The 57671-nt window shown below is 63.2% G+C and carries 52 protein-coding genes (2 of these 52 cut by a window edge); 12 read left to right on the forward strand and 40 right to left on the reverse strand.

What is annotated here, in order from left to right; all coding sequences use genetic code 11:
* A protein-coding gene (locus H6B15_RS03315) for an ATP-binding protein (protein WP_204646097.1) crosses the window boundary here: on the forward strand, positions 1-391 show its end. Its footprint begins 578 nt before the window's first position; the window shows 391 of its 969 coding nt (coding positions 579-969); its start codon lies beyond the left edge, outside the window; the stop codon is at positions 389-391.
* Between the two features lie 66 nt (positions 392-457).
* Here the strand turns inward: H6B15_RS03315 and H6B15_RS03320 are convergent, their stop codons facing one another.
* Entirely contained in the window at positions 458-2902 is a 2445-nt protein-coding gene (locus H6B15_RS03320; protein ID WP_243424249.1) for an HAD-IC family P-type ATPase, read from the reverse strand.
* 132 nt (positions 2903-3034) lie between these two features.
* A complete protein-coding gene (gene prfB, locus H6B15_RS03325; RefSeq protein ID WP_204646098.1) occupies positions 3035-4156 on the reverse strand; it encodes a peptide chain release factor 2 in 1122 nt (373 codons plus the stop codon).
* Positions 4157-4338: 182 nt separating this feature from the next.
* Here prfB and H6B15_RS03330 point away from each other — a divergent pair, with 182 nt between their 5' ends.
* The 6 genes from H6B15_RS03330 (at position 4339) to rpsR (ending at position 9269) form a co-directional block, all read left to right on the forward strand.
* Positions 4339-5352 carry an RING finger protein gene (locus H6B15_RS03330; protein WP_243424250.1) on the forward strand — a complete coding sequence of 338 codons (1014 nt, stop codon included), beginning with the start codon at positions 4339-4341 and terminating at the stop codon, positions 5350-5352.
* Between the two features lie 59 nt (positions 5353-5411).
* The gene (locus H6B15_RS03335) at positions 5412-6338 is read left to right on the forward strand and encodes a nucleotidyltransferase family protein (protein ID WP_204646100.1); all 927 of its coding nucleotides are present in this window, start codon (positions 5412-5414) and stop codon (positions 6336-6338) included.
* Between the two features lie 143 nt (positions 6339-6481).
* Entirely contained in the window at positions 6482-8089 is a 1608-nt protein-coding gene (locus H6B15_RS03340; protein ID WP_345941919.1) for a UDP-glucose--hexose-1-phosphate uridylyltransferase, read from the forward strand.
* A 123-nt stretch (positions 8090-8212) separates the two neighbouring features.
* Positions 8213-8497 carry a 30S ribosomal protein S6 gene (gene rpsF / locus H6B15_RS03345; RefSeq protein ID WP_204646101.1) on the forward strand — a complete coding sequence of 95 codons (285 nt, stop codon included), beginning with the start codon at positions 8213-8215 and terminating at the stop codon, positions 8495-8497.
* Positions 8498-8518: 21 nt separating this feature from the next.
* Complete coding sequence (locus H6B15_RS03350) at positions 8519-8989, forward strand: single-stranded DNA-binding protein (protein WP_204646102.1); 471 nt, start codon at positions 8519-8521, stop codon at positions 8987-8989.
* 37 nt (positions 8990-9026) lie between these two features.
* Entirely contained in the window at positions 9027-9269 is a 243-nt protein-coding gene (rpsR, locus tag H6B15_RS03355; protein ID WP_204646103.1) for a 30S ribosomal protein S18, read from the forward strand.
* A gap of 104 nt (positions 9270-9373) precedes the next feature.
* On the opposite strand, the gene H6B15_RS03360 is transcribed toward rpsR, so the two are convergent.
* The 5 genes from H6B15_RS03360 to H6B15_RS15740 form a co-directional block, all read right to left on the reverse strand.
* Positions 9374-11050, reverse strand: coding sequence for a protein kinase domain-containing protein (locus tag H6B15_RS03360; RefSeq protein ID WP_204646116.1), 1677 nt, complete (start codon positions 11048-11050; stop codon positions 9374-9376).
* 28 nt (positions 11051-11078) lie between these two features.
* Complete coding sequence (locus tag H6B15_RS03365; protein WP_204646118.1) at positions 11079-12239, reverse strand: glycosyltransferase family 39 protein; 1161 nt, start codon at positions 12237-12239, stop codon at positions 11079-11081.
* Positions 12236-12820 carry a hypothetical protein gene (locus H6B15_RS03370; RefSeq protein WP_204646120.1) on the reverse strand — a complete coding sequence of 195 codons (585 nt, stop codon included), beginning with the start codon at positions 12818-12820 and terminating at the stop codon, positions 12236-12238. Before H6B15_RS03370 ends, H6B15_RS03365 begins: the two co-directional genes overlap by 4 nt.
* A 76-nt stretch (positions 12821-12896) precedes the next feature.
* The gene (locus H6B15_RS03375) at positions 12897-13634 is read right to left on the reverse strand and encodes a YebC/PmpR family DNA-binding transcriptional regulator (RefSeq protein ID WP_204646121.1); all 738 of its coding nucleotides are present in this window, start codon (positions 13632-13634) and stop codon (positions 12897-12899) included.
* A 122-nt stretch (positions 13635-13756) separates the two neighbouring features.
* Positions 13757-15148, reverse strand: a complete 1392-nt coding sequence (locus tag H6B15_RS15740) for an RsmF rRNA methyltransferase first C-terminal domain-containing protein (RefSeq protein ID WP_204646131.1) — start codon at positions 15146-15148, stop codon at positions 13757-13759.
* A gap of 117 nt (positions 15149-15265) precedes the next feature.
* On the opposite strand from H6B15_RS15740, the gene H6B15_RS03385 reads away from it, so the two are divergent.
* Positions 15266-15409: a hypothetical protein gene (locus H6B15_RS03385; RefSeq protein ID WP_204646133.1), complete on the forward strand. Its 144-nt coding sequence runs from the start codon at positions 15266-15268 to the stop codon at positions 15407-15409.
* Between the two features lie 80 nt (positions 15410-15489).
* Here H6B15_RS03385 and H6B15_RS03390 read toward each other — a convergent pair whose 3' ends face one another.
* From H6B15_RS03390 to H6B15_RS03485, 20 genes are all read right to left on the reverse strand, one after another.
* On the reverse strand, positions 15490-15912 hold the full coding sequence (locus tag H6B15_RS03390) for a Mini-ribonuclease 3 (protein WP_204646135.1): 423 nt from the start codon (positions 15910-15912) through the stop codon (positions 15490-15492).
* Positions 15913-15920: 8 nt separating this feature from the next.
* Entirely contained in the window at positions 15921-17201 is a 1281-nt protein-coding gene (obgE, locus tag H6B15_RS03395; protein ID WP_204646137.1) for a GTPase ObgE, read from the reverse strand.
* Positions 17202-17259: 58 nt separating this feature from the next.
* Entirely contained in the window at positions 17260-17511 is a 252-nt protein-coding gene (rpmA, locus tag H6B15_RS03400) for a 50S ribosomal protein L27 (protein ID WP_204646139.1), read from the reverse strand.
* A gap of 14 nt (positions 17512-17525) precedes the next feature.
* Positions 17526-17837 carry a 50S ribosomal protein L21 gene (gene rplU, locus H6B15_RS03405; RefSeq protein WP_204646141.1) on the reverse strand — a complete coding sequence of 104 codons (312 nt, stop codon included), beginning with the start codon at positions 17835-17837 and terminating at the stop codon, positions 17526-17528.
* A gap of 142 nt (positions 17838-17979) precedes the next feature.
* Positions 17980-18840 carry a bifunctional methylenetetrahydrofolate dehydrogenase/methenyltetrahydrofolate cyclohydrolase FolD gene (gene folD, locus H6B15_RS03410; RefSeq protein ID WP_204646144.1) on the reverse strand — a complete coding sequence of 287 codons (861 nt, stop codon included), beginning with the start codon at positions 18838-18840 and terminating at the stop codon, positions 17980-17982.
* 78 nt (positions 18841-18918) lie between these two features.
* Entirely contained in the window at positions 18919-20034 is a 1116-nt protein-coding gene (gene lgt / locus H6B15_RS03415; RefSeq protein WP_204646147.1) for a prolipoprotein diacylglyceryl transferase, read from the reverse strand.
* 18 nt (positions 20035-20052) lie between these two features.
* Positions 20053-21345, reverse strand: a complete 1293-nt coding sequence (yfmH, locus tag H6B15_RS03420) for an EF-P 5-aminopentanol modification-associated protein YfmH (RefSeq protein ID WP_243424251.1) — start codon at positions 21343-21345, stop codon at positions 20053-20055.
* Positions 21342-22622, reverse strand: a complete 1281-nt coding sequence (locus tag H6B15_RS03425) for an insulinase family protein (RefSeq protein WP_204646150.1) — start codon at positions 22620-22622, stop codon at positions 21342-21344. Before H6B15_RS03425 ends, yfmH begins: the two co-directional genes overlap by 4 nt.
* A 70-nt stretch (positions 22623-22692) precedes the next feature.
* Complete coding sequence (ribF, locus tag H6B15_RS03430) at positions 22693-23643, reverse strand: bifunctional riboflavin kinase/FMN adenylyltransferase (protein ID WP_243424252.1); 951 nt, start codon at positions 23641-23643, stop codon at positions 22693-22695.
* Positions 23644-23647: 4 nt separating this feature from the next.
* Positions 23648-24535, reverse strand: a complete 888-nt coding sequence (truB, locus tag H6B15_RS03435; protein ID WP_204646227.1) for a tRNA pseudouridine(55) synthase TruB — start codon at positions 24533-24535, stop codon at positions 23648-23650.
* A 91-nt stretch (positions 24536-24626) separates the two neighbouring features.
* Complete coding sequence (locus H6B15_RS03440) at positions 24627-25625, reverse strand: DHH family phosphoesterase (RefSeq protein WP_204646153.1); 999 nt, start codon at positions 25623-25625, stop codon at positions 24627-24629.
* 65 nt (positions 25626-25690) lie between these two features.
* The gene (gene rbfA / locus H6B15_RS03445) at positions 25691-26071 is read right to left on the reverse strand and encodes a 30S ribosome-binding factor RbfA (protein ID WP_204646155.1); all 381 of its coding nucleotides are present in this window, start codon (positions 26069-26071) and stop codon (positions 25691-25693) included.
* Positions 26072-26090: 19 nt separating this feature from the next.
* Positions 26091-28505, reverse strand: a complete 2415-nt coding sequence (gene infB / locus H6B15_RS03450) for a translation initiation factor IF-2 (RefSeq protein WP_204646158.1) — start codon at positions 28503-28505, stop codon at positions 26091-26093.
* A gap of 13 nt (positions 28506-28518) precedes the next feature.
* Positions 28519-28827 carry a ribosomal L7Ae/L30e/S12e/Gadd45 family protein gene (locus tag H6B15_RS03455; protein ID WP_204646159.1) on the reverse strand — a complete coding sequence of 103 codons (309 nt, stop codon included), beginning with the start codon at positions 28825-28827 and terminating at the stop codon, positions 28519-28521.
* Positions 28817-29128, reverse strand: a complete 312-nt coding sequence (rnpM, locus tag H6B15_RS03460) for an RNase P modulator RnpM (RefSeq protein WP_204646162.1) — start codon at positions 29126-29128, stop codon at positions 28817-28819. The genes H6B15_RS03455 and rnpM overlap by 11 nt, the downstream gene beginning before the upstream one ends.
* A 39-nt stretch (positions 29129-29167) precedes the next feature.
* Positions 29168-30244 (reverse strand): transcription termination factor NusA, encoded by a 1077-nt coding sequence (gene nusA / locus H6B15_RS03465; protein ID WP_204646165.1) that lies wholly within the window; start codon positions 30242-30244, stop codon positions 29168-29170.
* 61 nt (positions 30245-30305) lie between these two features.
* Positions 30306-30800: a ribosome maturation factor RimP gene (rimP, locus tag H6B15_RS03470; protein WP_204646166.1), complete on the reverse strand. Its 495-nt coding sequence runs from the start codon at positions 30798-30800 to the stop codon at positions 30306-30308.
* 158 nt (positions 30801-30958) lie between these two features.
* Entirely contained in the window at positions 30959-32020 is a 1062-nt protein-coding gene (locus H6B15_RS03475) for an alginate O-acetyltransferase AlgX-related protein (protein ID WP_204646167.1), read from the reverse strand.
* A 13-nt stretch (positions 32021-32033) separates the two neighbouring features.
* Positions 32034-33440 (reverse strand): MBOAT family O-acyltransferase, encoded by a 1407-nt coding sequence (locus H6B15_RS03480; protein WP_204646168.1) that lies wholly within the window; start codon positions 33438-33440, stop codon positions 32034-32036.
* Between the two features lie 131 nt (positions 33441-33571).
* Positions 33572-34807 (reverse strand): aminopeptidase, encoded by a 1236-nt coding sequence (locus H6B15_RS03485; RefSeq protein ID WP_204646169.1) that lies wholly within the window; start codon positions 34805-34807, stop codon positions 33572-33574.
* Between the two features lie 177 nt (positions 34808-34984).
* On the opposite strand from H6B15_RS03485, the gene H6B15_RS03490 reads away from it, so the two are divergent.
* The gene (locus H6B15_RS03490) at positions 34985-35491 is read left to right on the forward strand and encodes a hypothetical protein (protein WP_204646170.1); all 507 of its coding nucleotides are present in this window, start codon (positions 34985-34987) and stop codon (positions 35489-35491) included.
* Between the two features lie 70 nt (positions 35492-35561).
* Here H6B15_RS03490 and H6B15_RS03495 read toward each other — a convergent pair whose 3' ends face one another.
* Both H6B15_RS03495 and H6B15_RS03500 read right to left on the reverse strand, forming a co-directional pair.
* Positions 35562-36983 carry a glycine--tRNA ligase gene (locus tag H6B15_RS03495; RefSeq protein WP_345941922.1) on the reverse strand — a complete coding sequence of 474 codons (1422 nt, stop codon included), beginning with the start codon at positions 36981-36983 and terminating at the stop codon, positions 35562-35564.
* Positions 36984-37113: 130 nt separating this feature from the next.
* Positions 37114-37347, reverse strand: a complete 234-nt coding sequence (locus tag H6B15_RS03500; protein WP_204646171.1) for a hypothetical protein — start codon at positions 37345-37347, stop codon at positions 37114-37116.
* A gap of 193 nt (positions 37348-37540) precedes the next feature.
* Between H6B15_RS03500 and murC the strand changes: the two genes are divergently transcribed.
* Complete coding sequence (murC, locus tag H6B15_RS03505) at positions 37541-38914, forward strand: UDP-N-acetylmuramate--L-alanine ligase (RefSeq protein WP_204646181.1); 1374 nt, start codon at positions 37541-37543, stop codon at positions 38912-38914.
* Between the two features lie 69 nt (positions 38915-38983).
* Here murC and H6B15_RS03510 read toward each other — a convergent pair whose 3' ends face one another.
* The 11 genes from H6B15_RS03510 to H6B15_RS03560 all read right to left on the reverse strand — a co-directional run bounded on the left by H6B15_RS03510 (position 38984) and on the right by H6B15_RS03560 (position 55954).
* Positions 38984-39793: an ABC transporter ATP-binding protein gene (locus tag H6B15_RS03510; protein ID WP_345941923.1), complete on the reverse strand. Its 810-nt coding sequence runs from the start codon at positions 39791-39793 to the stop codon at positions 38984-38986.
* Positions 39786-40706 carry an ABC transporter permease gene (locus tag H6B15_RS03515; protein ID WP_204646185.1) on the reverse strand — a complete coding sequence of 307 codons (921 nt, stop codon included), beginning with the start codon at positions 40704-40706 and terminating at the stop codon, positions 39786-39788. The genes H6B15_RS03510 and H6B15_RS03515 overlap by 8 nt, the downstream gene beginning before the upstream one ends.
* A 93-nt stretch (positions 40707-40799) precedes the next feature.
* Complete coding sequence (locus H6B15_RS03520) at positions 40800-41831, reverse strand: ABC transporter substrate-binding protein (RefSeq protein ID WP_204646186.1); 1032 nt, start codon at positions 41829-41831, stop codon at positions 40800-40802.
* A gap of 472 nt (positions 41832-42303) precedes the next feature.
* The gene (locus tag H6B15_RS03525; protein WP_204646187.1) at positions 42304-44925 is read right to left on the reverse strand and encodes an LCP family protein; all 2622 of its coding nucleotides are present in this window, start codon (positions 44923-44925) and stop codon (positions 42304-42306) included.
* Positions 44926-44936: 11 nt separating this feature from the next.
* Complete coding sequence (locus tag H6B15_RS03530) at positions 44937-46256, reverse strand: hypothetical protein (RefSeq protein WP_204646188.1); 1320 nt, start codon at positions 46254-46256, stop codon at positions 44937-44939.
* Between the two features lie 98 nt (positions 46257-46354).
* Complete coding sequence (locus H6B15_RS03535) at positions 46355-47491, reverse strand: peptidoglycan glycosyltransferase FtsW (protein WP_204646231.1); 1137 nt, start codon at positions 47489-47491, stop codon at positions 46355-46357.
* Between the two features lie 82 nt (positions 47492-47573).
* Entirely contained in the window at positions 47574-50996 is a 3423-nt protein-coding gene (locus H6B15_RS03540) for a SpoIID/LytB domain-containing protein (protein WP_204646192.1), read from the reverse strand.
* A gap of 52 nt (positions 50997-51048) precedes the next feature.
* Complete coding sequence (locus tag H6B15_RS03545; RefSeq protein ID WP_204646193.1) at positions 51049-52344, reverse strand: competence/damage-inducible protein A; 1296 nt, start codon at positions 52342-52344, stop codon at positions 51049-51051.
* Between the two features lie 27 nt (positions 52345-52371).
* Positions 52372-53565 (reverse strand): tRNA uracil 4-sulfurtransferase ThiI, encoded by a 1194-nt coding sequence (gene thiI / locus H6B15_RS03550; RefSeq protein ID WP_204646194.1) that lies wholly within the window; start codon positions 53563-53565, stop codon positions 52372-52374.
* Between the two features lie 28 nt (positions 53566-53593).
* A complete protein-coding gene (locus tag H6B15_RS03555; RefSeq protein WP_204646195.1) occupies positions 53594-54736 on the reverse strand; it encodes a cysteine desulfurase family protein in 1143 nt (380 codons plus the stop codon).
* 204 nt (positions 54737-54940) lie between these two features.
* Complete coding sequence (locus H6B15_RS03560; protein ID WP_204646204.1) at positions 54941-55954, reverse strand: aldo/keto reductase; 1014 nt, start codon at positions 55952-55954, stop codon at positions 54941-54943.
* 160 nt (positions 55955-56114) lie between these two features.
* Here H6B15_RS03560 and proC point away from each other — a divergent pair, with 160 nt between their 5' ends.
* A complete protein-coding gene (gene proC, locus H6B15_RS03565) occupies positions 56115-56921 on the forward strand; it encodes a pyrroline-5-carboxylate reductase (RefSeq protein ID WP_204646206.1) in 807 nt (268 codons plus the stop codon).
* A 25-nt stretch (positions 56922-56946) separates the two neighbouring features.
* Positions 56947-57671: the 5' portion of a glutamate 5-kinase gene (proB, locus tag H6B15_RS03570; protein ID WP_204646208.1), read on the forward strand. It continues 46 nt past the right edge of the window; 725 of the gene's 771 nt are visible here — the first part of the coding sequence; the start codon lies at positions 56947-56949; its stop codon lies off the right edge, out of view.

Below are 57671 nucleotides of genomic sequence, written 5' to 3' on the forward strand. Positions count from 1 at the left end.
GACCCATCTAGCCCTGGCTGTGGCCGACGCCGTGCTGGAAAAAGGGTTTGATGTGCTGTACACCAGCAGTGCCGCCCTGGCTGCCCAGCTGAGCCGGGAACATTTTGACCGGGACAGTGAGGACAGCTGGCTGGAAGCCTGCAAGGAAGCCGACCTGCTGATTCTGGACGACCTGGGCACCGAGCACATCACCGCCCTGACCATCAGCGTCCTGTACGAGCTGGTCAACACCCGCATGCTCTGCCACCGGCCCACCGTGTACACCACCAACATCACCGACCAGGGCATTTTTGAGGCCCGCTACACCGAGAAGGTATCCAGCCGGATGCTGGGCAACTGCCGGTTGTTCAAATTCTTCGGCGAAGACCAGCGTCTGAAACAGGGTCGGTGATGTTTTTGCCATACAATAAATATCCCCCGCCGTCCGGCCATGCCGGGCAGCGGGGGTCTTTTTGTTTCAGGCAGCGCGGTGCCGCCGCCACAGGGTGTGGAGTGCCTCCACAGTTTTGGTCAGCAGCCGCAGCACATAAGGTATGACAGCCCAGAAGATGAGCAGCACCAGGCATTCCTGCCGGCCGGGGACCACCAGGTCCAGCGCCCGGCCGAACAGCGCCACACCGGCCACCGCCAGCACCAGCATACCCACCCAAAGGGCCGTGTGGGTGGGTGTGAAGGGGCGGCAGACCCGCCACAGAACCGCAAGTCCCACCCCCAGCATGACCAGGGTGGTCAGGGTGGACAGCATCTCATAGGGCATATCAAAGGCCGCTGCCACGCCTTCCAGGGCCAGCACCAGCACCAGGTCGGTCAGGCCGCCGGGCAGGGCCGCCCGCAGCACGTTGGGCAGGAATCGCCCGCGCACCAGTTCATGGTTGGGTTCCAGAGCCAGCACAAAGGAGGGAATGCCGATGGTCACCGCCGCAATCAGGGTGAGCTGGATGGGCTGCAGCGGATAGGGCAGGGTGATGAACAGCGCCGCCAGGGTGAAGGTGAAGGAAAACAGATTCTTCACCAGGTAGAGGGCCGCCGAACGCTGGATGTTGTTGATGACCCGCCGGCCTTCGGCCACAACGGCGGGCAGGCCGGAAAAGTCCGAGTCCAGCAGCACCAGCTGGGCCACCTGGCTGGCCGCCTGTGCGCCGGAAGCCATGGCAATGCCGCAGTCTGCATCCTTGAGGGCCAGCACATCATTGACGCCGTCCCCGGTCATGGCCACCGTGTGTCCCGCCGCCTGCATGGCCCGCACCAGCTGCCGTTTCTGGTCCGGGGTCACCCGGCCGAACACGGTACACCGCTCGGCAGCTTCGGCCAGGGCCTCCGGGGTGTGCAGGGTGGTGGCATCCACAAAGTTTTCGGCGCCCGCCACCCCCGCCTGCCGGGCCACCCGGCTGACGGTGAGGGGGTTATCTCCCGAAATGACCTTGATGGCCACCCCCTGGTCCTCAAAATACCGGAAGGTGCGGGGGGCTTGTGCCCGCACCCGGTTGGTCAGGGGCAGAAGGGCCAGGAACCGCAGTTTTTGCGGGTCCAGCCCGGTCTTGGGGTCGGGGCGGCCGTCGTAGGCGGCCAGAAGCAGCAACCGGCAGCCCCGTTCCAGGTAAGATTCCATCTCCAGGCGCAGTTCCCGGGCCCTGGGCCCCGCCACCACATCCGGGGCCCCCACCACAAAGGAACCGTGCTCCCGGAAGGTGGCGGCGCTCCATTTCCAGGCGGAACTGAAGGGCACCGTGGCGGTGCGCTGCCAGCGCTCTCCCCCCTCCCCCACAAACCGGCGGCAGAGGGCCCGGGCGGTGTCGTTGTCCGGTTCGGCATCGGCATACAGGCTGCGCAGCACCGTCTCCACCCCGGCCATGGTCCAGCTTTCGTCCAGCAGCTGGGGTTCGCCCGCCTCCATGCGGTTTTCGGTGATGGTGCCGGTCTTGTCCACACACAGCACATCCACCCGGGCCAGGGTTTCGATGCAGTTCATGTCCTGGGCCAGCACCTTGCGCCGGGCCAGCCGGATCATGCTGACGGCCAGCGCCACGCTGGTGAGCAGGTACAGCCCTTCGGGGATCATGCCCACCAGGGACGCCACGGTGGCTTCCACCGCGTCCCGCAAGGTCATGTCCAGGGCCGCAAACTGGTTGAAGAACATCAGGATGCCCAGCGGCACCAGCGCAATGCCGATGAACCGGATCAGCTTGTCCAGGGAGCGCATCATTTCTCCCTTAGGCACCGTGTGCCCGGCGCGGGCTTCCTCCGCCAGGCGGTTGGCGTAGCTGTCCGCCCCCACATGGGTCAGCTGGGCCCGGCACCGGCCGGAAATCAGGAAGGAACCCGACCGCAGCACATCCCCGGGGCCTTTTTCCACCGCGTCGGCCTCGCCGGTGATCAGGGCTTCGTTGGCCTGGGCCGTGCCGGTGCGCACCACCGCGTCGGCACAAATCTGTTCTCCTGCCGTGAACTCCACAATGTCGTCCCGCACCAGTTCTTCCGAGGGAAGCAGGCAGATGGTTCCATCCCGCACGCAGCGGACCTTGTGTGCCGCCAGCAGGGTCAGCTGATCGATGGTATGCTTGGCCCGCAGCTGCTGCACAATGCCGATGACCGCATTGCACACCACCACGCCCAGAAAGCCGGCGTTCAGGTAGGACCCCACCGCAAACAGGCATGCGGCCAGCACCACAAACACCAGATTGAAAAAGGTAAAGAGGTTGTCCCGCAGGATCTGGCCTTCGGTCTTGCTGGTTCCCCGGGGGGCCTGGTTGGTCAGTCCGGCCTTGGTCCGGGCTTCGGCCTGGGCGGCGGTCAGCCCTTTTTCCGGCCTGGAATTCACCACCGGCAGCGCGGGTTGTGCGGGTTCGGGCCGGGCCGTATCGGCCGGGCGGCGGACATGCGGCAGGGTGGGACGATGCAACAAAATCAGCCTCCTTTGCGGATGGGAAAGTTATCCAGCATTATAAAGAGGTTTTTGTGAACAAATAAAGGGTTGACGGCAAAAAACCGGCAAAACAAAAATGCTCCCGGGGTCCGGGAGCATGAAAATGCCAGTTTACACTTCCTGCAGCTCGCCGCGGGAAGAGGCTTTCAGGTAGGCGTAGATGAACCCGTCCAGGTCGCCGTCCATGACAGCCTGCACGTTGCCGCTCTCATAGTTGGTGCGATGGTCCTTGACCAGGGTGTAGGGCATAAAGACGTAGCTGCGGATCTGGTGACCCCAGGCGATCTCGTTCTGCACGCCCTTGATGTCGTCGATCTTGTCCTTGTGCTGCTGCAGGGCGATCTGGTACAGCTTGGCCTTCATCATTTCCATGGCGTACTCACGGTTCTGCAGCTGGCTGCGCTGGGTCTGGCAGGAAGTAACGATGCCGGTGGGCTTGTGGATCAGGCGGACGGCGGAAGAGGTCTTGTTGATGTGCTGGCCGCCGGCGCCGGAGGAACGGAACACCTGCATTTCGATGTCGTTGGGGTTGATCTCGATCTGGATGTCGTCGTTCAGCTCAGGCATGACTTCCAGGCTGGCAAAGCTGGTCTGGCGGCGGGCGTTGGCGTCGAAGGGACTGATGCGCACCAGGCGGTGAACGCCGTTTTCGCTCTTGAGCATACCGTAGGCGTTGGCGCCCTTGACCATCATGGACGCGCTCTTGATGCCGGCTTCGTCACCGTCCAGCACGTCCAGCACCTCCACCGAGTAGCCGTGGGCTTCGGCCCAGCGGGTGTACATGCGGTAGAGCATCTCGGCCCAGTCCTGGGCTTCGGTTCCGCCGGTGCCGGCGTGGAAGGTCAGGATGGCGTTGTTGTGGTCGTATTCGCCGTTGAGCATGGTCATCAGCTGCAGCTCGTCGATGGCCTTGGCCACCCCTTCCACCGCCTCTTCCCCTTCGGCGGTCAGGGCGGGATCGTTTTCTTCCTCGATCATCTCCAGCAGGGTGCCCGCCTCCTCATACTGGGTGGACAGCTTGCGGAACCGCTCCAGCTTGTTTTTCAGTTCGCCCATCTCGGAATAAACCTTCTGGCTGCGGGCCTGGTCGTCAAAAAAGCCGGGCATGGTCATCTGGTGTTCCAGCTCCGCCAGGCGTTTTTCGCTGGCTTCGATGGACAGCGCATCCCGCAGATCGTTGACGGCGGTCTGGTAGCCGCCGAGTTTGGATTTCAGTTCGTCAATGGTGATCATATATCAATACCCCTAAGTTTATGATAGTTATACAGGATAAGTATAAACCATAACCCAACACTTGTAAAGAGTCGCTGCGGCGCATTGTTCACGGAAAATTCTTTGCTTTCGCCGTTGGCATGGTGTATAATGATTTCTGATAATAGCCGCTTTGGCGCGGCTTATGAATCACGGAGGCTACCATGAGCAATTATACAGGCAGCACATGTCCTGTGTGCCATAAACCTTTCACCCCCACCGACGATGTGGTCGTCTGCCCGGACTGCGGCACCCCATACCACCGCGTCTGCTGGCCCCGGGACGGTGTGTGCGTCAACGCCGCCCGTCACGGCACCAGCTTTGAATGGAAGCCGGACGGCGAGGCCGACGACGGCCAGCCCGCCTGCCCCAACTGCGGGGCCCACAACCCGGCGGGGGCTCACTTCTGCAACCACTGCGGCGTTCCCCTGCCGGATCATCCCCAGAATGCCGGGCAGCAGCCCGGTGCCCAGGGCGGTGCCAACGCGGCCCAGCGCCCCATCTATGAAAACCCCAACTACGATGGCCCCAATCCACGCCGGGACAACGCCGCCCCCCACATTGACGCCTACACCGCCGGGCCGGACGGACTGTACCGCCGGGAGGTGGGACCGGATGATCCCATCGACGGCATCAAGGCCCGGGATTGGGCCACCTTCGTGGGGCCGTCCAGCCTGTATTATCTGATGCAGTTTTTCCGGATGGAACAGACCCACCACAAGGTCAGCCTGTCCTTCTCGGCCTTTCTCTTCGGCCCCATCTACTTCTTCTACCGCAAAATGTGGAAGCTGGGGGCGCTGTTCGCCGCCCTGGACCTGCTGGTCACCGTCCCCACCTACCTGTCCCTGCTGGTGCTCTCCCATGCGCCCATCGTCAGCGGCATGAGCACCGAATGGCTGATCCCCGCCATGAACGTCTGCGCCGTAGTCAGCTGGGTGGTCATGCTGGTGCGGGCCCTGTTTGCCGGGTACTGGTACAAGAAAGCCTGCACCGACCGCATCCATTCCATCTATGACCGTATTCCCGAAGGGCAGGACCGGCAGGATATGCTGGCCCTGCGGGGCGGCGTGTCTGTACCCGCGGTGGTGATCTATCTGGTGGCCTGCCTGGCCCTGACCTGGGTAATGGTGGCGCTGGGTGTGACCCCTGCGGCGGCCATCTCCATGTTCGGAATGTAAAATTGTAATACGGCCGGGCATCCTCAGGGAGTCCGGCGGCAAATACAGGAGGAATTTTTATGAAAACCACCCTGGTTATTATGGCAGCCGGCATCGGCTCCCGGTACGGCGGCGGCATCAAGCAGCTGGCGGCCGTGGGCCCCAACGGCGAAATCATCATGGATTATTCCATCCATGACGCCATCGAAGCCGGTTTCGACAAGATTGTGTTCATCATCCGCCGGGATATTGAGGAAGCCTTCCGGGAAGCCATCGGCGACCGGATTCAGGGCATCTGCGCCGGGCTGGGCGTGGAGCTGGGCTACGCCTTCCAGGAGCTGGACGCTCTGCCCGCCGGTGTGACCCTGCCCGAGGGCCGCACCAAGCCCTGGGGTACCGGCCAGGCCGTGCTGGCCTGCAAAGACCAGCTGGACACCCCCTTTGCGGTCATCAACGCCGACGACTACTACGGCAAACAGGCCTTTGTGCTGCTGCATGACTTTTTGCAGAACTACACCCCCGATAAGCCGGGTGATCTGGCCATGGCGGGCTTTGTGCTGAAGAACACCCTGAGCGACAACGGCGCCGTGACCCGCGGCATCTGCCGCATGAATGACGCCGGATATCTGACCGGCGTGGACGAGACTTCCGGCATTGAAAAGACTGCCGACGGCGCCCAGGCAGGCGGCAAGGTCATCGACGCCGACAGCCTGGTTTCCATGAACATGTGGGCCTTGACCCCCGAGTTCGTGACCATGCTGGAGCAGGGCTTTGTGGACTTCTTCGGCGGCATTGCCGGCAACGAGATGAAGGCCGAATATCTGCTGCCCATCTTCATCGACAGCCTGCTCAAGCAGGGCAAGGTGGACGTGAAGGTTCTGCCCACCCATGACCGCTGGTTCGGCGTGACCTACCAGGAGGACAAGCCCGTGGTGGTGGAGTCCTTTGCCAAACTGATCGAGGCTGGCGTGTACCAGAAAGATCTGTTCAGCGATCTGCGCAAGTAAAAAACAGGAATTTCTTTCCGCCCCGGCTCGTTCTGCGCCGGGGCGCTTTGGTACGCAGGAACGAAAATCACAAAACAATGACATTACTGGGCATGGAAAGAGAGGGCAAAATGCGGTATCGTAAAAACAGGAGGGATATCAGTATGAGCAAGCCGAACAATGAACCCGTTATCGTCGAAAAGCCCGTGGCCGAAATGACCGCCGCCGAGCTGGATTCCGCCCTGGCCCTGGATGTGGAGCGCCTGCTGCGTTTCGGGCGCAAGCACAAGATGATCAAGGATCTGGACATGCTGGTGGCGCGCAACACCCTGCTGGATCTGCTGGGGCTGAGTGCGCCCAGCGAGGAGAAAGTGCCGAAGGAAAACTTCGACACCCCCACCGAGATCCTGGAACACATGCTGGACCTGGCCGCCGCCAAGCAGCTGTTTGACAACGACGTGCCCCAGTACCGCATCAACTTTGAGACCCGCCTGATGGGCGCCATGATGCCCCGGGAAAGCGAGATCCTGCGCAAGTTCCGCAAGCTGTACGCCAAGAAGGGTCCCGAAGCCGCCACCGACTGGTTCTATGATCTGTGCGTGGTGTCCAACTACATCCGCACCGCCCAGATTGCCAAGAACATCCAGTGGAACACCAAGACCCCTTACGGCGAGCTGGAAATCACCATCAACCTGACCAAGCCGGAAAAAGACCCCAAGGTCATTGCCATGGAGCGCCTGCAGCCGGCCGCCAGCTATCCCAAGTGCATGCTGTGCAAGGAAAATATCGGCTACGCCGGACGCATCAACTTCCCCGCCCGGCAGACCCACCGCATTGTGCCAGTGCATCTGGCCGGTGAGGACTTCTACCTGCAGTACAGCCCCTACGCCTACTTCCATGAGCACTGCATCATCCTGCATGACGAGCACAAGCCCATGGAGATGGACCGCCGCACCCTGGCCCAGATCTTTGATTTCGTGAGCCAGTTCCCCCACTACACCTGCGGTTCCAACGCCGACCTGCCCATTGTGGGCGGCAGCATCCTGAGCCACTCCCACTTCCAGGGCGGCCGGTATGTCTTCCCCATGCAGAAGGCCGGCATCGCCACGCCTCTGCGGGACGAGCGGTACCCCGGCGTGCGCGCCGGGATCCTGAACTGGCCGGTGTCCACCGTGCGGCTCATCGGCCGCAGCTCCCAGGAAGTGCAGACCGTGGCCAACAACATCCTGAGCGCCTGGCGGGAATACAGCGACGCCAGTGTGGACATTCTGTCCCATACCGGCGACACCCCGCACAACACCGTCACCCCCATCCTGCACTATGACGACCAGGACGGCTACATTCTGGACCTGGCGCTGCGCAACAACCGCACCACTGAGGAATATCCCGACGGCATCTTCCATCCCCACAAGGAATACCACAACATCAAGAAGGAAAACATCGGCCTGATCGAGGTCATGGGTCTGGCCATCCTGCCCGCCCGCCTGAAGGACCAGAGCGCCCAGATTGCCGACATCCTGTGTGGGCTGGCCCACAACACCAGCCGGGAGGAAGGCAGCCCCCTGGCCGTGCACGCCGACTGGATCGACGCCCTGATTGCCAAATACGGCACCAGTATGACCCCGGTGGCCGCCAACGCCGCCGTGCGGGACGAGATCGGCGTGGTGTTCAGCCATGTGCTGGAAAACGCCGGTGTGTTCAAGCAGGATGAGGCCGGTCAGGCCGCCTTCCTGCGGTTTGTGGAGAGCGTGGGCTTCAAAACCGTCGAATAAACGGGCAAAATTCTCTTGACTTTTCGGCACGGATTTGATAAAATAAATTGCTGTGCCGAGAGGCACATATCCTTGCTCCTGCGCAAGGCAGGGGCCCTATGTCCAAAAGGAGGTGTACAGAATATGGCTAAGTACGAAACCATGCTGGTTACCAGTTCCAACCTGGATGAGGAAGCGAGCGCTGCCCTGGTGGGCAAGTTCAAGTCCCTGATCGAGGCGAATGGTACGATCGATTCTGTCGACGAGTGGGGCAAGCGCCGTCTGGCGTATCCCATCGAAGACGAGACCGAAGGCGTGTACACGGTGATCAAGTTCACCAGCGACCCGTCTTTCCCCGCCGAGCTGGACCGTGTCTACAAGATCACGGAAGGCGTGCTCCGCACCATCATCATCGCGGAGGAAGCCTGAGAGGTTTAAGGAGTTAACACCATGCTGAATGTTGTTGCAATCATGGGCCGCCTTGTGGCCGACCCGCAGCTGCGCCAGACGACCACCGGCAAGAACGTGGCGTCCTTCCGCATCGCCTGCGATCGCGGACGCCGCGACCCTAACGGCCAGAATCAGGCTGATTTCCTGGACGTTGTTGCCTGGGACCGCACGGCGGAATTTGTCTGCCGTTACTTCCAGAAGGGTTCTCTCATTGCCATCGACGGCCGTCTGCAGACCCGCAGCTATCAGGACAAGAACGGCAACAACCGGCAGGCTGTTGAGATCGTGGCCAACAACGTGAATTTCACCGGCCCGAAATCCCAGAACCCCGGCATGGGCGCCCCTGCTATGAGCGCGCCCGCCCCGGCAGACTATTCCCGTCCCGCCGCACAGCCCGCTGCGCCCGCCTATTCGGCCGGCAGCAACGACGACTTTGCGCTGATCGAGGACGAGGGCGACCTGCCGTTCTGATTATCGAATCGTATCATTCTATAAGGAGGTTAAGACCATGGCTATGGATCGTTCTTCCCGCCCGATGCATCGCGGCCGCCGCAAGGTGTGCAGCTTCTGCGTCGATCGCATCGATCACATCGATTACAAGGATCTGCCGCGCCTGCGCAAGTACGTCACTGAGCGCGCCAAGATCATTCCCCGCCGCGTCACCGGCACCTGCGCTTTCCATCAGCGCGAGCTGACCGTTGCCATCAAGCGCGCCCGTCATATGGCTCTGATGCCCTACGTCAGCGACTAATTGACAACGGCCTCTTCGGTTTTCCACCGAAGATCCCAGACATGTGAAAAACCCGCCGCGAAGCAGCTGCTTCGCGGCGGGTTTTGTTTGTTATGGCAGAAATCTCAGCCTTCCGGCTGGGCGGCGGCACTGTCCGGGTCACCGGCCGGCTGGATGGATACGGTGGGGCTGTCATCCCGCTCCCCTGCAATATACACCGTCACAATGGCGGTGCCGGTATCCAGCTTGCGGCCCGGTTCCAGGTCCTGGCCGTCCAGCTCGCACTTGGCCACGCACCCGGCGGCATACTGGCCGTCGTTGACCATGATTTCCATGCGGTACTGGATGCCCTTGGCATCCAGCAGTTTGATGGCGTTGTCCTGGGTAAAGCCCACAATGTTGGGCATCTCCACCAGGTTGGGACCTTTGCTGACCACGATCTGGATGATGGGCGTGGCCTCGGTCTGCAGGGTCCCGGCCAGGGGGTCCTGGCTGATAACGCAGCCCTTTTCCACCTCGGAGGAATAATCCTCGGTCATCACAATGCGGTATTTCTGGTACAGATCACTGTTCTTGATCTCGGTGGCATAGTTCTTGCCCACCAGATCGGGCACGATGAGCAGGTCGCTCTCCTCCTCCGCGATGCTTTCCGCCTCCGGCTCGGCGGTGGACGCCGGGGTGGGGGTGGGTTTGGCCGTTTCCCCTTCCGAGGACCCCCGGGGCGACAGCAGGCTCCAGAGCAGCAACAGAATCAGAACAACAATCACCACCATGGAGGCGCCCAGAATCTTTTTGGTGGAGATCTGGTTATCCCCCCGCTCAAACATGGCGTTGGCCACGCTGGGGTCGGTGAGGGCACTCATCAGTTCGGGCACCGTCTGCATCCGCTTGGCGGGGTCCAGGCGCATGGCGCAGGCCAGCACCTGGGCAAAGTAGGTGGGCACCCCGTTTTCCAGGCTGTGGGCGCTTTCCAGGCTGTCCCGCACCTTCCGCTGGGGGGCGGCCACCGGGGTCTGTCCGGTGACCAGGCGGTAGGTCACCGCGGCCAGGGCATACACGTCGGTGTATCGGCCGGAAAACTCCGCCGCGCTGTACTGTTCCGGCGCCGCATACCCGGCGTAGAGCTGGCTTTTCAGCTCGCTGCCGCCGGTGCGCAGGGCCAGGGTGCCGTATCCGGTGAGCCGGGCGGCCCCGTCGATGGGCAGCAGGATGTTGTCCGGGCAGATGCCCCGGTGGATGAGCCCCGCCTTGTGCAGCTGGGTCACCCCTTCCATCACCGGCTGCAGCAGGGTGCGGGCCTCGGCGGGGGTCAGGTTGCGGGAGCGCAGGGAGAGATAATGGGTCAGGGTCATGCCCTTCTCGTTTTCCTCCACCGCATAGACGGTGTTGTTCTCCTCCAGCACATCCAGTATCTGGGAAAGGCCTGTGGCCGGGGTCAGGTTTTTCAGGTCCACATACAGATCCTGAAAATCCATCCGGCTGGTCTTGAACAGCACTTCCCGCCCTTCCTTGGGCATCAGGGCGCCTTCGGGGCTGCGGCCGTTGCACAGGGTGACGGGAAAGTATTCCTTGATCAGCACAAAGCGGCGGGCTTCGTTTTCCACCCCGCGGTAGGCCAGACCGTCGCCGTCGGCGCTGAGATACTCCCCTACCGTGTACCGCCCGCCCAGCTGGGTGCCCAGGGGCAGGGCACCTTCGGGATTATGATTTTCCAGGCTGCGGCCGCAGTGGGGGCAGTCCCCGTGAAAACCGTCTTCCAGCGGTTCCAGACAAAAAGGACAAAGAATCTTGGACGGCGTCATACTTGCTACGGCTCCTTTCGGAAAAGACTTATATCATAACCTGTGCGCCTTCGAACCATTTCAGCGTGGTTCCCACACCAAATGCAAAAAGGAAGAATGCCCAGAACACCCGGGACAAGCGGCTTTTTTGGCAAAGAAGATGGGAGGCTTCCAACAGAATCGGGAAAGAGCACAGCACATATCGCGTCATGCCGATCACGGTGGTGCTGAGGGGCACCAGAATGAACAGCAGGGTCACAACCGCTTCCGGCCGGCGGCGCATGGCCTGATGGGCAAACAGATACAGGCACAGCAGGGTGCAGGTTGCCTGAATAAAGCTTTCGCTGCCGATGTCCAGCAGCCCCTTCCACAGTTCAAGGAAGGGATTGCCCACCGCTTTTTCCCAGGCATACTGAACATGCATGAATGCCATTCCGTCCCCCAGCAGGTGATCCAGATACCGGATGTACAGGAAAAAGCCCATGGGCATCAGAAAGGTTCCCAGGATCAGACGGGGCTTTTGCAGCACCCAGCACACAAAGTCCTTCACGCCTTTTTTGTGCAGCGGGTCCGGCTGCTCCACATAGGTCAGCAGGCACCACAGCGGCACCGCAAAGGCAAGAAAGATGCCGGTGTTGCGGGTGGCGCCGGCCAGGGCGCCGAACACCCCCATCAGAAGCCAGTGCCGGGTTTGCAGGCAGTACAAGGTCAGGCAAACCAGCAGGACAAAGGCGGCCTCGGTGTAAAGGGTGGAATAGTAGACGTTGTAGGGCCCGAAATTGACCAGCAGCATGAATATCGTTGCCTGTCTTTCCCCCAGATCCAGGCGCAGGATATATCGTGCGCCCCACCAGGTGATCAGGTACAGCAGCAGGGAGTTCATCAGCACCCCCACCGCCCGGATAGGCAGCCCGGTCAGGCGGGTAAAGAAGCCTTCCAGCAGAGGAACCAGCGGAAAAAACGCCCAGGAGGCCTGTCCATCAGACACAATGCCGGCTTCCCCTATATATCCGTTTTCCGCCACGCTGGTATACCAGCCGGAATCCCATTGAAACAAGGCCGTAAACGGGCCATCGTCACTGCCCACCGTATTTTTCCAGTACCAGTAAATCGCCAGCAACACAAGACGGGAAACCAAAACAATCAGTCCTGCCCGGAACCAGAGCGGCAGCGCGCGACGCTCTGCCGGGACCGCAGAAGAATGCATCATGTGAAAATCAGCTCCTTTACGGAAACCGGCGTTGCCATGTCTCCTCCCAGCACGATTTCCAGTTCCATCCGCCCGTCCTTTGGCAGGACAGCGGTTTCAAATTCGACGGTGCACTCTGTGCCGGAAACCTCCGCAAAAGCCACCTGCTCCCCGTTCACAAAAAGGGTCACTTCCCCGCCGGGTTCCGGGGTTTCCAGGGTCAGCGCCCCCTGGTAAGAGGTATCCGGCTGGCCTTCAAACAGCAGCCGGACGCTCCATCCCGTGATGCAATATCCCTTATCCTGCACGTACTCCCACCCGTTCGGGACGGCTTTATTATGGTTGTCTACCTCGCGCAGGATATGCCCGGCGATCTGGTCGGGGGCGGCCGTTTCGGAATCAGAGCGGATGGCCTGTCCCCGGACGATGTCCAGACCGTCTTTCCCCGGCCATACAGACAGTTCCTGCTGCAGATAATAGGACCGATATTCCCCGCTGGGGTGTGGATGCAGCCCCCGGTACAGGGTACAAAGATAAAACGCCAGCATCGCTGCGGCCAGACCATAGCAGACCACATAGGTGGCTATTTTTTTCTTTTCCATTTTCATCCCCACCATAAAGAAAAAGCACCACGCTGCGATTTCCGTAACAGGGTGCTGCTTTTCCTCTTATTCGGGCTCAGCGGCCCAGCTCGTCCTCATTTTCCAGGTTGTGCCACACATCCTGCACGTCGTCGTCGTCTTCCAGGGCGTCCAGCAGCTTGGCCATGTTGGCCATCTGGTCGGGGTCGGTCAGGGCGGTGGTGGTGGAAGGCACCTGGGCCACATCGGCAGAGATGAACTCATAGCCCTTGGCCTTCAGCGCGTCGCAGACGGCGGCAAAAGCGTCGGGGGTAGTGGTGACTTCGGCGGCTTCCTCGCCGGCGTCAAAGTCGTCGGCGCCGGCATCCAGGGCGTCCATCATCAGAACGTCGGGGTCCTTGTCTTCCAGGTCCACCACGATGACGCCCTTCTGGCTGAACAGGAAGCCCACGCAGCCCATCTGGCCCAGGTTGCCGCCGAACTTATCAAAGTAATGGCGCATGTTGGCCGCGGTACGGTTGCGGTTGTCGGTGAGGGTGTCCACCATGACGGCGATGCCGCCGGGGCCGTAGCCTTCGTAGGTCATGGCTTCGTATTCGGTCTTGTCGCCGCCCTCGGCGCGCTTGATGATGCGCTGGATGTTATCGTTGGGCACGTTGTTGGCCTTCGCCTTGGAGATCAGGGCGGCCAGCTTGCCGTTGGAAGCCGGGTCGGCGCCGCCTTCCTTGACGGCCACGCTGATTTCACGGCCGATCTTGGTGAAGACTTTGGCGCGGGCGCCGTCGGTCTTTTCCTTCTTACGCTTGATGTTGTTCCATTTGCTATGTCCGGACATGGATGATCCCCCTAAATATATATAGTGTGGGCCGGGCGGCGGCGGTTAATCCGGCGCGGGGCCTGTTGTACATGGACAGTAAATTATACCACGTTTTGGCGAATTTTTCAAGTTCTGGTCCTTCAGCCCAGGTTGCGCAGCCCTTTGGGGTAGTGGTTCTTGATCCGTCCCCCGCTGACCTTGCCCCCGCCCAGGGGGAAACCGTCCACCAGCACGGCACACCAGCCGTTTTGGGCGGTCCGGGCTTCGATCTCCTCCCCCCGCAGCCAGGCAGCGGTGCGGGGATCGGCCAGGGTCAGGGCTTCCCGGTTGGTGCAGTCCGCCCCCCAGGCCATGAACAGGGCGTGAGAGGGTTCGAACCTCTTCTTCATCACCTTACCCACCGGCACCCCGCTGCGCAGGGTGCGCAGCCGGTGAGACGGCAGCGGGGTTTGGGGCGGCAGTACCAGCCAGTCCCCCGCAACCTGCACCGTTCTGCCGGCCAGGGCCGGGAAAAGGGCTTTGGCAAAGTCGGTCCACTCCGCCGGGACCTTGGCAGAGCCGCCCTTGCGGTCTCCCCTGCCCTTTTTGCGGGCGGGTTCCATGGGCAGGGCAGCTTCGGCCTCCGCCGACTTTTGCAGTTTGGCCATGAAGTGTCCCTCGCCCCCGTCGGCGGGCCAGATGCGGCGGCATTTTTCGGCGCCGAAATCGTACCCGGCCCGGTTGGGTTCCCCGGGGCGGCCGAAACCGCAGCCGCTCAGATCACACAGGGTAAACTCGGGATGGCGCTGCAGAAAGGCCGCCACCTGGCCTTCGTCCTCCTCCGGGGCAAAGGTACAGGTGGAAAACACCAGGATGCCCCCGGGCGCCAGCAGGGCCGCGGCGTTGTCCAGGATTTCCCGGCCCAGAGCGGCGCAGTGGTCGATCAGGCCCTGGCTGTTCTGCCCGGCCGCGGCGGCTTCCTTGCGGAACATCCCCTCCCCGGAACAGGGAGCATCCACCAGCACCCGGTCGAAAAAGGCCGGAAAGGCCGCGGCCAGGCGGGTGGTATCCTCGTTGAGGACCACCGCATTGGGCACGCCCATCCGTTCCAGGTTCTGGCGCAGGATCTCCGCCCGGGCGGAATCGTACTCGTTGGCCACCAGCAGGCCCTGCCCCTGCAGGGCGGCGGCCAGCTGGCTTGTCTTGCCCCCCGGGGCGGCGCACATATCCAGCACCTTCTGTCCTGGCTGCACCTCCAGCAGGGCCGCGGGGGCAGAAGCGCTGGGTTCCTGCACATAAAAGACCCCCGCGTGGTGCCAGGGATGGCGGCCGGGGCGCAGGTCCGGGTCGGTGAGGGTGAAGGCCGCCGGGCAGAAGGCCGAGGATGCCAGGGGCAGGCCGGAGCCTTGTGCCACCACGTCCGGGGCGCAGCGCAGCCCGTTGACCGTGATGCCCCGGGCAGGGGTGGGGGTGGCGTAGGTCAGCAGTTCTTCGAGCCGGCTGCCCAGCAGGGCCCGTTCACGGGCCTCGAAAGGGGCGGGAAAAGCAAACACCCGTTTTCACCTCCTGAAAAAGAGAAGGCCCGGCTGCATAAACGGCACGCAGCCGGGCAGACTTATGGCAAGGGACCGGAACGCGGCCCCCGTCAAAAACGAAAGGAGCAAACCACTATGGCACGCAACATGAAAGACTGCACCAACCAGACCACCCAGAATACCCAGAACACCCCCAACAAGAAGAGCACCCAGAAGATGACCGGCATGCAGAAGACCACCAACGGTCAGAACAAGACCGGCAGCCAGAACAAGAAATAAGTTCCGGCGGCGCGTTCCGAGGGCGGGGGCAGGCCCCGCCCGGATACATAGGGGCTGCGGGAGCGGCCTTTTTTGTTTGCTTACGGTTCCTGGGGTTTGGTCTCTGGACCGCCCGCCTGCCACAGAACCTCAAACAGTTGGGTGACGCGGTCGATCTGCCCCTGCAGATACAGCCACCCCAGCAGACATTCCAGGCCGGTGGAGGCCCGGTATTCCTGGGCGGTGGCGTGCTTGGCCACGGTGGCCTTGCTGGCATTCTTGCCCCGGCGCAACACGGCGGCTTCCTGCTCGGTAAGCAGGGGTTCCAGGGCGGCCAGTTCCCGGAACTGAGCCCGGGCGGACACGTACTGGGTGGCTACGCTGTGCAGGCGGCCGGGCTGCAGCCGGGTGGTACCCACCAGGCGGCTGCGCACCAACAGTTCCAGCACCGCGTCCCCCACAAAGGCCAGGGCCAGGGGGGACATTTCCTTGATATCGATTTCCGGTACAGATTCAGGCAGCATACCACACCTCAGAACACATAGTCGAATTCATATTCGCCGATCTTGATGGTGTCGTCCTCCTGCACGTCCTGGCGGACCAACTCATCCAGAATGCCGGAATCACCCAGCTGGGTCTGGAAATACTGCAGACTTTCGTAGTCTTCCACGTTGGTGCCGGCCAGGATGCGCTCCAGCCAGGGGGCGTCCACGGTAAACTCGTGTTCGCCGGTCTTTTCCACCGTGAAGGGACGCTTGGGCGCGGCACTCTTGTCGGGACGGACATACTCCGGCTCAAACACCTTCACCGGGGGCAGCTCCTGCAGTCGGGCATACACCAGCTTGGGCAGGTTGTCGATGCCCTGCCGGGTGGCGGCGGAGATGGGCAGGAAGGTCAGGCCCTGGGCTTCGATATACCGGCGGAACTCCTCGATCTGCTCGGGGGTGGCCACATCGCACTTGTTGCCCAGCACGATCTGGGGACGCTGGGCCAACTCAGGACTGAAGTTGGCCAGTTCGTGGTTGATCTGCTCAAAGTCTGCCTTGGGGTCCCGGCCTTCGCAGCCGGAAACGTCCACCACATGCAAAAGCAGGCGGCAGCGCTCCACATGGCGCAGGAAATCATGACCCAGGCCCACACCCTCGGCGGCGCCTTCGATCAGGCCGGGGATATCGGCGCAGACAAAGCTCTGCTCCTCGGCCACACGCACCACGCCCAACACGGGGGTCAGAGTGGTGAAGTGGTAGTTGGCGATCTTGGGTTTGGCCGCGCTGATCACGCTGATCAAAGTGGACTTGCCCACGTTGGGGAAGCCGATGAGGCCCACGTCGGCAATGACCTTGAGTTCCAGGCGCAGGTGCAGGTCCTCGCCGGGCAGACCGGGCTTGGCGAAGCGGGGAATCTGCCGGGTGGGGGTGGCGAACCGGGCATTGCCCCAGCCGCCGCGGCCGCCCTTAGCCACCACCACCGGGTCGGAGCCGGACAGGTCGGCCACCACCAGGCCGCTTTCGGCTTCCTTGAGGACGGTGCCACGGGGCACACGGATGACAAGGTCTTCGGCGTCCTTGCCCTTCTGGCGGGCGCCGCGGCCGTTTTCGCCGTCGGCGGCGTTGTACTTGCGCTTGTAGCGGAAGTCCATCAGGGTGGACAGGTTATCGTCGGCCACAAAGACGATGTCGCCTCCGCGGCCGCCGTCGCCGCCGTCCGGGCCGCCGGCTGCGACGAATTTTTCGCGGTGAAAACTCACCGCGCCGTCGCCGCCTTTGCCGGCATGCAGCCAGATGGTTGCGGTGTCGATAAAGTTGCTGGGCATGGGATTTCTCCTTTATAACATGGAAAACGGCGGGCCGTACGGCCCGCCGTTTGAAAGGTTACTGCTTAACGGTGCAACGCTTGCGGTCGCGGCCCATACGCTCGAAGTGGACGCGGCCGTCAACGAGAGCGAACAGAGTGTCGTCGCTGCCGATGCCGACGCCCTCACCCGGATGGATGTGGGTGCCGCGCTGACGGACCAGAATGTTGCCGGCCAGAACGTACTGACCGTCGCCGCGCTTGACGCCGAGGCGCTTGGACTCGGAATCACGGCCGTTCTTGGTAGAACCTACGCCTTTTTTATGTGCCATTGTGTTTTACCTCCTTAGCCGTTGATCGCGGTGATTTCCACCTTGGTGTAGGGCTGACGATGACCCTTGCGGACCATGCTGCCCTTCTTGGGACGATAGGTCAGGATGTTCAGCTTCTTGCCCTTGCCGTTCTTGACGACCTTGGCAACAACGGAAGCGCCGTCCACGACGGGAGCGCCAACCTTGACGGAACCTTCCTCGCCCACGGCCAGAACCTGGTCGAAGGTGACTTCGGTATCGGCCTCGGCATTCAGCTTCTCGACGTAAACAACATCGCCGACCTTGACGCTGTACTGCTTGCCACCGGTTTTGATAACTGCGTACATGATGGTAACCTCTTTCAATAAGTCTCGCTGGATGTGGGGCGGCGCCGGGGCGCACTTTTAGAGCCCATACCATGCGGCTTATATAGCTTACCATAGAATGTGGGACAAGTCAAGCGGTTTTATTCGTCCGCAGGCAGATTTTTTAGTCCTGCGCTTCCAGGGAGGCCCTGGCGGCGGCCACGGTATTCTTCATGAGCATGGCCCGGGTCATGAGCCCCACCCCGCCGGGCACCGGGGTGATGAAGGCGGCCTTCTCGCTGGCGGCGGCAAAGTCCACGTCCCCGTGCAGTTTTCCGTCCGCGCCCCGGTTGATGCCCACGTCGATGACCACCGCCCCGGGTTTGATCATGTCCCCGGTGATAAATCCCTGACGGCCCACCGCTGCCACCAGGATATCAGCTTCGCTGCAGATGTCGGCCAGGTTCTGGGTGCGGGAATGGCAGACGGTGACGGTGGCGTTTTCCGCCAGCAGCAGCAGCGCCGCCGGTTTGCCCACGATGTTGGACCGGCCCACCACCACGGCCCGCTTGCCGGTGATGTCGATGCCGGTGGACTGGATCATCCGCAGGCACCCCGCCGGGGTACAGGGAGCGAAGCAGGGCTCGCCGGTGAGCAGGCGGCCCGCATTGACCGGGGTGAAACCATCCACATCCTTTTCCGGCGGGATGGCGGCAATCACCGCCGCTTCGTCGATGTGGGCGGGCAGGGGCAGCTGCACCAGAATGCCGTGAACCGCGTCATCCGCCGCCAGGGCTTCGATCTGTGCCAGCAGCTCCTCCTGGGTGGTGGCGGCGTCCAGCCGGATGACCCGGCTTTCGATACCGCACTCGGCACAGTCGTTGGCCTTGCCCCGCACATATACCTGGCTGGCCGGGTCCTCCCCCACCAGCAGCACGGCCAGGCAGGGCATCACGCCCTGCTCCTTCAGCTGCTGCACTTCGGCGGCGGCTTCGGCCTTGACGGCGGCCGCCAGTTTCTTTCCGTCGATGATGGCTGCACTCATGTTCAGCTCTCCCCTCTTGTTTACAATGTTTGCAAAAGTCCCCGGCCGCCGGAGCGGTGCGGGGACGGTATGGACATTTTATTCGGCCTTGGGCTCTTCTTCGCCCTCGGGTTTTTCCGGTGCCGGTTCGGCCGGAACTTCCGCCGGTTCCGCTGCCGGGGTTCCCTCCTCAGCGGCCGGGACGCTCAGGTCCAGCTCCTTCAGGCGCTGGTTCATGGCTGCGGTGGCGGCCACAAACTCCTTGTGGCTGGCGTTGGCGGGCAGGGTGTCCGGGGTGAAACGGTCCCCGGCTTCCTTCTGCTTTTTCAGGTCATCCACCGCCAGGGTGACCAGCGGCGGGGTGTGGCCCCGGGATTTCTGCCACCCGTACACCTGCAGCACAATGGCCGCGGCCACCGTGACCAGCGCCACCACCTGGCTGAAACGCAGGTTGGTGTTGCCGATGAACAGCGAATCGGTGCGCAGGCCTTCGATCCAGTAGCGGCCCAGGCCGTACCAGGTCAGATACATCAAAAACAGCTGCCCGTGGAAGCGGCGGTGTTTCATATACAGGAACAACACCAGAAACCCGAACAGGCACCACAGGCTTTCATACAAAAAGGTGGGATGCACCGGCTGGGTGGGGTCCACGGTAACCCCCTGGGCGGCCAGGGTCTGCTGCATGTTGGTCAGGTAACGGCTGGTGCCTTCGCTGTACATGCCCCAGGGCAGGGTGGTATTGCAGCCGAAGGCTTCCTGGTTCATGAAATTGCCCCAACGGCCGATGCCCTGGCCGATGAAGAAGCCCATGCCCACCACATCAAACAGGGGCAGCAGCGGAATTTTGCGCCAGCGGGCCGCCAGCCCACCGAACACAAAGGCGCCGATGATGCCGCCGTAGATGGCAATGCCGCCTTCCCGGATGTCCAGCATCTCCCAGACGGACTGGTATTCAAAGGGCGCCATGGCCACATAGGCGATGCGGGCGCAGACGATGGCCAGCACCGTGCCGATGAACACCACGTCCACCAGGCGGTCGCTGTTGATGCCGAAGTCCGCGGCATAGTGGAAGGCAAAGACCATGGCCAGCATCAGCCCGGCGGCGATCAGGATGCCGTACCAGTATACGTTGAATCCTCCGATGGAGAAGGCCACGCGATCAAGAGTCAGATCCAGCCCCAGGCCGGGAAATTCTACATGAAACACTGTATCCATGGGTACAATCCTCTTATGTTATTGGTTTTGCGGTTGGATTTCCACATAAGTCATGCGGTCCTCGCTGAACATGGACTGCATGGCCGCGTCGGCATCGGCCACGGTGAGGGTGGCCAGGGCCTCGATCTCATCGGCCAGGGTGTTGCCCCGCAGATGGGCGCTGGCCAGGGCTTCGGCGGCATCCTCCACCCCTTCCAGATCGGCCAGCATTTCGCCGTACATCTGGTTCTTGACCAGGGTGAACAGTTCCGGGTCCACGCCCTCCCGGCGCAGACGGGCAATCTCCTCCCGCACCATGTCGGCCACCGCCCGGGGGGTCTCACTCTCCCCGGCGAAGGCGATGACACAGCACCCGGAGGTGCTCACCGTGTCGCCGCTGAATTCGGGGTTGACCAGGGCCTGGTCGTACAGCTTGCGGTACAGCGAGGTCAGTCCGCCGCAGATCAGGTCCGGCAGCATGTCGGTCAGCATCTCGGTGCGCACGTCCCCCCGGGCAATGGGCGCTTCCCGGAAGGCCAGGGCAAAGCAGGGCTTGTTCACCGGCATGGAGAAGGTCATTTCCCGCTGGGGCGGCGCATCTTCGGGGCTGTTTTGTTCCACTGTGACCCTGTGGTCGGGGGCGGGCTTGTCCAGTCCTGCCCGGCGGCAGGCGTCCAGGGCCTGGTCCAGGGTGATGTTGCCCGCCACCGAAAGCACCATGTTGCCGGGCCGGTAAAAGGCGTCGGTGCAGGCATAGAGCAGGTCGGGGGTGAGCTCGGCGATGCTGTCCACCGTGCCGGCAATGTCGTCCCGGATGGGATGGTCCTTGTACAGGCAGCGGAACAGCCCGGTCATGAGCCGCCAGTCGGGGCTGTCGTCGTACATCTTGATTTCCTGCCCGATGATGCCCTGTTCCTTGGCGATGGTGGCCTCGGTAAACCAGGGATTACCCACCATGTTCAGCAGGATATCCAAGTTCTCATCAATCTGGCCGCTGGCGGTAAAGATATAGCAGGTGCGGTCGTAGCCGGTGAAGGCGTTGGCCGAAGCGCCGGTCTTGGCGTACAGGGCAAAGGCATCCCCCTGCTCCGATTCGAACATCTTATGTTCCAGAAAATGGGCGGTGCCGGCGGGCAGTTCCACCGTCTTGCCGTCCAGGGTAAATTTGCGGGTGGTGGACCCGAAGGCGGTGGCGTACATGGCGTGCACCGTGCTGTAGCCCGGCATGGTGCGGCAAAGCACCGTCAGCCCGCTGGGCAGCACGGCGCTCTGGCAGCGGATGGCATCGGCAGCCTTGGCCCGGATGCCCTGCATGGTCTGGTCCTGACTCATTGTGCCACCTCCTCTTTGTCGGCGGTCACGGCGTAGCAGACCGAATAGTGATAGCTGTTCAGCAGCTCCCGCACTTCCTCGGCGGTGACGGCCTGGATGAGCACCTTGCCGTACTCCGGCGGGGCCAGGGCTTCGCCCCGGGCGATCTGACCGTAGTACCAGTTTTCCAGCCCGCCCAAGCTGTCGCCCAGGGCATCCATGCTGGACATGAGGCTGCGGCGGCAGTCGTCCATCTCCTCTTCGGTGACGGGGCCGCGGCACAAATCCTCCAGCTCTTTCAGGATGGCGGCTTCTGCCTTGGCTTCCCCGCCGGGTTCCACCCCGGAATCCACCATCATGACGCCGGTGGAGCGCAGGGCGCTGGAGCCGCAGTAATAGCAAAGGCTCTGTTTTTCCCGCACATTGCGGAACAGGCGGCTGGTGGCCGATCCGCCGAACACTCCCATAGCCATGCGCAGCTGGGAAATGCTGGGCAGGTCCTCCGGTGTGCCGGTGGTGAAGAGCATGCACAGCTTGGCCTGGGTCAGGCCGGGGATTTCCTCGGTGAAATGGCGGGTTTCGGTGATGGGCATGGCCATGGCCGAGGCAAAACGCCGGGGTGCGCGGGGCACCTTTTCCAGCTTTTGCAGCAACAGATCGGCCACCCGGCCGCTGTCCGCTCCCTGCACCATCACATCGATGGAGGAGGAAGCCAGAATGCGGTCGTACTCCGCCTTGAGGGTGGCGGGAGTGACCTTGGGCAGGTCCGCCCGGTAGCCCCCCAGCTCGATGCCGGCGGGGGATTCGCCGTAAAAACGGCGGCGGGCCTGGCGCACGCAGTACAGGCGCTTGTTGTTGTATTCCGCCTGCAGGCGGCGGTCCAGGGTTTCCTTCTCGATGCGCACAGCCTCGGGGTCAAAGACGCCGTCCACCAGATAGGGTTCAAACACGATGCCGAAGGCGATGTCGGCGTATTCGGCGCTGAGGTTTTCCCCGGTGAGGGCAAACTTGTCCTTGATTCCGCAGATGTCCACCGTCAGCACCCGGTCGGTGCCGGCGGTGCCCAGGTCCACCCCCAGGTCGGCGCCGTACAGGCGGGCCAGCTTGCGGGACAAAGCGGTCATGTCCGGGCATTGGGCATAACCGCGCTCCAGCACCAAGGGCAGCACCGCGGCGTCGGTGGCCGAGCGGCGCAGCGCCGGGTAGCGCAGATGGATGGTGATGCGGCAGCGGTTGAATTTTTCGGCGTCCAGCGTGGTCAGATACACGCCGGGGGCCAGCTGCTTGCGTTCAAACACAGACGTTTCCTCCGGATTTGGGTATATTTTGCAAAATCCTGCTCTATTATACGCCGGGGCAGGCGGTAAATCAATCGGTGTGGCCGTCCAGCCCCTGGAAATAGGCCCGGCTGCGGGCGGCGGCGGTGGTGATCAGGTCGGACAGGGCCTGCAGGGAATCAAACTTGCGCACGGGGCACAGATATTTGTGAAATTCCAGAATGGGCTGCTGGCCGTAAACGTTGCCGGAAAAGCCCGGCACATAGGTCTCGCAGCTCACGGCGGCCCCCTCCTCTGCCACGGTGGGACGGGGCCCGATGCCGGTGGCCGAGGGATACCAGCTGCCGCCGATGCAGATGCGGGTGAGGTAGACGCCGCAGCAGGGCTGCAGGGTGCCGGCGGGATAATTCTGGTTGATGGTGGGGGTGCCCAGTTTGCTGGTGCCCACCCCCTTGCCGTGGGTGACGGTCCAGTCGATGGCGTAGGGCGCGCCCAGCATGGCGTTGGCGTCGGGCACGCGGCCTTCCTCCAGGGCGGCGCGGATGCGGGTGGAGGAGACCACCTCGCCCCGGTAGCGGGCCATCTCCACCACCGTGACACGGATGCCCGCGGCGGCACAGAGCTCTTTCAGCATAGGCACGTTGCCGGCGGCCCGGGCGCCGAAGGTGAAGTTATCCCCGCAGAACACCGCCTTGGCATGGAAGCAGCCCACCAGGATATCCTGCACAAAGGCTTCGGGGCTCAGAGAACAGAAATCCGCAAAGGGCGGTTCCATCAGGCGCCGCACCCCCAGGGAGGCGATGCGGGCGTGTTTCTGGGCGGTGGAGAGAATCCGTCCGCCTTTGAGAGTGCTGCCTTCCGCCAGTTCAAAGGTAAAGACGGCGGGCATCAGGCCGCTGCGCCGGGCTTCGGTCACGGCGGCGGAAATGACGGCACGGTGGCCCAGATGGACCCCGTCAAAAAAGCCCAGGGCCACGGCGCTGCCCCGGGGGGCATCCACCGGAGAGATGGCCGGGATGATCTGCATATCCAATTGCTGCATCGTGTCAGGTCCTTTCGCAGAACAGTTTTTCCACCCGCAGAACGCCGCCCTCGACCACCGCCAGGCCCAGAAACAGGCCGGTGGTGTCGTACACGCGATAGCGGCCGTCCGCCGCGGGATACCGGCTGGTGGGACAGCCGTTGAACAGGTGGGTGCGGGCGGGTTCCTCCACCGTGAGAGCGGGCAGAGAGGCAAAGGCGCTCTCCACCCCCAGCATCCAGCCGGATTCGGCCAGGGTGCCGTCCTGGGCGGCGGCCAGAATCTCCGGCAGGGTGTGGCACTGGTCGATGGAGAAGGCCCCCGCCCGGGTGCGGCGCAACGCCGCCAGGGTGGCGGGCTGGCCCAGGGCCGCGCCGATGTCCTCGGCCAGGACCCGGATGTAGGTGCCCTTGGAGCAGGACACCCGCAGGGTGTGATCCCCGGGGGCAGGGCTGCCCAGATAGTCGATGGAATAGATGGTGATGGGCCGGGGGGTGCGTTCCACCGTATGGCCCTTGCGCGCCGCCTTGTACAGCGGCTGGCCGTTCACCTTGACGGCGGAGTACATGGGCGGCAGCTGCTGCTGTGCCCCCAGGAACCGGGGCAGCACGGCCCGGAGTTCCGTCTCCCCCGCCGTGACGGGCGCTGTTTCCAGCACGGTGCCGGTGATGTCCCCGGTGTCGGTGCGCAGGCCCAGGCGCAGGGTGGCTTCGTAGGTTTTGTCGTGGTCTGGCTGGCGGTCGGCGGCTGCGGTGGCCCCGCCCGCAAACACCACCAGCACACCGGTGGCCATGGGGTCCAGCGTGCCGGAATGGCCCAGGCGCCGGGTGCCCAGTGCCCCCCGCAGCTTGGCCAGCACATCAAAGCTGGTCCAGCCGGCAGGTTTGTCCACCGGCAGGATGCCGTTGGTCATCTTGGTCATAGGTTGCCTCCATATAGCAAGAACCGGCGCCGGGCAGCGGGCCCTGCGGCGCCGCTGCCTGTCACCGGTTCCTTTTCTGCCATTATCCTTGATTGCGCTCGGCATGGTCGATCATGCCCCAGCGTTCCAGTTCCTTGCGCACTTCGTCCAGAATGGCATAGCGCGCGTTGTCCAGGTTGCCGCTGATCTCGCACCCGGCTGCACGGGAATGTCCCCCGCCGCCCAGGTGCCGGGCAATGGCACAGGCATCCACACGGCCGGCGGTGCGCACGCTGATCTTGAAGCTGCCGTCCTTCTGCTGGCGCAGAGTCAGGCCGACCTCCACCCCTTCGATAGAGCGGGGCAGGCTGGTCAGGTCTTCCAGCTCGGCTCCCGGCACCCCGGAAGTAACGATCTGGTCCCAGGTCAGGTAGATCATGGCACACAGGCCGTCGAAGAAATATTCCAGACTTTCCAGCGCCATCTTCTCAATTTCCAGACGGGCGCGGGAACGGGATTCAAACAGGCGGGCATTGAGCGTTTCAATGTTGGCCCCCGCCTCGATGACCCGGGCCGCCGCCATATGGGTCTTGGCGGTGGTGTTGGAGAAGCGGAAGCAGCCGGTGTCGGTGGCAATGCCGGTGTACAGGCAGGCCGCGATCTCCGGGGTGAGTTCCACCCCCATGTCGGTGACCAGATCCAGCATGATCTCGCTGGCCGCGGCGGCGCCGGGGTCCAGCAGGGTCTCGTAGGCATAGCCGCTGTTGCTGGCATGATGGTCGATGCACAGGTCCACGTGTTCGGCGTACTTCTGCACATTGTTGCGGTCGCCGAACAGCTGGATGCCGGCCACATCCACCGCTACCACAAAGGCAGGCGTGAAACTGGAGTCGAACCAGCCGATCTCCATGAAATCATACAGGGAAGGGATCGGGTCGCTGCAGAGCACGGCAACGTTCTTGCCCAGCGTTTTCAGCGCCAGGTACAACGCCCCGGCACAGCCGATGGTGTCGCCGTCGGGGTTCTTATGGCATAGGATCAGGATATCCTGTGCGGCGCGCAGCCGCAGTACAGCGGTTTGCCTGTCCACAGATTCCGTCATAACTTACCTCTTTTCCAGCGACCCGAAAACTTCGGCTTCGCTCCAAAAGTGGCCGAGGGCAGGCTTCAGTCTTCCTGCGGTTCGGCTTGCGCGGCGGGGCGGTCGTTTTCCAGCCCGCGCAGCATTTCGTTGATATGGGCCGCATAGGCGGCGCCGTCATCCGCCACAAACACAAAGCGGGGCGCTTTGCGGATGTGCATACGGCGGCTGACTTCGGTACGGACATGGCCGGAGGCCTTGTTCAAAGCGGCCACCACCGGCTTGCTGCCCCCTTCCCGGCCCATGACGCTGATGTAGACCTTGGCCACATCCAGGTCGGGGGTCACGTCCAGGCGGGTGACGGTCAGCAGACCGCCCGCCACGCGGGGGTCCTTCATCTCGCCGATGATGGCGATGAGCTCCCGCTTCATATCCTGGGCCATGCGGCCCTGGTTCTTGGTAGGCATTTGTCGTAACCTCGTTCAATCAATCGCGGTATTCTTCCAGCTTGAAGCACTCGAAGACGTCGCCTTCCTTGATGTCGGAGAACTTCTCCAGGGTGATGCCGCATTCAAAGCCTTCGGCCACTTCCTTGGCGTCGTCCTTGAAGCGCTTGAGGGAGGCGATGGCGTCCTCGGTGATGACGATGCCGTCACGCACCAGGCGCAGCTTGGCATCGCGGGTGATCTTGCCGCTGGTAACACGGCAGCCGGCGACAGTACCCACGGAAGAGATCTTGTAGACCTGGCGGACCTGGGCTTCGCCCAGCGCCACTTCCCGGATCTTGGGGGCCAGCATGCCCTTCATAGCGTCGGAGACATCGTTGATGGCGTCGTAGATGACGCGGTACATCCGCATTTCCACGCCGGTCTGCTCGGCTTCCGCCTTGGCGATGGGGTCAGGCCGGACGTTGAAGCCGATGATGATGGCGTTGGAAGCGTCAGCCAGGCTGACGTCGGACTTGTTGATGGCACCCACGGCGGCATGGATGACACGCACGCGGACTTCGTCGTTGGAGATCTTCTCCAGGCTCTGCTTCACAGCCTCGGCGGAGCCCTGGACGTCGGCCTTGACGATGATGGGCAGTTCCTTCATGTCATTGGCAGCCATCTGATCAAACAGGTTATCCAGGGTGACCTTGGTGTAGGAGGCAAACTGCTTTTCCTTGGCTTCGGTCAGGCGGCGGTCGGCCAGTTCACGGGCCAGACGCTCGTCCTCCACGGCCTCGAACAGGTCGCCGGCCTGGGGCACTTCGGTCAGACCGGTGATCTCCACAGGCATGGAGGGACCGGCCTCGGTGATTTCCTGGCCCTTGTCGTTGCGCATGGTACGCACGCGGCCCACGGAGGTACCCGCAATCAGGCAATCGCCCTTGTGCAGGGTACCGTTCTGCACCAGCAGGGTGGCCACGGTGCCCTGGCCCTTGTCCAGGCGGGCTTCCACCACGGCGCCCTTGGCGCGGCGGTTGGGGTTGGCCTTCAGTTCCATGACCTCGGCTTCCAGCACAATGCGTTCCAGCAGGTCCTGGATACCCATGCCGGTCACGGCGGACACCGGGATGCAGGCCACGTCGCCGCCCCAGTCTTCGGGGACGATCTCGTACTTGGTCAGCTGTTCCTTGACCCGCTCGGGGTTGGCGGTGGGTTTATCCATCTTGTTGATGGCCACGATCAGCTTGACGTTGGCCGCCTTGGCATGGTTGATGGACTCGATGGTCTGGGGCATGATGCCATCGTCGGCAGCCACCACCAGAACGGCGATATCGGTCATGTTGGCGCCGCGGGCACGCATGGAGGTGAAAGCCTCGTGGCCCGGGGTGTCCAGGAAGGTGATGACGTCGTCGCCGCTCTTGACCTGGTAGGCGCCGATGGCCTGGGTGATGCCGCCGGCTTCGCCCGCGGTGACGTTGGTCTTGCGGATGGCGTCCAGAATGGAGGTTTTGCCGTGGTCGACGTGGCCCATGACCACCACGACCGGCGGACGGGTGACCAGATCTTCGGCGGCGTCCTCCTCCTGCTCAAACAGGCGCTCCTCGATGGAGACATGGACTTCCCGCTCCACCTTGGCGTGGAATTCCTCGGCCACCAGGGCGGCGGAGTCGAAATCCACCACGTCGGAGGCAGCGTGCATCTCGCCCATCTGCATGAACTTGGCCACAACCTTGGCCACGTTCTGCTTCAGGCGGGAAGCCAGCTCGCTGACGGTGATCTCGTCGGGAATCTGGATCTTCAGCTGGGCGTTGCGGGCCTTTTCCAGCTGGATGCGCTGCAGGCGCTCGGCTTCGGTTTCCCGGCGGCGCTGGTACTGGTTGCGGCCCTTGTTCCGGTTCTGGAACTTCTGCTTGGTGGCCACAGGCTGCTTCTTGCGCTTGGAAGGCATGTTGCGGCTGTCGGCCAGATCATCATAGCGGGCGCTGAACTTATCCACGTTCACGTCCACGGTGCGGGTGTCCACCTGCACCTGGGCGCGGTTGACCTGCACCTGCTCGGTGGCCACCGGCTTCTTGATGCCGCTGTCGGCGGCCAGCTCCTGCATGGTCACGCTCTTTTCCTTGCGGCGCTCGGCAGGCTTGTTGTCATTCTTTTTGGGAGCCTTGGGGGCTTCCTTGGCTGCAGGCTGGGCCTTGGCAGGCTCGGTCTTCTTGGGCTCGGCTTTGGCAGCCTTGGCCGGCTCGGTCTTCTTGGGCTCGGCCGGCTGCTTGCCGGAGGCCAGGTACTCATCCAGGCTGGCCACGGCGGTTTCGCGGGTCAGGGATTCCAGCAGGCCGTTGACCTCGCTTTCCTCAAACGTGCCGCCGGGTTTGCGGTTCTGCCCCGTCAGGGCGGCCACCGTATCGATGGCCTTCTTGGGGGTGATGCCGAAATCCTTGGCCACGTCGGCGATCTTATACTTAAAATCCATGGGCAGGTCCTCCTTATCGGGTCAGTTGGTTTGCGCACAGCCGCGCAAGGTTTTCATCCGTTACCGCAAACACCGCCGCGGGCCGCGGGGTGAGCGCGGCCAGGCTGGCGGTTTCCAGCGGCATGACTTCGCAGGCAACAAGGCCTTCGCAGGTATCTTTCATGTGTTGTTGGGTGCGGGGGCTGGCATCGCAGGCCAGCAGCACCAGGCTGACCTTGCCGCGCATAACGGCTTCCTCGACACGGTCGTACCCGTGCAGCAGTTTGCCCGCCTTGCGGCACAGACCCAGCGCACCCAGCAACCCGTTTGAATCATGTGGCACGCTCGGTCCCCTCCTTTGCCATTTGTTCGGCGCAGGCGATCTCCTCGGTCAGGCGCTCGTACACGTTGTCCGGCACCGGAACGCCGAAGGCGTGTTCCAGCCGTTTGGCCTTGCGGGCCTTGGCCAGGCAGGCCGCCGACGGGCACAGATAAGCACCCCGGCCGGATTTTTTACCGGTCAGGTCCACGCCCACATCCCCTTCGGGGCTGCGGACGATGCGCACCAGTTCACGCTTGGGCTTTTGGGCGTTGCAGCCCACACACCGGCGCACCGGGACTTTCTTTTGACGTTGCTGCTGCAAGGTGAAACCTCTTTTCGGATAAAGTGGGCGGGATGGGATTTATTCTTCTTCCTCGCCGTAATAGCCGGATTCCGGACGGATATCGATATTATAGCCGGTCAGGTGAGCGCACAGGCGCACATTCTGGCCTTTGTTGCCGATGGCCAGGCTCAGCTGGTGATCGGGCACGGTGACCCGGCAGCTCTTGTTCTCGCCGGGGAGCAGCTCCACCTTGACCACCTTGGCCGGGGACAGGGCCGCCGAGATGAAGGCGGTGATGTCCTCGCTCCAGCGGATGATGTCAATCTTCTCGCCGTTCAGCTCGGAGACAATCTTCTCCACGCGGGCGCCGTGGGCACCGATGCAGGCACCGACGGGGTCCACGTTGGGGTCCTTGCTGTACACGGCCATCTTGGTGCGGGCGCCAGCCTCGCGGGCGATGGCCTTGACTTCCACCACGCCCTCATAGATTTCGGGCACTTCCAGCTCGAACATCCGCTTGACAAGACCCGGATGGGTGCGGCTGATGGTCACGCGGGGACCGCGCTCGGTGGAGATGACATCCACCACGTACACCTGAACCACCTGGTTTTCGGTGAAGGTCTCGCCGGGGACCTGCTCGTTGCGGGGCAGAACGGCGCTGCCGCCCTTGCCCAGGTCCACCACCACGTTGCCGCGCTCGTGGTCAACGGAAACCACGGTGGCGGAGATGATCTCGTGGGCACGGGACTGCATTTCGCTGCACTGCAGGCTGCGCTCGCCTTCCCGCAGGCCCTGCCGGATCACATGCTTGGCGGTCTGGGCGGCAATGCGGCCGAATTCCTTGGTCTTGAGCTGGGTGACAAAGCGCTGACCGATCTTGTAGGACTTGCGCACCCGCTGGGCGTCTTCCAGGCTGATCTGGGTGTGGGGGTTTTCCACCTCTTCCACAATGTCCCGCATCAGGCTGGCACGGAAGGTGCCCAGTTCGGGGTCGATGTCCACGATGACGTTGTCGTCCTCGACCTCATAGTCCTTCTTGACTGCAATGACGATGGCGGCCTTGATCTTGTCGATCAGGTAGTCGGCGGGCAGGCCGCGCTCCTTCTCCAGTGCGGCCAGGGCTTCAAAGAATTCGTTGTTGGATGCAGTAGCCATTTTTCCGGTATCCTCCCAAAGTGATGTATATGTCAGCCATTTTGCGGCGGGTATTGCGTTTTCAGCCGAAGAGGTTTTCGTCATCGCACAGCTTGACAAAGCCGGCGCTCTTGAGGGGGAAGGTTGCGTCCCCCTGCTCGGTGCGCAGGGTCACGACACCGTCTTCCAGCCCCACCAGGATGCCTTCCAGCTCCCGGCGGCCCTGCTCATCCGGACGGATGAGACGGGCGGCACATTTCTGCCCGGCCAGAAGTTCATAATGCTCGGGGCGGGTCAGGCGGCGGCCCAACCCGGGGCTGCCCACTTCCAGATAGTAGCTCTGGTCAATGGGATCGGCCTGGTCAAGCAGCGGATCGATGGCCCGGGACACGGCCTCGCAGGTGTCGGTGTCCAGCGGTTCGTCCCGGTCGATGAGGACCCGCAGGAACCAGTCCGGACCTTCCTTTTCGAACCGGACATCCCACAGGCGAAGCCCCATCTGTTCCACCACCGGGCGGACAATGGCTTCCACTGCGGCGGCCGCGCCGCCGGGCTGCTGGTGCTTGGCTTTTGCCATAGTAACCCCCTATCACAAAAAGAAAGCGGACCAAACGGCCCACTTTCAGTAAAAAAATCATCATCGAACAGTAAGAATATACCACACCCGCGTACAAAATGCAAGCCTTTTGCACCTTTTTGCCGCCAAATTGTTATCTTTTGCGGGGTAAAAGGGGTTCAAAACTGCCCCAGAATGGTCAGCAGCTTGTCCAGATTGCGCTCGGTGACCGAAAGGAGCAGCACATCACACCCCGGGTCTTCGGCCAGGGCGGGGGTCATGGTTTCGGGGGCCTGGTACCAGCTGGACGCAAAGCGCTGCTCCAGATACTGCACATAGTACCCGCTGAAGCTGTCCCCCACCACCCCCACGGTGCGGGAATCAGACGGGTACAGTGCCGTGTAATTCACGGCGGCCAGGTCGTGCTCTTCGGGCAGGACGGTGTACAGGGCCGCCACGTTGGCCAGGTCCCCGGTCTGGATACCGTTGTCCCCCAGCTCATATTGAGAGAACTCCACCGCTTCCAGCCCGGCGGCGGACAACGCTCCGTCCAGGCCGAAGAGGGCCCCCGCGTGGTTCCAGTGGGTGTCGGTCTTGAAATAAAGTGCACTCTTCCCCGCCTGCATCCGGCGCAGCACCTCGGCCCGCAGCGCCTCGTAAGGCCAGCTGATGGCCACCGAAGTGTTTTCGGTCATGTAGGCCACGAAACGGTCGGTGCGGTTTTCCTCGTTGACGATGGGATAGGCGTCGGGCATGAATTCCCGGTAGACCCGGTCCTTGGAGGGTGCCAGGTCCAGCACCAGGGTACATTCCTTCCGGGCCAGGGTGTCGGACAGCCGCTGCAGGGAGGCCGCGGCCGCTGCCAGGGTCTCCTCGCTGTCGAAGGTTTCGGGCAGGCCCTGGTAGTTGGCCACCGGGCGGGCGGCGTCGGGGCCATCCTTATAATAGAGCCAGCCCTCCTTGCCGGGCAGAACCTGGTCGCTCTGGCTGGTGCCGAAGAGGGTGTAGTCGATGGCGGCATCCAGGGCGGTGAGCTGGTACCGGAAGGGCGAATTGTCGGCGATGAACTGATCCAGGCGGCCGGGCAATCCGGACAAAGACCCCTGGAACACCTCCGGCAGGGTGGTCAGCAGGCGGTTTTCGTGGTTATCCCCCGAAAGCTGCCGGCTGAAGATGTTGAACACCAGAAAGCTGCCGCCCAGAATCAGGCAGAACAGCCCGATGACGAGTTTCTTGGCCATGGTTGTTCCCTCCTCAGAACTGGGCGTAGATAAAGGCGGTATAGTTTCCCGCGGTGGTGCGCATGAGGGACGCGAACAGCAGCAGCGCCACCAGCACCACATCGGCGGCACCGGGGCGGCATTCTCCCCGCAGCCAGGATTTCAGTTTCGGGAAGGCCGCCTGCACCGGACCGCAGAGCAGGATGCCCGCCGCCAACAACAGCAGGGTTTTGGGGTCGGCAAAGGCGGCCAGGGTCATGCCGGGCGCCCCCGCCTGCCAGGTGAGGATGCCCCCCAGGGCGGCCAGGGCCTGCCCCAGGCTGGGGGCGCCGAAGAAGGTGAAGCCCACGAACACGGCCAGCGCCATATAAAGGTGGGCCACCCACCGGGGTGCCCGGTCCAGAGCCTTGCCCAGACCCAGGCGCTCGGCGCAGCTCAGAATGCCGTGCCACAGCCCGAAGGCCAGGTAGGACCAGGCCGCCCCGTGCCAGAAGCCTGTGCAGGCGAAGACGATGAGCAGGTTCAGGCAGGTGCGTCCCAGCCCCCGGCGGCTGCCACCCAAGGGAAAGTAGAGGTAATCCCGGAACCAGGCTCCCAGGGTGATGTGCCAGCGGCGCCAGAACTCCCCCACGGTGCGGGACAGATAGGGATAGTCAAAGTTTTCGGGCAGGGGCAGGCCGAACATCTCCCCCAGGCCGATGGCCATATCACTGTAGCCGGAGAAATCATAGTACAGCTCCACCGCAAAGGCGGCGTACCCCAGCAGCAGCACCGGACCGGGCAGCCGGGCAGCGTCGGCGCCGCTGACCGCCGTGTACACCAGGGCCAGCTGGTCGGCAATCAGGGTTTTCTTGCCCAGGCCCAGCACAAACCGGCGGATGCCCTTGTACATCCGGTCCAGGCTCACCCGACGTTCGGGCGCTTTCGGGTCCAGGGCGGCGGACTGGAATCCGTACCGCACGATGGGCCCGGAACTGACATGGGCGAAGCAGGCAAAATACAGGTAGAGGCGCAGTGGGTTGCGTTCCGGCCGGACGGTGCCCCGGTATACATCCACGCAGTAGCTGATGCCCTGGAAGGTATAAAAGCTGATGCCCAGAGGCAGGGCCAGGGACAGCACCGGCAGTGCCACCCCGGGCAGGGCGTTGACGGTTTCGGCCAGGAAGCCGGCGTACTTGAAGAAGCCCAGCAACAGCAGGTCGGCGGCAACCATGGCCCCCAGCCCCCCGCGGCGGGGATGCCTGCCCAGTACCAGCCCGAAGCCCCAGTGCACCAGGGCAAAGGCAACCAGCAGCAGGCTGTAGCGGATGCCCGCCCAGGCGCAGAACCCCAGACTGAATACCCCCAGGACCGCATTGCGGGTCCGCGCCGGCAGCACAAAATACACCGCCAGGGCCAGAGGCAGAAACACAAACAGAAACTGAACCGAAGAGAAACCCATCCGTACACCGCTTTCCGCTGAGATTGTAGGATTTTGTGTTGATTATACCAAAACTTTGCCCCACGGACAAGACAACGGCGGGGCGCGGCCCAAAGCCGCGCCCCGCCGGGTGGTGTTTCAGAGCAAAGGAATCAGAACGCCCATTCGCCGTTTTCGAAGATCACCACTTCGGTGCCGTCCTTGCACACACCGGTGATGCGGGTGTCAGGGGCGCCGATCATGACATCCTCATGGATGGCGGAATCGTTCAGGCCCTTCTCCATGAGCTGGGCCCGGGTCAGCTTGGCGCCGCCCTTGATGTTGGTGGGATAGCCGGCACCGAAGGCGATGTGGCAGGCGGCGTTCTCATCAAACAGGGTGTTGTAGAACAGCACGCCGCTCTGGTTGATGGGGCTGGACACCGGCACAAAGGCGATCTCGCCGATGCGGTTAGCGTTCTCGTCGGTGGTGAGCAGCTTTCCCAGCAGGTCGGCGTTCTTCTCGGCACCGTGCTCAATGACCTGGCCATCTTTGAAGGTGACGTGCCAGCCTTCGATGAGCTGGCCGTTGTAGACATAGGGCTTGGTGCCGTAGACAGTGCCGTTCACCCGGTCACGGTGGGGCGCGCAGAAGACCTCCTCGGTGGGAACGTTGGCGATGAACTCCACCCCGTTTTCGGCCACGCTGGAAGCCCCCTCCCAGGTGCAGTCGTCGGCCAGGCCGATGGTCAGATCGGTGCCGTTGGAGCTCTGCAGACGCACGCGGTCCAGGTTCCAGGCGTTGAGCTGGTCGCGGTGGACCTTGGTCTTGGCCACGTGTTCCTTCCAGGCGGAGACGGGGTCGCCGGTGGTGACGCGGCAGACCTCAAAAATCACCTGCCACAGCTTTTCCATGGCCTCGTCCACCGGCAGGTCCGGGAAGACCTTGGCCGCCCAGGCGGGCGCCGGAATGGCCACCACGCACCACTGGACCCGGTCGTTCATGGTGTATTCCTGCCAGGACTTCATGAAGGTGCGGCGGGCCAGGCTGACCCGGTTCAGTTTGCCCGCATCCAGACCGGCGAAGGCCTCGGGGTCGGAAGCGTGGATGGCCAGGGTGCAGCAGCCATCCGGGTCCTCGGCGTAATCCAGGTAGCTGCGCAGCTCAAACGGCTTGAGATCACACAGGTCGGCTTCGGCGCCATATTCCATCTGGATGCGGGACAGGCGCTCGTCCTCCCAGCGGACCACCACATTCTTGGCGCCCGCCTCATAGCCGGCCTTGGCGCAGGCGTGGGCAAACTCCGGCATGGTGACCGGGCAGCGGATGATAAAGTTCTGGCGCGGGCGGACGTTCACGCCCACCTTGACCACAAAATCAGCGTACAGTTGCAGATATTTCTTGTCCATAGTTTGTGTATCTCCTTTTCTCCGCACCCAGAAAAGGCGCGGTGTGTAAGCTCACTGTCTTTCAGTATACACGATGCCCCGCAAAAAGAAAAGACATGCCCGGCAAATCCAGGCAATTGCCCCTTGCGAAGCCGCTTTATCACCGCTATACTGAAAGAAAAAAGGAGAGATTCCGCCATGAAAACCGCAAACCGCAATCTGTTGCTTCTGGGCATTCCCGCCCTTCTGGTACTGGTTCTGGGATTTCTTTGGGGCGGCGGCGGAAACCAGATGCTACACACGGCCCATGATATGGTGGAGGAGGCGTCCCACCACGGCGGCTCGGACATGGAAGGCTACGGCGCCCTGGCCCGGATGGCCGGCGCGGGCATGGGCGGCGCCCTGGGTTTTGCCGCCTGGCTGGTGGGCGGCCTGGCCATGATGTACGCCGGGGCCATTCTGGTGCTGAGCGTGGCGGCACGTTTGATCTACGGCAAGACGCCGGGTCGGATTCTGGCCTACCGCATTGTGATGTGCCTGGCCTTTGTGGTGCTGCTTATGCCCTACCCCAGCATTCTGCGCACCTTTGTGCTGGCGCTGGCGGGCGGCAGTTTCCTGCCCCTGTGGTTCGGGTATCTGGTGGTCACCCTGATTCTGGCCGTGGTGGGGTGCCGCAACACCTATTCCCGCAAGGTTTATTACTGAACGGCAGTACAAAAGGCTCCCGCCTGTCCGGCGGGAGCCTTTTCTGTTTGTATAGGCAGCAGGGTCAGAATCAGAAGGCCACCTTGGCGGCGATGTAATTCTTCAGCTCGCTGATGGGCATGCGGACCTGCTCCATGGTGTCGCGGTCACGGACGGTGACGCAGTTGTCAGCCTCGGTCTTGTCATCGCCCACGGTCTGGAAGTCCACGGTGATGCACAGCGGGGTGCCGATCTCATCCTGGCGGCGGTAACGCTTGCCGATGGAACCGGCGTCGTCGAAGTCCACCATGAAGTCCTTGGCCAGCTCGTTGCGGATTTCCATGGCCTTGCCGGACAGCTTCTTGGACAGAGGCAGCACGGCGCACTTGAAGGGAGCCAGGAAGGGATGCAGGTGCAGCACGGTGCGCACGTCCTCCTTGCCCTTGGAGTCGGTGAGATGCTCCTCGTCGTAGGCTTCGCACAGGAAGGCCAGGGCCACACGGTCACAGCCCAGAGAGGGCTCAATGACATAGGGGATATAATGCTCGTTGGTTTCGGAATCGAAGTATTCCAGGCTCTTGCCGGAAGCTTCCTGATGGCGGCGCAGGTCGTAGTCGGTACGGTCGGCGATGCCCCACAGTTCGCCCCAGTCGGTGAAGGGGAACGCATACTCGATGTCGGTGGTGGCGCGGGAGTAGAAGGCCAGCTCGGCGGCTTCATGGTCGCGCAGGCGCAGGTTTTCGTCCTTGATGCCCAGGCTCAGCAGCCAGTCGTGGCAGAACTTCTTCCAGTAGGCGAACCATTCCAGGTCGGTGCCGGGCTTGCAGAAGAATTCACATTCCATCTGCTCGAACTCGCGGGTGCGGAAGGTGAAGTTGCCGGGGGTGATCTCGTTGCGGAAAGCCTTGCCCACCTGGCAGACACCGAAGGGCAGCTTGCGGCGGGTGGTGCGCTGGATGTTGGCAAAGTTGACAAAGATGCCCTGGGCGGTTTCGGGACGCAGATAGCAGGTGCTGCTGGAATCCTCGGTGACGCCGATGGCGGTCTTGAACATCAGGTTGAACTTGCGGATGGGGGTGAAGTCATGCTTGCCGCACACGGGGCAGACCACCTCGTCGTGGGAGGCGATGAAGGCATCCATCTCGTCAAAGGTCATGGCATCCACGTCCACACCCTTGCCCTGCTCGCAGTCGGCAATGAGCTTGTCGGCGCGGTGGCGGCTCTTGCAGGCGCGGCAGTCCAGCAGCGGGTCAGAGAAGCTGGCCACGTGGCCGGTGGTGACCCAGGTCTGGGGGTTCATGAGGATGGCGGCATCCAGACCCACGTTGTACTGGCTTTCCTGCACGAACTTCTTCATCCAGGCCTTCTTGACGTTGTTCTTGAACTCAACGCCCAGGGGACCGTAGTCCCAGCTGTTGGCCAGGCCGCCGTAGATCTCGCTGCCGGGGTAGATGAACCCGCGGTTTTTGCAAAGGTTGACGATCATGTCCAGAGTCTTTTCACTGTTTTTCACTTTACTCTCCCTCCCGCGTGGCTGGCTGCCACACAAGCGATGTATTCCCATGCCGATACCGGCACAATAGGGCTATTATAGCACATTGCCCCGCCGCGAGCAATAATATAAAAAGGAGCCTCTTCCCTCTTCACAGCAGCTGGGCCGCGATCTGCCGGGCCAGACCCAGCAGCACGACGGGTTCATCCAGGGTGGGGTCCGCCTGCACCAGCCGGGAAAGCTCCTGCATCACCCGTTCCACCTTGCGGGCCGGAACACCGATGCGTCCCAGTTCCTTCGGGGTGATGCACACCGGCACAAACACCTTGCCGGCGCTGCACAGGGCGTGGGGATTGAAGCCGTAGATCAGGCTGCTTCGTTTCATGGCGGGTTCCTCTTTCGGTGATTTGGGCGCGATGGCGGCGGTCCGCCCGGGAATTTTTCGGCCATATTCGCCCTTTTTTCAAAAAAAGTGTTTATTTTGCGGCCAAAAAATACTATAATCATTATATCATGCATAAAAGCAGAATCAACCTGTCCCCGCCGTGGGCGGCCAGGTATTTTTGAGGTGAGGACCGATGCCTTTTTTCAACACCTATGATCCCAGACTGCTGGATAACGTCAAGCACGTGCACCTGATCGGCTGCGGCGGTTCGGGCATGTATCCCCTGATCCAGATCCTGCACACCCGGGGGCTGACCTTGTCCGGGTCCGACGTGGAGGAAACCAAGATCACCGAATCCGAGCGTGCCATGGGCATGACCGTGGCCCTGGGCCACGACGCCGCCAACATCCAGGGCGCTGACCTGGTGGTGTACAGCGCCGCCATCCACGACGACAACCCCGAACTTTCCGCCGCCCGTGCCCACGGCATCCCCGCGGTGGAGCGCAGCGTGCTGCTGGGCTATGTGAGCCGGATGTATCCCATGACGGTGGGCGTGTCCGGCACCCACGGCAAGACCACCACTTCCGGCATGATCACCACCATGCTGGAGCTGGCCGGCAAGGACCCTGCGGCGGTCATCGGCGGCAAGCTGCCCCTGATCCATGGTTACGGCAAGGCCGGCAGCGGGCAGACCGCGGTCATCGAGTCCTGCGAGTACCACGAGACCTTCCTGCATCTGACCCCCTACATCGGTGTGATCCTGAACATCGACAACGACCATCTGGAATACTACCACACCATGGGCAAGCTGAAGCTGGCTTTCCAGAAGTTTGCGCTGCTGTCCCGTACGGTGGTCTTCAACATGGATGATCACAACACCGTGGATGTGGTCAACTCCATCGACCGCCCGGTGCTCTCCTTCGGCATTGAGGAGGAAGCCCGTTTCCGCGCGGTGAACATCCAAGAATACCGTCCCGGCTTCTACGAGTTCGACGTCAACGAGCTGGACGATCACTTTGCCCACCTGCGTCTGGGCGTGCCGGGGTACCACAACATCTACAACGCCCTGGCCATGTGCTGCTGCGTGCGGCCCCTGGGCCTGACCCCCGCCGACGCCGAGCGCGCCGCCGAGAATTTCAAGGGCACCGGCCGCCGCTTTGAGGTCAAGGGCGAGACGCCTTCCGGCGCCGTGGTGGTGGATGACTACGCCCACCATCCCGCCGAGCTGGCCGCCACCCTGGCCACCGCCCACAAGATGGGCTACGACCGCATCATTGCGGTGCACCAGCCCTTCACCTACAGCCGCACCAAGGCCCTGATGGACGACTTTGCCAAGGTGCTGGGCACCGCCGACGTCTGCGTGCTGCTGCCCATCATGGGCAGCCGTGAGGTGGACGACGGCAGCGTGCACACCGAGGACCTGGCCGCCAAGATTCCCGGCAGCGTGGTGGTTGACGGGCTGGAGAGCGCCGCCGCCTGGGTGCGCGAAAACACCAGGAAGGGCGATCTGGTGGTCTGCATGAGCTGCGGCGATCTGTACAAGGCCGCCGACAGGATGGTGGAATGAGTTTTCCACCAAATTCCCATAAACAGTGAAAAAATTCCCCGCACCGTTGTGGTGCGGGGAATTTTTGCTTTATTCTTCGGCCTGGCTGAGCAGCACCCGGTCGTCGGACAGGGCATGCCCGGCGTTCTTGGCAAACCGTTGGAGCAGGTCGTCCACGGTCAGGCCCTCGCGCTCGGGGCCGGTAATGTCCAGCACAATGCGGCCGCTGTCCATCATCAGGGTGCGGTTGCCCAAGGTCAGGGCGTCGTGCATGTTGTGGGTGATCATCAGGCAGGTGATGTGGTGTTCGGCCACAATGCTCTTGGTCAGTTCCAGCACCTTGTCGGCGGTGGCGGGGTCCAGGGCGGCGGTGTGTTCATCCAGCAGCAGAAGCTTGGGGGTGACCAGGGTGGCCATGAGCAGGGTCAGGGCCTGGCGCTGTCCGCCGGACAGCAGGCCCACCGGCTGTTTCATCCGGTTTTCCAGCCCCAGCCCCAGCTGGGCCAGACGGGAGGCAAACAGTTCCCGGTCCGCCCGGGTGATGCGGGAGAAGGGCGAAGTCTGCCCCGATGCCCGCAGGTAAGCCAGGGCCAGGTTTTCCTCGATGGTCATGTTGGGCGCGGTACCCCGCAGGGGGTCCTGGAACATCCGGCCGATGGTCTTGGAACGGCGGTAATCCGGCAGGAAGGTAATGTCCTGGCCGTCCAGCACGATAGAGCCGGTGTCCGGCACAAAGGAACCGGCGATGGCATTGAACAGGGTGGACTTGCCCGCACCGTTTGAGCCCACGATGGTGGCAAAGTCTCCGGGTTCCAGGTGCAGGTTGACACCGGTCAGGGCTTTCTTTTCATTGACGGTGCCGGGGTTGAAGGTCTTGCCCACATTTTTCAGATCAAGCACGGCTGCCACCTCCCTGTTTGCCGGCCGCCCGGCGGCGCCGGGCAAAGGCCACATTCTTTTGAATGGTGGGGGCGGCGATGGCCAGGCCCACAATGACGGCGGAAAGCAGCTTCATGCACTCGGAGGGCACGTTGATGCGCAGGGCCAGGGCGATGATGAAGCGATAGAGCACGCTGCCGCCGATGGCCGCCACCGCCTTGACCCACAGCCCGCCCCGGGCGAAGATGGTTTCGCCGATGATGAGGGAGGCCAGACCGATGACCACCATGCCGGTGCCCAGGTTGATATCGGCGGAGCGCTGGTACTGGGCCAGTACCGCCCCGGACAACGAGGTCATGGCGTTGGCCACGCACAGCCCCACCGTGACGGTAAAGGCGGTGTTGATGGAACTGGCCCGGACCATGTCCGGGTTATCGCCGGTGGCACGGATGGAAAGGCCCAGCCGGGTGCCCAGGAAGAGGATGAGCAGCACACAGACCACCAGGGTGATGAAGGCCGCCACAACCAGTTTGTAGGGGGCGTTCTCCCCCATCAGGTCCTGGGCAATGGTGAACACCGTGGTGGTTTTGAGCATGGGCACGTTGGAGGAAAAGCCCATGATAGCCAGGTTGACGGTGTACAGTCCGGTGTTGGTGACGATGCCGGCCAGGATGGAGGGCACGCCCAGGCGGGTTTGCAGAAAGGCGGTGACAAAGCCCGCACAGGCACCGGCCAGAATGGCCAGGACCAGCCCCAGGAAGGGGTGTCCGGCCACGGCGGCGGTGGCGGAGACCGCACAGCCCAGGGTGAACGCGCCGTCGGTGGTCATATCCGCGATGTTGAGCACGCGGAAGCTGAGGAACAGAGCCATAGCCACAAGAGAATAGATGCAGCCCAGCTCCAGCGCGCTTTGAATGATGGCGATGGATAACATGGTCGGCAGGACCTTCCTTTCCGGAAAATGGTTTTGACAAAGGCAAAAGCAGCGCACCTGCAAGGGCGCTGCCTGCCGTTGGTTATGGGGTTGTTATTCGGCCGCGGTGACAACTTCCTTCAGGGTGCCGCCCAGGTCGGCGAAGACGGAAGGACCGATGCCCAGGGTGGCGGCGGTCTCGGTGTTGACGGTGATGATGCCGCCTTCCATCACGTGATATTCGGGCACAGTGCCGGTCTGCAGCACATCCAGGGCCATGTCGGCGGTCTTGGTGCCCAGGTCGGTGTAGTTGACGCCGCAGGTGGCCAGAGCGCCGGCGGTGACAAAGCTGTCTGCACCGGTGTAGTAGGGCACGCCCGCGTTGGTCAGGGTCTCGCTGACCGCAGCGGCCGCCGCCATGACCACGTTATCGGTGGGGGTGAAGACGGCGTCGGCCTGGTCGGCCAGGTTGGCCGCGGCGCTGAGCACCTCATCGTTGGTGTTGCCGGTGGCCTCCACATAGGCCACGCCCTTCTCATCCAGGTAAGCCTTGGCGTCGGCGATGGGCTTTTCGGAGTTGGTTTCGGAGTTGGAGTAAAGCAGGCCCACGGTCTGGATATCGGGGTCGGCGGCAAACATCATATCCAGGATGAACTTGGTGTCCAGGGCGTCGGACGTGCCGGTGACGTAGTCGATGCCGGTGAGGTCGGCGGCCTCAGGATCGGAGATGGCGGCGTAGATCACCGGGGTTTCGGTTTCCGCCGCAGCGGTGGTCATGCACTGGGCCGCCAGGGACGCGATGGGAATGATGGCGTCATATCCGTCGGAAACGACCTGGGTACCGATCTGGTTCAGGGTGGTGGCGTCGTTCTGGCCGTTGAAGTCCTTGTATTCGATGGAAATGCCCAGCTCGGCGGCCTTGGCGTCCAGCTCCGCCTCGATGGCGGTGCGGATCTCGTCCAGGCTGGCGTGGTCCAGCTGCTGCACAATGGCGATGCGGTAGCCGTCCGCCGAAGCACTGTCGGCGGTGGCAGCGGTATCGGCAGCGGCAGAGCTGCCGGAGGAAGAGGAAGACGGAGCGGCGCCGCAAGCGGCGAGGGAGAGCGCGAGGGTGGCGGCGGTCAGCATAGCGATGGTCTTTTTCATGGTAAGCATCCTTTCTTTACAATCACATACAATAACGGGCGGACGAGGTTCGGATGTTCAGCCCCGCCATCGCTCTGCCAGTCGGATGTCTTTCATGGTATGGCCCCCTTATCGGTCGGATACTGCCTGCACCGGGGATAAAAAAACTGCCCTTGCACAGACCTGTCGTCTGTGCAAGGGCAGGAACAAATTCCTGTGGTGCCACCTTGCTTGCTGTGTGAAGACACAGCCACTCTGCGGAGAGCCAACACTCCCCTGCCCTGTAACGGGGGCTTCCGTCAACGGATACTGGGGCAATGCCTTTTCCCCGCGCCCTCGGCGAACCATTTGTCTGCGCCGCTTACCGCCCCGTTCCCAGCTTCGGGGGCTCTCTGTGGGTGCGCCTGCAGTTTTACTTTCGCCTCATCGGTTTAGCTAATTAAAGCACAGTTCCACGGTTTTGTCAACACTTGCAGGAAAATTTTTGGTTTATTTACCGTGCAGCGCCCTGGGAATCCTCCTCCGCGTCTGCGGGCGCGGCGGTCTCGGTGGCGGGAATCAGCAGAATTTTCTGGAAATAGGCGGACGCAGGCTGCTCCGATGTCTGGGATTCCGCCGTCAGGATCCCGTTGTCCTGGGCATAGGGGCTGTTCTTGCCGTCCAGCGCCAGGAAGTAGGCCGAGCCTTCTTCTTCCTCTTCCTCCGTCGCGGCATCGTCGGTGGGGGCGGGGGTGAGCGCGGGCTCCTCCTCTTCCCCGACCAGTTCCGCTGTCAGTTCATCCGCTTCGGTGAGGGTGGTGTAAAGCTCGGTGCCGTTCACCGACGCATCGGCAGGCTGCTGGCCCTCCCCGTCCACATCCAGGCAGACGCCCAGGATGGAACACACCTTGCCTGCCGCGGCGGTGGAACCGGTGTTCACCGCCATGGCCAGGGTGGTATCGGGGATGCTGCCGTCGCCGTCCAGGTCAACCGGTGCCAGCAGCACCTGTTCCGGGGCAAACATGCCGAAGAAATTCTGATCGCTGTACTGCTGCCAGGCCGTGGTGAAGTTGGCGGCCAGCTGGGCCGTATCCGCCGCGGTGCCGGTCTGCAGATTCTGCAGCAGGGACTGGGCGCGGGAAAGGTTCTCCCCGAACAGGATGCTCAGGTCGTTTTTGTCGGTGTCGCTGCCGTTGGCCATGCGCTGCAGCCGGTACAGCAAACGATAGGGAGAATGGCTGCGCAGAGCATTGCCCTGCTGCATGTTGGTCAGCAGGTTGCGGGCGGTGGTGCCGGACAGCGCTTCTGGGTCGGCCTCCGCATCCAGCAGGGTGGTCAGACCGGCCAGAATGTCGTCGGCGTCCGTATCGGTGCCGATGCCCACCACCGTGAACTTGCCGCTGTCCAGCTGGCTGTCGTTGTAGGTGTACAGCCAATCCCAGAAGTCGGTTTCTTCCCCGGTGGCAAAGGTCATGCCGCTGCCGGTTTCAATATAGCTCTGCAGCAGCAGGGCCTGGGCGGGGCCGCAGTCTTCCAGCAGCACGTTCACGCCCTGGCTCTCGTGCAGGTATTGCAGCAATGCCTGCTTCATCTGCCAGCTTGCGGCGGTGTTTTCGGGGGCGCCCGCCAGGAACACCCGGTAGTTGCCGTTGCCGAAATCCTCCCCGGTGATGCCCTGCTCCAGGTCCACCGGGCTGCTGTTGGCCGTCAGGTAGGTCTGCTCATCGGTCAGTTCCTGGGCGGGCTGGTCGTCGGCGGTCTCTTCGGTGGCGGCGTCCACTTCCACATGGGCGGCGATGGCGTCCTGGGCACTCAGATCGTTATACAGGAAATCCTGCAGAATATCGCTGTTGGTCTGCCAGTCGGGGTCATACATGGTACGGTCGTCCATGCCGGTGCGCACACCGTAGGTGCCGTCCACCGGCAGGGACATCTGGTCCGCTTCCACCCCCAGAAATCCGGGCAGCTGCACCAGCAAAGCGGCAATTTCGCTCTTGGTGAAGTTGGTCTGCACCAGAGGCAGAACGGTGTTGAGCAGGTCGTCCAGCTCAGTGACCGAGGCGTGCTGGATCTGGTCCAGCACCGCCTGAATGACGGTACGCTGGCGCACAATGCGCTGCCAGTCGTTGTCAATGGCCCGCAGACGGGCATACTGCAGGGCGGTGTAGCCGTCAAAATGGTTCAGGCCCGCATGTACTTTGCCAATGATCAGCATGGAGTTGGAGGGCACTTCCCAGTTCAGGGCGGCGGCCTCCATCTCGGTCAGCTCGATGTCGATGCCGCCCACGGCATCCACGATCTGCACAAAAGAGTTGAAGTTGAACCGCACATACCGGTCCACATCCAGGTTCAGGCATTCCGCCACCGTGTCCATGGTCAGGCGGGCACCGCCGTAACGGAAGGTGTGGGTGATCCAGTCATACTGCCCTTCGTATCCGTCCAGCAGGATGGGCACACCGGTGGCACGCTCGATGGAAACCAGCTTGATGGTGTCTTCCTGGATGTTCAGCGACGCCAGGATCAGACTGTCTGCCCGGGCATTCTCACTGAATTCAGTGGTGTCGCTGGTGCCGTCCAGATCGTTCAGGTGGGTGAAGGCATCGGCGTCGTTGACGGCCTCGGTGCGCTCATCGGTGCTGATGAGCAGGATGTTCAGCACATTGTCATCCTCAAAGGGGCTGCCTTCCGGCATGACCATCTCGCCGCTGTTGTGTTCCAGGCCGGTGCCGTCCAGGTCCTGGTCCTCCCCCGCGTCGATGGATCCCACGGTGTCCACCGTGCCGTCATCGTAGCGGATCAGGTCCAGCTTGCCGTTGATATACGCCACCGCCAGCCCTGCAAACACCACAACCACGCAGACAATTCCCAGCAGGACCCGCCCCCACAGGGGCAGACGCCGCTTTTTGGCCGCCGGCTGGGCGGGTTCGGACTTGCCAGGCTCCGCCGGTTGGTCCGGGGCCGGGGTTTCGGTTTTTTCCTGCGGTTGTTCAGACGGCTGTGTTTCCTCCGGCCCGGCCGGGGTTTCCGGCTGCGGGGCTTCGGCGGAGGGTTCCGCCTTCTGCGCCGGCGTCCGGTTGGCGTCTTCCCCGCTGTCTTCCGGGTTGGCGTTTACCGCCTTTTTTTCTTCTTCCTTCATAATCATCTTCCTCATTGTTGGCGCCGCAGACGGCGCAGGCCCGCTTTCAGGCCGCAAGAGTAGTACAAAAACGCCAGCCCCGCAAACACCGTGGGGGCCAGGGCGCGCCAGGTAAACCAGCCATGCTGGATGGAGTGGGTCCGCAGCACCGCCAGCCACACCGGGGCCATCAGGGCGGTGAGGCCCAGGGGCAGCGCCCGCAGCAGCGCGTCCTTACCGCGCAGGCAGAGGACAAACAGTGCCACACACAGAACCGCCAGCACCACCAGCGGCCAGAACAGCCCTTTGGACTGCAAGGTATCGTACACAAAGGCAAAAATGTTGCCCCAGGTCAGTTCCATGCCGTGCCAGGTATCGGCGGCGGTGCGCACCCCCATCTGGTGAACGGCATCGGCAATGACGTTTTCCCCGGTGACAAGGCCGGCCAGCACCCATTTCAGGCCCCAGCACACCCCGTAGCCCACGCCCCAGCACAGGGACCCGGCCACCACCGGCGCGCACTGGCGTACCCCGGCACACAGGCGCTGAGGCACACAGACCAGCCAGACCGCCATGGGCAGCCCCAGGGTCAGGATGGGGGTGACCAGCAGGTCACAGAAGGCCGTGGCGGTGCCCAGCACCACCAGCCCCACCGCCAGATCAGTGGCGGTGCGGGGACCGAAACGCCGGTCCAGCACCCAGGCACAGCCCGCGTAGGCCAGGAAAAAAGTGGTGAAGAACTGCACCTGCCGGGGCACAAAAAACACACTGACCGCCAGCTGGCTGAGCAAAAACCACACAGCCGGACGCCAGCCGGCCTGTTTCCACAGCCGGGCCAGCACCAGGGCTAGCAAGGCGAACAGCACCACATACTGCACCAGCCGCACCTGTCCGTAGCTCAGGAAAGCCAGCAGCGGGCGCAGCCAGATCAGATACCCGTGCCAGTACCTTGCGTAGGAGAAGGCATCCAGATCCCCGGGCAGGTCGTCGCCGTTCTGGCGGGCGTCCAGGTAGTCGGCCAGGTCGTCCTGCATGGTTTCGAAGTTATCCACATTGTAAGTAGTGGCGCGCATCATGGCGGTCAGCGGGTCGGTTTCATCCGCCGCGGCGGCCTCAAACAGCATGATGGTGTCGGTGTAATTGTCCATCTGGAAGAGCTTGAACCCGAAATATTCGGGGTACAGGCCCTCCTGCTGCAAAAGGGGCACCGACCGGGCAATGTTGCGCCGTACCGGCGCGCCGGGCACACAATAGGCCGCAAACAGCAGCACAAACAGCAGCGCGAACGAAACCGCAAAGGCTGCCGCCGCCCGCCCCAGAAAGGCCGGGCCTGAAGGTGATTTTTGCCGCACGGATGGGGTCTCCTTTCCTGTGGGCACACAATGGTGCATTATGCATCAGTATACCACACCGGGACCCGCCAAACAAGTGAAAAGGATGTGTAACCTACTTACCGGGCGTCGGCCTGCCGGGACACCGACAGCACAATGCCCATTTCTCCCAGCAGCATGAGCAGGCTGGTGCCCCCGGAGGAAAAGAACGGCAGGCTGATGCCGGTGTTGGGGATGGTGTTGGTGACCACCGCAATGTTGAGCACCGCCTGTAAAATCACCTGGGTCACAAATCCCACCACCAGCAAAGCGCCGAATTTGTCCCGGGCACGCACCGCAATCTGCATGCCCCGCAAAAACAGGGCCAGGAACAGCAGCACCACCAGCGCGGCCCCCACAAAACCCAGTTCCTCGCACAGGATGGAAAAGATAAAGTCGTTCTGGGGTTCGGGCACATACAGATACTTCTGGCGACTGTTGCCAAGCCCCAGCCCCACAATGCCCCCCGAAGCGATGGCGTACAGGCTCTGGATGGTCTGGTGCCCTGCCCCCAGCGGGTCGGCGAAGGGATCCAGCCAGGAGGACAGACGGCTGGTGGCATAGGGCACCAGGTCGGGCAGGAACACCACCGCCGCGGCAATGGCCCCCACCCCCAGAACTGCCGCCGCGCCGAACCAGCGCAGCCCGGTACCGCCCACGAACATCAGCACCGCCCCGATGCCCAGAATCAGCACGGTGCCGGACAGGTGGGGTTCCAGCAGCATGAGCACCGCCACCGCCCCCAGCACCAAGGCAAAGGGCAGCACCCCGGTGGAAAAGCCTTTCATCCTGTCATGGTTGAGGGAGATGATGTGGGAAAACACCAGCACCACCGAAAACTTGGCAATCTCGCTGGGCTGCAGGGTGCCAAGGCCCGGAATGACGATCCAGCGCTTACAGCCGTTGTATTCCGGCATGAAGAGCACCACCACCAGCAGTACCAGGGAAATGCCCATGAGCCACCAGGCCAGCTTGTGCCAGATGTGGTAATCCACCAGGGATGCCGCGTACATGGCCGCGATGCCCAGCGCCGCAAACAGCAGCTGGGGACGGATGTAGGTGTAGGCGTCGCCCCGGCGGTACAGCGCCACCGCATACCCGGCAGAGAAGAGCATAAGCAGCCCGTAGGCCAGCAGCAACAGCAGGATGGCCGCAAAAGGCAGGTCGAAGCCGGACAGCGTTGCGGTGCGCTTTGCCAGCTTTTTGACGGCGGACATGGACATAAAAAAGCCCCCTTCCCCGCCTATTGTACGCGGGAAAGGGAGCTTTTAGTCAGCGAAACGGGAAAATGTTTCCGGCTCAGCCGATGGTGGTCAGGGTGGTGCCGGGGTAGTAATGCTGCAGAATCTGCTGGTAGTTCCAGCCGTTCTGGGCGTAGCCGATGGCCCCCCACTGGCTCATGCCGCAGCCGTGGCCGTAGCCGTACACATCAAAGATGAAGCAGTCCAGGCCGGCGTCATATGTAACGGTGAAGCACTGGCTGCGCAGGCTGCGGCCGTCCACGCTGCACCCGGCGGTGAGCACTTCCCGGAACCAGCGCCCGGAGCAGGTATCATTGCCACTGGCGTTGGGGCCGATCTGAATCTGGGAAACCCAGCCGTATTCGTTGGTGGACAGGATGGTGAACCAGCTGTTGGGGTCCACACCCGAAAGGTCCACGCCCATCTTTTCCAGAATGCGGTCCTGCAGGGTCTGGCGGGCAAACCGGGCGCAGCCGGTGTTGTAGCCGTTGGTGTTCCAGTTGGAGGCCACGCTCTGGTCATAGGGGCTGGCCACCGCCACCAGCCAGGGACGGGACCCGCCCCAGACATCGGCGGAGGAGGCCGTACCGGTGGAGGCCGAGGCAAAATACGGGGTGAAGCAGACCTGGCCGTTGTAGGTTACCAGCACGTTGGCCACTTCCTGGGCGGCGGCCAGTGCCGCGCTGCCCGGGCTGGAGCCGGACACCGCCGGATAGCCGCTCTGGCTGAGAATCCAGCTGTGGGTGGCCACGCACTGGGCCTTGTAGGCTTCGGCCGGGGCATTGGGGCCCAGCTCGTTCTGGGCCACCATGGCCAGGCAGGTGACCAGGTCCATGGTCTGGGCGCTGCCGTTCATGGTCACGTTGATGGTGGCCGTGACCGGTGCGGAGCTGCCGGAATCCCCGGACGGCTGAGAAGGGGCCGGTTCCGAGGGCTGGGAGGTACTTTCCGAACCGCTGTCGGACCCGGTGGTGCTTTCGGAGCCGGTGGACTCCTGGCTGCTCTGGGGCGCCTGGGTGGGCGCGGGCGTGGCCGTGTTGGTCATCAGGCTTTCCACCGATACGCTCTGTTCCGGCAGGGAGCCCTCGGCGCCCTGATTGATGTTGGTTTCGGCGGCCCCCGCCTGGCCCGCAATGTCGGTCAGACCGGCCATCAGGTCATCCGCCGAGGCAATCAGGTCCTGGGTCTGCTGGGACAGGGCCGCCAGGGATTCATCCAGGGCGTTGGAGGAGGAGGATCCGCTGCCGGTATTCTGGGAACTGCCACCGGTACTGCCGGTACCGCCGGTGCCGGCGCGCAGGCCGGTCAGGTCGGTATAGCGCTGCATCTGGCCGGTGAGCAGGGTGGTGCGGTCGGGGGCGGCCTTGCCCTCGTTTTCATACTGCACCCCGGTGAGCAGGGCGTTTTCGTTGGTGGAGATGGTGGCGGTCAGGGCCGGATCCTCATCCTGCCGCACCAGGCGACCGGTGACACACAGCTGCACACCCTCGGTGCTGCTGTCCCCCACCAGGGTGAGGAAGCTCTCGCCGTCAGCGGAGGAGGAAGTGCTGTTGTACAGGCTGCGGGTGCCCGTATCCAGCACAAAGCCCAGGTAGTCGTAGTAGTTGGACAGGTCGGTGTAGGCCGTGGGGTCGAAGCCGTCGGTCTCGTTGGGGTCGCGGTAATACACCGCCACTACCTTGCAGCGGTAGGTGGCGCCGGGCAGATACAGGGTGAACCCGCTGTTCTGCTGGATGTTATCCAGGTCTTCCAGGTCTGCCAGGCTTCCGCCCCAGTCAATGACCGTGTTGGAGGGCGTGGCGCTGCCCAGCCAATTGTCGGTGGCGAAGATGGAGGCTGCGCTTTCCGACAGGCTGCGGGCATCCTCCCGGTCCTTGGCATAGACGAACTGGCCGTCCATGCCGGGCAGGGCCAGATAACCGCTGACACCATCGATCTGACGGATACCGTTGGACAGGTATTTTTCCGCTGTGGCGTCGAAGGTGGCGGTGCCGTATCCCTTGGGGGCCGGGCGTACGCCCAGGTCATTGCGGAAGAAATACCACACAGCCCCCGCGCCCAGGGCCAGGATCAGCAGCACGCACACAAAGGTGAGCACCGCGCCCCGACGGCGGCGCCGCTGGGTCTTTTCGATCATGGCCAGGCTGCGGTTCTTGATGGCAGAAGCGTCCGAGGCACGGCGCTTTTTGGGCGGGGCGGGCGTTTCGGGCACATCTACCTTGTCAAACAGCATGCTGGCCGCCTGCTGCAGGTCCTCGGTGGAATGGGGCGGTTCCTTCTCATCCGCCGCCATGGCTTCCGCAATGGCCTTGGGGTCCAGTCCGGCGGAGAAATCCGGAATTTCCTCATCCAGCAGCGAGGGGGCGGGCTGCCCGCGGGTGGTGTCCTCCGCCGCCGGGGCGGAAGCCGGTGCGGCGGGCGCGGTAAAGGTTGTGGTGCTTGCCTGCCGGACCCGCTGCTGGCGGGAAGCCGCCGCAGCCTGGGCGCCGGCGGTGGTGAAGTCCATGGGATCGGGCTGCACAGGGGTCTCGAACCCCAGGGCGCGGGTCACCGATTCTGGCACCGGGGTGTCCTGGGCAGGGGCCGTCTTGGCCGCGGCGGGACGGGCGGCGGTGTCCGGGGTTTCAAAGGTGATGGTGCCGGTGGGTGCGGAATCCACCGCCGGTGCGGTCTGGGCCGCCGGGCGCTGCCGACGGGGGGTAAACCGACCGGTGGAAGGCGCCGTGCGTGGTTGGCCTTCCGGCGAGACGATGAGCAGCGGGCGCTCGTGCCCGGGGCGGAAGGTAATGGCCGAGGACAGGGGTTTCAGCCCCAGGGCCCGGCGGCGCACCATATCCAGAATGCTGTTGGCGATGGCGGCGTCGCTGTGGTCGGGGCTGACCGCCGTGGCCACCGCCCCGCGCTTGTCACACAGCAGCACAAAGGGTGCCTGGCCTACCGTGGCCGGCATATACACCACCGCGTAGTCGGCCCCGCCGAAAGACAGGGCCAGCTGGGCCCGGCCGGCGGCGGCCTGCACCACATCCCCGGGGAATTTTTCCAGCAGAGACGCCGGGGTCACCAGCTTGCGGGCGGTTTCCCGGTCGGCCCAGGTCTGGGTGCCGAAATCGTAAGCGGCTTCGCTGTGTTCCAGAGGCTGCAGCCGCGCCCCGATCAGCCGGCCGGTGGTTTCGTCGGCAGCCACCAGCAGGCGGCGCTTTTTCAGCAGCACATCCAGGGTGGCCTGGGCCAGGCTGGTCTCGCCGTCGGCATACACCGTGTCGCCAAGGCGGGCACGCAGCTTCTGGACCCACTTTTCGCAGTATTCGTTGGCCATGGCCTGCGTGGGGGCGCTGACCTGCACGCAGACGGCAAACTCGCCGTCGCGCTCCAGCAGCCGCAGGCCGGAACAGCCTTCGGCCTGCACGGCGCGCAGCGCGGCACGGACTTCGGCCGCCGGCAGGCCGAACACCCGCAGGATGCGCATTTGGCTCGATAGCATAGAGGGTTCCTCCTGTTGTGATCAAAGGTAAAAAACGGGGATGCGTCCCCGGTTACAGGTCGGGTACGGGGTCACCGGGTTCCAGGGTGATGCCGGAATCCGGCGGCAGTTCCAGTGCCATGCGGCGCAGAAGATCCAGCGCGTACAAAGCGGCCCGGGCGCGGATGACCGGCCGTTCCTGGTAGCCACCCAGCTCCAGCCGCATGAGATAAGCGCGGCCGTTGCGGGCGTCGGCCCCGGCCAGGTAGACGGTGCCCACCGGTTTGCCGGGCAAAGCGCCGCCGGGACCGGCCAGACCGGTGATACCGATGGCCAGATCCGCCCCGGACGCCTGCAGCGCCCCCCGGGCCATGGCCACGGCCACCGGGCCGGATACCACGTTGTATCGTTCGATCAGGGCCGGCTCCACCCCCAGCAGGCGGGATTTGGCCTGCTCGGCGTAGGTGACAAAGCCGAAACCAAAGACCTCGCTGGCGCCGGGCACGTTGGTGATCTTTTCGGCCACCAGGCCGCCGGTGCAGCTTTCGGCGGTGGCCACATGCAGGCCGCGCTCCCGCAGAATCCGCACCAGAGTGTATTCCAGGCCGGGCACGTCGGTGTCGTAGGCGTTGTCCCCCAGCACGGCCCGGAACTCCGCAATGCGGGCACGGCAGGCCGTTTCCGCCTCCTCGGCGGTGGCGGCCCGGGCGGTGACCCGGATTTCGCTCTCCCCTGTCTTGCAGTAGATGGCGGCGGTGGGGTTCGCGCTCTCAAAGAGGGCCGCTGCCTTGCTGGCAATGCTGCTCTCCCCGCCCAGGACCCGCAGGGTCACCGAATGGATGGTGCAGTTCTGCCGGGCCTGCAGCGCCGGGCGGATCTGCTCGGTCCACATGGCCTTCATCTCCCGGGGTACCCCGGGCATGAGCACGGCGGCATGGCCCTGCTCATCCTCAAACCAGGCGCCGGGGGCGGTGCCGTGGTCGTTGGGAATCTTGTGCCCCTTGGTGGGCACCATGGCCTGTTTGCGGTTGTTGGGGCTGGGGGTGCGGTGGGTGCGGCCGAAGAAGGCCACAATCTTGTCCCACTCTTCCTCGTCAAACTGCAGGGTATCCCCGAAGGCTTCGGCCACCGTCTCCTTGGTCAGGTCGTCCTCGGTGGGGCCCAGCCCGCCGGAAAAGACCAGCAGGTCGCTGCGCTGCCGGGCCTGGGTAACCAGTTCCCGCAGACGGCCGGGGTTATCCCCGATCACATGCTGATGCAGCACCGAGATGCCCAGCTCCGCCAGTTCCCGGCTGAGAAACTGGGCGTTGGTGTTGACGATGTCTCCCAAAAGAAGTTCGGTTCCCACACAGATAATCTCTGCGGTCATGGTCATTGCCTCCGTATGCAAACAGACTTAAAATTCGGGCTGGTCCCCGATGCGCACAAAAATCTTTTCCACCGTGTCAGCCGCCACCTGTTCCAGCTCGGCCAGGCCGGGCATGTTGGCCTCGGCGGCCTCGATTTCGGCCAGGGTGGGCTTGGTTTTGGGGTGGGGCGGGGTGAAGATGGTGCAGCAGTCCTCGTAGGGTTCGATGGACGTTTCAAAGGTGCCGATCTTGCGGGAGATGGCCACAATGTCGGTCTTGTCCATGCCGATGAGCGGGCGCAGCACCGGCAGGCTCTGGGCGGCGTCGGTGCAGGCCAGGGCCGCCATGGTCTGGCTGGCCACCTGGGCCAGGCTTTCGCCGGTGATCAGGGCTTCCATGGCGCTCTTGGAGGCCACCTTCTCCGCAATGCGCAGCATGCTGCGGCGCATGAGCACGGTGAACAGCGGGGCCGGGGCATGGTCCCGGATATACTCCTGGGGCTTGGTGTAGGGCACCACAAAGAGCACACAATCCCCGATATACTCGGACAGCTCACAGGCCAGGGCCTGCACCTTCAGCTTGGCGCGCAGGCTGGTGTAGGGCGGGCTGGCAAAATGGATGTGGTGCAAGGCCAGGCCCCGGCGGGCCATGCAGTAGGCCGCCACCGGGCTGTCGATGCCGCCGGACAGCAGGTTCAGTGCCCGGCCGCTGGTGCCCACCGGCAATCCGCCGGCGGCCTCCACCTTGGGGCCGTGGATGTAGGCGCCGTTATCCCGGATTTCCACCATGATTTCCAGCTGGGGATTGTGCACATCCACCCGCAGGTAGTTGTGGTGGGACAGGATATAGGCCCCCAGTTCCCGGCAGATTTCCGGGCTCTTCATGGGGTATTTCTTGTCGGCGCGCTTGGCCTCCACCTTGAAGGTGCGCAGCCCCCGCAGCTGGGGGCCCAGGTAAGCCTCGGCGGTGCGGCAGATGTCCTCAAAGTCCTTGGTGCAGCAGACGGCCCGGCTGAGCTTGACGATGCCGAACACCTTGGAGATGCGGCGGAAGGCTTCGTCCACGTCCAGGTCGTCCTCCTGGGGTTCGATGAAGACGGTGCTCTGGGCGGAATGGACCTTGAAGGGGCCCAGGTCTTCCAGGCGGTGGCGGATGCTCTTGGCAAGGCCGGCTTCGAACTTGCCGCGGTTCAGCCCTTTCAGGGTCATTTCGCCCTGGTAGGCAAGGATGATCTCTTTCATGCGGTTCCTCTCATACGGTGTATTCTGTTCAGATGTGCTGCAGCTCCCGCAGGCCGCTCTTCAGCCCTTCCAGCAGGGCGTCCACGTCCTCGGGGGTATTATCGGCGCAGAAACTGATGCGCAGCGCGGTATCGATGGTGTTGTCGTCACAGCCCATGGCCGTCAGGGTATGACTGGGCTCGCCCTTCTCGCAGGCGCTGCCGCTGGACACATACACATGCCGGTCGGACAGGTAGTTGAGCATGGTCTGGCTCTTAACGCAGTGCTGGCTGAAATTGAGCACTTCGGGCACGGCGTCGGCCGGGGAATTGATGGTCACTTCGGGGATTTCGGCCAACCCGGCCCGCAGACGCTCGTTCAGCGCCTTGATGGCGGCGGTGCGGGCGGCCATGGTGCGGGCCCCCTGCTCGGCAGCCACCCCCAGCCCCACGGCGTAGGGCAGGTTTTCGGTGCCGGGACGCACACCGCTCTCCTGGCCGCCGCCCAGGATGGGGGCGGTCCAGTGGTAGCCGCTGCGCAGGTACAGGGCCCCGATGCCCTTGGGGGCATGGACCTTGTGGCCGGACACGGCCAGGCTGTCCACGTTTTTCAACGGCACCCGCACCCGCAGCCATGCCTGCACCGCGTCCACATGGACGGCGCAGCGGGAGTTGCGTTCCTTGACCCCGGCGGCGAACCGGGCAATGTCCTGCCGGGCCCCGGTCTCGTTGTTGACCGCCATGCAGCAGGCCAACACGGTGGATTTGTCCACCGCGTCGATGAGTTCGTCCACATCCAGGGTGCCGTCGGCCCGGGGCATGATCTCCACCACCGTGAAGCCCTGCTCTTTCAGCGCCCGAATGGGCAGCTGCACGCTGGGATGCTCGAACCCGGTGACCACAATCTTGTTGCCCCAGGCCCGGCGGGACGCCACAGCCCCCAGAATGGCCAGGTTGTTGCTTTCGGTGCCGGTGGCGGTGAAATACAGTTCCTTGGGCTGGCAGCCCAGCGTTTTGGCCACCTTGGCCCGGGCCGTGCTCAGCGCCCCGTGGGCCAGCACCGCCGGGTCGTACAGGCTGGACGGGTTGGCCCAGTGGTGCAGCATGGCCGTGTGGATGGCATCGGCCACGGCGGGATCCACCATGGTGGTGGCGGCATTGTCAAGATAATGCAGGTCAGCGTCAAAACGCATGGGTAGTCAAGACCTCTTTTCCGGAATTTACGGTTTGTCCGGGCAGCGCCCAAAAATGCACAAACCGATACAGAATAGATTATAGCATGGGCGCGGCGTGGAACACAAGCGCGGGACCCAAAAAATCACAGTTTCCACGAAAAAACCGCCGGGAAAGGCAGATACACTGTCTTTCCCGGCGGAAAGGGACGAAATCAGGCCGGATTATTCCCCGAAATGCTCCGCGACCTTCTTGAGCATCTGGCGGATGGGCAGCTGGTAGGGGCAGCGGGTCTCGCAGGCGCCGCACTCCACACAGGCGCTGGCCTTTACCGGCAGGGTGGCGTACCGCTGGCGGGCCCAGTCTTCCAGGCCGTAGCGGGAGATGTAGCCGTCGAACAAAAAGGCGCTGGGGATCTGGATGCCCACGGTGCAGGGAGCGCAGTAGTTGCACCGACGGCAGAACTGGGTGCCCAGGACGTCCCGCACCTTCTGGCAGGCGGCCTGCTCCTCGGCGGTGAGGGGCGCGGTGTTGGCGGCGCCCTCGATGTTGGCGGTGAGTTCCGCCGGGTCGGCCATGCCCGGGATGGCCACGGTCACATCGGGGTTGGACAGCACATACCGCATGGCCAGGCGGCCGTCCTCAATGGCACCGCCGGCCAGGGGCTTCATGGCAATGAAGCCCTTGCCCGCCGCGGCACACTTGGCGATGAGCTCCGCCCCCTGCTGTTCCACAATATTATAAGGGAACATGATGGTTTCGATCTCCGGCACTTCCAGCGCCTTCTCGAACACCGCGGCCAGATGGGCGGTCAGGCCGATATGGCCCACCTTCCCTTCCGCCTTGGCCCGCAGCAGCTCTTCCAGGGACCCGCCCGGGGCCAGGATGGTCTCCAGGTCCTTCAGGCTGGGGTTGTGGAACTGGTAGAGTTCGATGTGGTCGGTGCGCAGGTTTTTCAGGCTCTCGTTCAGCCCGGCGCGCATATCCGCTGCGGTGAGCGCCCGGCATTTGGTGGCCAGCACAAAGGAATCCCGCAGGCCCAGCTCCTCCAGGGACTGGCCGATCCAGCTTTCGCTGACGGTGTAGGCCCGGGCGGTGTCGATGTAATTGATGCCCGCCTCATGCACCGCTTTCAGCAGGGCTTTGGTGCCCGGCTGGTCGATGCGCTGGATGGGAATGCCGCCGAAACCCAGGCGGGAAATTTTCAGGCCGGTTTGGCCCAACAGAACATACTGCATAACGTCACAGCCTCCGAATCAAGAGAAAAATCGGGTATTTTCGTAGCCATTATACCAGTTTTGCCGACTGTTGTCAGCCTTTTTTGTTGACATCGGCCCCTGCGTGCGCTAGGATAAGTCAAAAGACTTTTGTGGCGTAAACGCCAGGGGGGTATTTGGGATGACGTACGGATTTATCGGCTGCGGCAACATGGGCGGCGCAGTGGCAAAGGCGGTTTGCCGGGCCACCGACCCGCAGAATGTGGTGTTGGCCAACCGCACCCCGGCCAAGGCGCAGGCCCTGGCCGCAGAGCTGGGCTGCCGCACGGCGGACAACGCCGGCGCCGCCGGGTGCGACTTTGTGTTTCTGGGCGTCAAGCCCCAGATGATGCCCGGGGTGCTGGCCGACCTGGTGCCGGTGCTGGACGCCCGGCGCAAGAACGGCGACGCCTTTGTGCTGGTGACCATGGCCGCCGGGCTGAGCATGGACCGCATTCTGGAACTGGCCGGCGGGCAGGGGCCCATCATCCGGATGATGCCCAACACCCCGGTGGCCCTGGGTGCGGGGATGATCCAGTATTGCAGCGCCCATGTGGACGCGGACAAAATGGCCGACTGGCTGCGGGTTATGGCCCCGGCGGGACGGCTGGACGAGGTGCCGGAATCCCTGATCGACGCGGCCAGCTGTGTTTCCGGCTGCGGTCCGGCCTGGGCGTATCAGTTCATAGAAGCGTTGGCCGACGGCGGTGTGGCCGCCGGTCTGCCCCGGGCCAAGGCCCAGGAATACGCCGCCCAGATGCTGCTGGGCAGTGCCCGCATGGTGCTGGAAAGCGGACAGCACCCCGGCGCCCTGAAAGACGCGGTATGCAGCCCCGGCGGGTCCACCATCCAGGGGGTACGCCTGCTGGAGGAGCGAGCCTTCCGCGGGGCGGTGACCGACGCGGTGCTGGCCGCCTACGACAAGACCAAAGAAATGGGCAAAGGCTGAATATCGCCCGCGAAAGAGGACAACTATGCGTATTGTAATCAAGATCGGCACCAGCACCCTGGCGTACGCGGGGGGACGGCTGAACATCCGCCACACCGAAGAGCTGGTCAAGACCTTCAGCGACCTGAAAAACGCCGGGCATGAGATCATCCTGGTGTCCTCCGGCGCCATCGGCATGGGGGCGGGCAAACTGCAGATTGACCGCCCCACCGACATGGCCACCAAACAGGCAGCGGCCTCAGTGGGTCAGTGCGAGCTCATGTACACCTACGACCGGCTGTTCGGGGATTACAACCACACGGTGGCCCAGATTCTGGTCACCCGGGAGGACTTCAACAGCCCCACCCGGTTGATGAACCTGGAAAACACCATCTACCGTCTGCTGCAGCTGGGGGCCATTCCCATCATCAACGAAAACGACAGCGTGGCCACCGAAGAGATTGCCGTGGGCGACAACGACACCATGGGCGCCCTGGTGGCCAAGTACATGCAGGCGGATCTGCTGGTGCTGCTCAGCGACATTGAGGGTCTGTACACCGCCGATCCCCACACCCATCCCGACGCGGAGCTGATCAGCACCGTGACCGAGATCACCCCCGAAGTGGAGGCCCTGGCCGGGGGTGCCGGCAGCAAGCTGGGCACCGGCGGCATGGCCACCAAGATCATGGCGGCCAAGCTGGCCACCTCGGCGGGGGTGGATATGGTGATTGCCAACGGCGCCAACGCCCTGGCTTTGTATGATATTGTGGC

This window comes from Gemmiger formicilis (genome assembly GCF_016900095.1).
GTDB classification, from domain to species: Bacteria; Bacillota; Clostridia; order Oscillospirales; family Ruminococcaceae; genus Gemmiger; species Gemmiger formicilis_A.

Bases quoted from the DNA above. Each gene is read 5' to 3' on its own strand.
- ribF (WP_243424252.1), bottom strand. From the start codon at position 23,643: ATGCAGCAATTGGATATGCAGATCATCCCGGCCATCTCTCCGGTGGAT.
- H6B15_RS03525 (WP_204646187.1), bottom strand. From the start codon at position 44,925: ATGAAGGAAGAAGAAAAAAAGGCGGTAAACGCCAACCCGGAAGACAGC.
- lgt (WP_204646147.1), bottom strand. From the start codon at position 20,034: ATGGATACAGTGTTTCATGTAGAATTTCCCGGCCTGGGGCTGGATCTG.
- H6B15_RS03350 (WP_204646102.1), top strand. From the start codon at position 8,519: ATGCTGAATGTTGTTGCAATCATGGGCCGCCTTGTGGCCGACCCGCAG.
- rpsR (WP_204646103.1), top strand. From the start codon at position 9,027: ATGGCTATGGATCGTTCTTCCCGCCCGATGCATCGCGGCCGCCGCAAG.
- H6B15_RS03560 (WP_204646204.1), bottom strand. From the start codon at position 55,954: ATGCAGTATGTTCTGTTGGGCCAAACCGGCCTGAAAATTTCCCGCCTG.
- rpsF (WP_204646101.1), top strand. From the start codon at position 8,213: ATGGCTAAGTACGAAACCATGCTGGTTACCAGTTCCAACCTGGATGAG.
- infB (WP_204646158.1), bottom strand. From the start codon at position 28,505: ATGGATTTTAAGTATAAGATCGCCGACGTGGCCAAGGATTTCGGCATC.
- H6B15_RS03500 (WP_204646171.1), bottom strand. From the start codon at position 37,347: ATGAAACGAAGCAGCCTGATCTACGGCTTCAATCCCCACGCCCTGTGC.
- H6B15_RS03540 (WP_204646192.1), bottom strand. From the start codon at position 50,996: ATGCTATCGAGCCAAATGCGCATCCTGCGGGTGTTCGGCCTGCCGGCG.
- nusA (WP_204646165.1), bottom strand. From the start codon at position 30,244: ATGGCTACTGCATCCAACAACGAATTCTTTGAAGCCCTGGCCGCACTG.
- folD (WP_204646144.1), bottom strand. From the start codon at position 18,840: ATGAGTGCAGCCATCATCGACGGAAAGAAACTGGCGGCCGCCGTCAAG.
- H6B15_RS03485 (WP_204646169.1), bottom strand. From the start codon at position 34,807: ATGGACAAGAAATATCTGCAACTGTACGCTGATTTTGTGGTCAAGGTG.
- H6B15_RS03515 (WP_204646185.1), bottom strand. From the start codon at position 40,706: ATGTTATCCATCGCCATCATTCAAAGCGCGCTGGAGCTGGGCTGCATC.
- H6B15_RS03390 (WP_204646135.1), bottom strand. From the start codon at position 15,912: ATGCTGCCTGAATCTGTACCGGAAATCGATATCAAGGAAATGTCCCCC.
- truB (WP_204646227.1), bottom strand. From the start codon at position 24,535: ATGACCAACGGCATCCTGCCGGTGGACAAACCTGCCGGCTGGACCAGC.
- rpmA (WP_204646139.1), bottom strand. From the start codon at position 17,511: ATGGCACATAAAAAAGGCGTAGGTTCTACCAAGAACGGCCGTGATTCC.
- proC (WP_204646206.1), top strand. From the start codon at position 56,115: ATGACGTACGGATTTATCGGCTGCGGCAACATGGGCGGCGCAGTGGCA.
- H6B15_RS03475 (WP_204646167.1), bottom strand. From the start codon at position 32,020: ATGGCCAAGAAACTCGTCATCGGGCTGTTCTGCCTGATTCTGGGCGGC.
- H6B15_RS03545 (WP_204646193.1), bottom strand. From the start codon at position 52,344: ATGACCGCAGAGATTATCTGTGTGGGAACCGAACTTCTTTTGGGAGAC.
- H6B15_RS03555 (WP_204646195.1), bottom strand. From the start codon at position 54,736: ATGCGTTTTGACGCTGACCTGCATTATCTTGACAATGCCGCCACCACC.
- H6B15_RS03360 (WP_204646116.1), bottom strand. From the start codon at position 11,050: ATGACGCCGTCCAAGATTCTTTGTCCTTTTTGTCTGGAACCGCTGGAA.
- H6B15_RS03365 (WP_204646118.1), bottom strand. From the start codon at position 12,239: ATGATGCATTCTTCTGCGGTCCCGGCAGAGCGTCGCGCGCTGCCGCTC.
- H6B15_RS03490 (WP_204646170.1), top strand. From the start codon at position 34,985: ATGAAAACCGCAAACCGCAATCTGTTGCTTCTGGGCATTCCCGCCCTT.
- thiI (WP_204646194.1), bottom strand. From the start codon at position 53,565: ATGAAAGAGATCATCCTTGCCTACCAGGGCGAAATGACCCTGAAAGGG.
- H6B15_RS03335 (WP_204646100.1), top strand. From the start codon at position 5,412: ATGAAAACCACCCTGGTTATTATGGCAGCCGGCATCGGCTCCCGGTAC.
- H6B15_RS03340 (WP_345941919.1), top strand. From the start codon at position 6,482: ATGAGCAAGCCGAACAATGAACCCGTTATCGTCGAAAAGCCCGTGGCC.
- H6B15_RS03535 (WP_204646231.1), bottom strand. From the start codon at position 47,491: ATGTCCGCCGTCAAAAAGCTGGCAAAGCGCACCGCAACGCTGTCCGGC.
- H6B15_RS03520 (WP_204646186.1), bottom strand. From the start codon at position 41,831: ATGAAAAAGACCATCGCTATGCTGACCGCCGCCACCCTCGCGCTCTCC.
- rimP (WP_204646166.1), bottom strand. From the start codon at position 30,800: ATGGCAAAAGCCAAGCACCAGCAGCCCGGCGGCGCGGCCGCCGCAGTG.
- H6B15_RS03375 (WP_204646121.1), bottom strand. From the start codon at position 13,634: ATGTCCGGACATAGCAAATGGAACAACATCAAGCGTAAGAAGGAAAAG.
- H6B15_RS03480 (WP_204646168.1), bottom strand. From the start codon at position 33,440: ATGGGTTTCTCTTCGGTTCAGTTTCTGTTTGTGTTTCTGCCTCTGGCC.
- prfB (WP_204646098.1), bottom strand. From the start codon at position 4,156: ATGATCACCATTGACGAACTGAAATCCAAACTCGGCGGCTACCAGACC.
- H6B15_RS03385 (WP_204646133.1), top strand. From the start codon at position 15,266: ATGGCACGCAACATGAAAGACTGCACCAACCAGACCACCCAGAATACC.
- H6B15_RS03440 (WP_204646153.1), bottom strand. From the start codon at position 25,625: ATGACGGAATCTGTGGACAGGCAAACCGCTGTACTGCGGCTGCGCGCC.
- murC (WP_204646181.1), top strand. From the start codon at position 37,541: ATGCCTTTTTTCAACACCTATGATCCCAGACTGCTGGATAACGTCAAG.
- obgE (WP_204646137.1), bottom strand. From the start codon at position 17,201: ATGCCCAGCAACTTTATCGACACCGCAACCATCTGGCTGCATGCCGGC.
- yfmH (WP_243424251.1), bottom strand. From the start codon at position 21,345: ATGAGTCAGGACCAGACCATGCAGGGCATCCGGGCCAAGGCTGCCGAT.
- H6B15_RS03370 (WP_204646120.1), bottom strand. From the start codon at position 12,820: ATGGAAAAGAAAAAAATAGCCACCTATGTGGTCTGCTATGGTCTGGCC.
- rplU (WP_204646141.1), bottom strand. From the start codon at position 17,837: ATGTACGCAGTTATCAAAACCGGTGGCAAGCAGTACAGCGTCAAGGTC.
- rbfA (WP_204646155.1), bottom strand. From the start codon at position 26,071: ATGCCTACCAAGAACCAGGGCCGCATGGCCCAGGATATGAAGCGGGAG.
- H6B15_RS03330 (WP_243424250.1), top strand. From the start codon at position 4,339: ATGAGCAATTATACAGGCAGCACATGTCCTGTGTGCCATAAACCTTTC.